The 57671-nt window shown below is 70.1% G+C and carries 46 protein-coding genes (1 of these 46 running past the window's edge); 26 read left to right on the forward strand and 20 right to left on the reverse strand.

Going from position 1 to position 57671, the window contains the following annotated elements; translation table 11 throughout:
* Positions 1 to 484: alcohol dehydrogenase catalytic domain-containing protein (locus ATK30_RS00005; RefSeq protein ID WP_158242407.1), on the reverse strand; the 484-nt coding region annotated here is incomplete at its 3' end.
* A 94-nt stretch (positions 485 to 578) separates the two neighbouring features.
* Here ATK30_RS00005 and ATK30_RS00010 point away from each other — a divergent pair.
* Positions 579 to 1169 carry a TetR/AcrR family transcriptional regulator gene (locus tag ATK30_RS00010; protein ID WP_101433670.1) on the forward strand — a complete coding sequence of 197 codons (591 nt, stop codon included), beginning with the start codon at positions 579 to 581 and terminating at the stop codon, positions 1167 to 1169.
* 138 nt (positions 1170 to 1307) lie between these two features.
* Here ATK30_RS00010 and ATK30_RS00015 read toward each other — a convergent pair whose 3' ends face one another.
* A complete protein-coding gene (locus tag ATK30_RS00015) occupies positions 1308 to 1919 on the reverse strand; it encodes a TetR/AcrR family transcriptional regulator (protein ID WP_101433671.1) in 612 nt (203 codons plus the stop codon).
* A gap of 150 nt (positions 1920 to 2069) precedes the next feature.
* Here ATK30_RS00015 and ATK30_RS00020 point away from each other — a divergent pair, with 150 nt between their 5' ends.
* Positions 2070 to 3029 (forward strand): quinone oxidoreductase family protein, encoded by a 960-nt coding sequence (locus tag ATK30_RS00020; protein WP_101433672.1) that lies wholly within the window; start codon positions 2070 to 2072, stop codon positions 3027 to 3029.
* A gap of 47 nt (positions 3030 to 3076) precedes the next feature.
* Here ATK30_RS00020 and ATK30_RS00025 read toward each other — a convergent pair whose 3' ends face one another.
* The 4 genes from ATK30_RS00025 to ATK30_RS00040 form a co-directional block, all read right to left on the reverse strand.
* The gene (locus ATK30_RS00025) at positions 3077 to 4471 is read right to left on the reverse strand and encodes a flavin monoamine oxidase family protein (RefSeq protein WP_101433673.1); all 1395 of its coding nucleotides are present in this window, start codon (positions 4469 to 4471) and stop codon (positions 3077 to 3079) included.
* A complete protein-coding gene (locus tag ATK30_RS00030) occupies positions 4468 to 5583 on the reverse strand; it encodes an alpha/beta hydrolase (RefSeq protein WP_101433674.1) in 1116 nt (371 codons plus the stop codon). Before ATK30_RS00030 ends, ATK30_RS00025 begins: the two co-directional genes overlap by 4 nt.
* The gene (locus ATK30_RS00035) at positions 5580 to 7094 is read right to left on the reverse strand and encodes a flavin-containing monooxygenase (RefSeq protein WP_101433675.1); all 1515 of its coding nucleotides are present in this window, start codon (positions 7092 to 7094) and stop codon (positions 5580 to 5582) included. Before ATK30_RS00035 ends, ATK30_RS00030 begins: the two co-directional genes overlap by 4 nt.
* A gap of 417 nt (positions 7095 to 7511) precedes the next feature.
* Positions 7512 to 8120, reverse strand: coding sequence for a TetR/AcrR family transcriptional regulator (locus ATK30_RS00040; protein ID WP_244194436.1), 609 nt, complete (start codon positions 8118 to 8120; stop codon positions 7512 to 7514).
* Positions 8121 to 8332: 212 nt separating this feature from the next.
* Between ATK30_RS00040 and ATK30_RS00045 the strand changes: the two genes are divergently transcribed.
* The 10 genes from ATK30_RS00045 to ATK30_RS00090 all read left to right on the forward strand — a co-directional run bounded on the left by ATK30_RS00045 (position 8333) and on the right by ATK30_RS00090 (position 21327).
* On the forward strand, positions 8333 to 9787 hold the full coding sequence (locus ATK30_RS00045; protein ID WP_101433676.1) for an MFS transporter: 1455 nt from the start codon (positions 8333 to 8335) through the stop codon (positions 9785 to 9787).
* Positions 9788 to 9839: 52 nt separating this feature from the next.
* Positions 9840 to 10535, forward strand: coding sequence for a transporter (locus ATK30_RS00050; RefSeq protein WP_101433677.1), 696 nt, complete (start codon positions 9840 to 9842; stop codon positions 10533 to 10535).
* A gap of 8 nt (positions 10536 to 10543) precedes the next feature.
* Positions 10544 to 11896 (forward strand): NAD(P)/FAD-dependent oxidoreductase, encoded by a 1353-nt coding sequence (locus ATK30_RS00055; protein ID WP_101433678.1) that lies wholly within the window; start codon positions 10544 to 10546, stop codon positions 11894 to 11896.
* Positions 11897 to 12122: 226 nt separating this feature from the next.
* Positions 12123 to 13550 (forward strand): APC family permease, encoded by a 1428-nt coding sequence (locus ATK30_RS00060; RefSeq protein WP_101433679.1) that lies wholly within the window; start codon positions 12123 to 12125, stop codon positions 13548 to 13550.
* A gap of 56 nt (positions 13551 to 13606) precedes the next feature.
* Positions 13607 to 14254, forward strand: a complete 648-nt coding sequence (locus ATK30_RS00065; RefSeq protein WP_101433680.1) for a hypothetical protein — start codon at positions 13607 to 13609, stop codon at positions 14252 to 14254.
* Entirely contained in the window at positions 14247 to 15593 is a 1347-nt protein-coding gene (locus tag ATK30_RS00070; RefSeq protein ID WP_101433681.1) for a glutamine synthetase family protein, read from the forward strand. The genes ATK30_RS00065 and ATK30_RS00070 overlap by 8 nt, the downstream gene beginning before the upstream one ends.
* Complete coding sequence (locus ATK30_RS00075; protein ID WP_244194437.1) at positions 15590 to 16378, forward strand: gamma-glutamyl-gamma-aminobutyrate hydrolase family protein; 789 nt, start codon at positions 15590 to 15592, stop codon at positions 16376 to 16378. The genes ATK30_RS00070 and ATK30_RS00075 overlap by 4 nt, the downstream gene beginning before the upstream one ends.
* Entirely contained in the window at positions 16375 to 18720 is a 2346-nt protein-coding gene (locus ATK30_RS00080; protein WP_101433682.1) for an AMP-binding protein, read from the forward strand. Before ATK30_RS00075 ends, ATK30_RS00080 begins: the two co-directional genes overlap by 4 nt.
* A gap of 24 nt (positions 18721 to 18744) precedes the next feature.
* A complete protein-coding gene (locus tag ATK30_RS00085) occupies positions 18745 to 19842 on the forward strand; it encodes a Zn-dependent alcohol dehydrogenase (protein WP_101433683.1) in 1098 nt (365 codons plus the stop codon).
* 21 nt (positions 19843 to 19863) lie between these two features.
* The gene (locus ATK30_RS00090) at positions 19864 to 21327 is read left to right on the forward strand and encodes an aldehyde dehydrogenase family protein (protein ID WP_101433684.1); all 1464 of its coding nucleotides are present in this window, start codon (positions 19864 to 19866) and stop codon (positions 21325 to 21327) included.
* Between the two features lie 22 nt (positions 21328 to 21349).
* Here the strand turns inward: ATK30_RS00090 and ATK30_RS00095 are convergent, their stop codons facing one another.
* Positions 21350 to 22108 carry a GntR family transcriptional regulator gene (locus ATK30_RS00095; protein WP_101433685.1) on the reverse strand — a complete coding sequence of 253 codons (759 nt, stop codon included), beginning with the start codon at positions 22106 to 22108 and terminating at the stop codon, positions 21350 to 21352.
* A gap of 120 nt (positions 22109 to 22228) precedes the next feature.
* On the opposite strand from ATK30_RS00095, the gene iolC reads away from it, so the two are divergent.
* The 5 genes from iolC to ATK30_RS00120 are packed head-to-tail and all read left to right on the forward strand — an operon-like array spanning position 22229 to position 28257.
* Entirely contained in the window at positions 22229 to 23176 is a 948-nt protein-coding gene (gene iolC, locus ATK30_RS00100) for a 5-dehydro-2-deoxygluconokinase (RefSeq protein ID WP_101433686.1), read from the forward strand.
* Complete coding sequence (locus tag ATK30_RS00105) at positions 23173 to 24054, forward strand: Cgl0159 family (beta/alpha)8-fold protein (protein WP_101433687.1); 882 nt, start codon at positions 23173 to 23175, stop codon at positions 24052 to 24054. Before iolC ends, ATK30_RS00105 begins: the two co-directional genes overlap by 4 nt.
* Positions 24051 to 24890 carry a 5-deoxy-glucuronate isomerase gene (gene iolB / locus ATK30_RS00110; protein ID WP_101433688.1) on the forward strand — a complete coding sequence of 280 codons (840 nt, stop codon included), beginning with the start codon at positions 24051 to 24053 and terminating at the stop codon, positions 24888 to 24890. Before ATK30_RS00105 ends, iolB begins: the two co-directional genes overlap by 4 nt.
* Positions 24887 to 26752 (forward strand): 3D-(3,5/4)-trihydroxycyclohexane-1,2-dione acylhydrolase (decyclizing), encoded by a 1866-nt coding sequence (gene iolD / locus ATK30_RS00115; protein ID WP_101433689.1) that lies wholly within the window; start codon positions 24887 to 24889, stop codon positions 26750 to 26752. The genes iolB and iolD overlap by 4 nt, the downstream gene beginning before the upstream one ends.
* An 11-nt stretch (positions 26753 to 26763) precedes the next feature.
* Positions 26764 to 28257, forward strand: coding sequence for a CoA-acylating methylmalonate-semialdehyde dehydrogenase (locus tag ATK30_RS00120; RefSeq protein WP_101433690.1), 1494 nt, complete (start codon positions 26764 to 26766; stop codon positions 28255 to 28257).
* 46 nt (positions 28258 to 28303) lie between these two features.
* On the opposite strand, the gene ATK30_RS00125 is transcribed toward ATK30_RS00120, so the two are convergent.
* Positions 28304 to 28672, reverse strand: coding sequence for a DoxX family protein (locus tag ATK30_RS00125; RefSeq protein ID WP_101433691.1), 369 nt, complete (start codon positions 28670 to 28672; stop codon positions 28304 to 28306).
* Positions 28673 to 28777: 105 nt separating this feature from the next.
* On the opposite strand from ATK30_RS00125, the gene ATK30_RS00130 reads away from it, so the two are divergent.
* Entirely contained in the window at positions 28778 to 29179 is a 402-nt protein-coding gene (locus ATK30_RS00130) for a winged helix-turn-helix transcriptional regulator (protein WP_101433692.1), read from the forward strand.
* 152 nt (positions 29180 to 29331) lie between these two features.
* On the opposite strand, the gene ATK30_RS00135 is transcribed toward ATK30_RS00130, so the two are convergent.
* The 6 genes from ATK30_RS00135 to ATK30_RS00160 form a co-directional block, all read right to left on the reverse strand.
* Positions 29332 to 30198 (reverse strand): sugar phosphate isomerase/epimerase family protein, encoded by an 867-nt coding sequence (locus ATK30_RS00135; RefSeq protein WP_101433693.1) that lies wholly within the window; start codon positions 30196 to 30198, stop codon positions 29332 to 29334.
* Between the two features lie 66 nt (positions 30199 to 30264).
* A complete protein-coding gene (locus ATK30_RS00140; RefSeq protein WP_101433694.1) occupies positions 30265 to 31257 on the reverse strand; it encodes a sugar phosphate isomerase/epimerase family protein in 993 nt (330 codons plus the stop codon).
* Positions 31254 to 32273 carry a Gfo/Idh/MocA family oxidoreductase gene (locus ATK30_RS00145; protein ID WP_101433695.1) on the reverse strand — a complete coding sequence of 340 codons (1020 nt, stop codon included), beginning with the start codon at positions 32271 to 32273 and terminating at the stop codon, positions 31254 to 31256. Before ATK30_RS00145 ends, ATK30_RS00140 begins: the two co-directional genes overlap by 4 nt.
* A 19-nt stretch (positions 32274 to 32292) precedes the next feature.
* Entirely contained in the window at positions 32293 to 32637 is a 345-nt protein-coding gene (locus tag ATK30_RS00150) for a universal stress protein (RefSeq protein WP_101433696.1), read from the reverse strand.
* Positions 32638 to 32639: 2 nt separating this feature from the next.
* Positions 32640 to 34088 carry a sugar porter family MFS transporter gene (locus tag ATK30_RS00155; protein WP_101433697.1) on the reverse strand — a complete coding sequence of 483 codons (1449 nt, stop codon included), beginning with the start codon at positions 34086 to 34088 and terminating at the stop codon, positions 32640 to 32642.
* A 77-nt stretch (positions 34089 to 34165) separates the two neighbouring features.
* Positions 34166 to 35095, reverse strand: a complete 930-nt coding sequence (locus tag ATK30_RS00160; RefSeq protein WP_101433943.1) for a TIM barrel protein — start codon at positions 35093 to 35095, stop codon at positions 34166 to 34168.
* Positions 35096 to 35260: 165 nt separating this feature from the next.
* On the opposite strand from ATK30_RS00160, the gene ATK30_RS00165 reads away from it, so the two are divergent.
* Positions 35261 to 36292 (forward strand): LacI family DNA-binding transcriptional regulator, encoded by a 1032-nt coding sequence (locus tag ATK30_RS00165; RefSeq protein WP_341867331.1) that lies wholly within the window; start codon positions 35261 to 35263, stop codon positions 36290 to 36292.
* A gap of 98 nt (positions 36293 to 36390) precedes the next feature.
* Here ATK30_RS00165 and ATK30_RS00170 read toward each other — a convergent pair whose 3' ends face one another.
* Complete coding sequence (locus ATK30_RS00170) at positions 36391 to 36852, reverse strand: GbsR/MarR family transcriptional regulator (RefSeq protein ID WP_244194438.1); 462 nt, start codon at positions 36850 to 36852, stop codon at positions 36391 to 36393.
* A 95-nt stretch (positions 36853 to 36947) separates the two neighbouring features.
* Here ATK30_RS00170 and ATK30_RS00175 point away from each other — a divergent pair, with 95 nt between their 5' ends.
* Together ATK30_RS00175 and ATK30_RS00180 are read left to right on the forward strand one after the other, a co-directional pair.
* The gene (locus ATK30_RS00175; RefSeq protein ID WP_101433699.1) at positions 36948 to 38483 is read left to right on the forward strand and encodes a GMC family oxidoreductase; all 1536 of its coding nucleotides are present in this window, start codon (positions 36948 to 36950) and stop codon (positions 38481 to 38483) included.
* A gap of 8 nt (positions 38484 to 38491) precedes the next feature.
* Entirely contained in the window at positions 38492 to 39889 is a 1398-nt protein-coding gene (locus ATK30_RS00180; RefSeq protein ID WP_101433700.1) for an aldehyde dehydrogenase family protein, read from the forward strand.
* Positions 39890 to 39985: 96 nt separating this feature from the next.
* Here ATK30_RS00180 and ATK30_RS00185 read toward each other — a convergent pair whose 3' ends face one another.
* On the reverse strand, positions 39986 to 40429 hold the full coding sequence (locus ATK30_RS00185) for a DoxX family protein (RefSeq protein ID WP_101433701.1): 444 nt from the start codon (positions 40427 to 40429) through the stop codon (positions 39986 to 39988).
* Between the two features lie 332 nt (positions 40430 to 40761).
* Here ATK30_RS00185 and ATK30_RS00190 point away from each other — a divergent pair, with 332 nt between their 5' ends.
* Complete coding sequence (locus ATK30_RS00190) at positions 40762 to 41583, forward strand: ZIP family metal transporter (protein WP_101433702.1); 822 nt, start codon at positions 40762 to 40764, stop codon at positions 41581 to 41583.
* An 88-nt stretch (positions 41584 to 41671) separates the two neighbouring features.
* Here the strand turns inward: ATK30_RS00190 and ATK30_RS00195 are convergent, their stop codons facing one another.
* A complete protein-coding gene (locus ATK30_RS00195; RefSeq protein WP_244194439.1) occupies positions 41672 to 43237 on the reverse strand; it encodes a N,N-dimethylformamidase beta subunit family domain-containing protein in 1566 nt (521 codons plus the stop codon).
* 676 nt (positions 43238 to 43913) lie between these two features.
* Between ATK30_RS00195 and ATK30_RS00200 the strand changes: the two genes are divergently transcribed.
* From ATK30_RS00200 to ATK30_RS00210, 3 genes are all read left to right on the forward strand, one after another.
* Positions 43914 to 47927 (forward strand): Pls/PosA family non-ribosomal peptide synthetase, encoded by a 4014-nt coding sequence (locus ATK30_RS00200; RefSeq protein WP_101433703.1) that lies wholly within the window; start codon positions 43914 to 43916, stop codon positions 47925 to 47927.
* A 243-nt stretch (positions 47928 to 48170) separates the two neighbouring features.
* Positions 48171 to 49757, forward strand: a complete 1587-nt coding sequence (locus ATK30_RS00205) for a phospholipase C (protein WP_101433946.1) — start codon at positions 48171 to 48173, stop codon at positions 49755 to 49757.
* A 49-nt stretch (positions 49758 to 49806) separates the two neighbouring features.
* On the forward strand, positions 49807 to 51840 hold the full coding sequence (locus ATK30_RS00210; RefSeq protein ID WP_101433704.1) for a phosphocholine-specific phospholipase C: 2034 nt from the start codon (positions 49807 to 49809) through the stop codon (positions 51838 to 51840).
* Positions 51841 to 51995: 155 nt separating this feature from the next.
* On the opposite strand, the gene ATK30_RS00215 is transcribed toward ATK30_RS00210, so the two are convergent.
* Together ATK30_RS00215 and ATK30_RS00220 are read right to left on the reverse strand one after the other, a co-directional pair.
* A complete protein-coding gene (locus ATK30_RS00215) occupies positions 51996 to 52733 on the reverse strand; it encodes a VIT1/CCC1 transporter family protein (protein WP_101433705.1) in 738 nt (245 codons plus the stop codon).
* Between the two features lie 334 nt (positions 52734 to 53067).
* Positions 53068 to 54273 (reverse strand): L,D-transpeptidase, encoded by a 1206-nt coding sequence (locus ATK30_RS00220; RefSeq protein ID WP_244194440.1) that lies wholly within the window; start codon positions 54271 to 54273, stop codon positions 53068 to 53070.
* A gap of 200 nt (positions 54274 to 54473) precedes the next feature.
* Here ATK30_RS00220 and ATK30_RS00225 point away from each other — a divergent pair, with 200 nt between their 5' ends.
* A complete protein-coding gene (locus ATK30_RS00225; RefSeq protein ID WP_244194441.1) occupies positions 54474 to 55976 on the forward strand; it encodes a glycosyltransferase family 39 protein in 1503 nt (500 codons plus the stop codon).
* A 283-nt stretch (positions 55977 to 56259) separates the two neighbouring features.
* Here the strand turns inward: ATK30_RS00225 and ATK30_RS00230 are convergent, their stop codons facing one another.
* Positions 56260 to 57671, reverse strand: partial view of an acyl-CoA dehydrogenase gene (locus ATK30_RS00230; RefSeq protein ID WP_101433707.1) — the 3' portion only. 814 nt of this gene lie beyond the right edge of the window; only the last 1412 of its 2226 coding nucleotides appear in the window; the start codon falls outside the window, past its right edge; its stop codon occupies positions 56260 to 56262.

The following is a 57671-nucleotide window of genomic DNA, read 5'->3' on the forward strand; positions in this document are numbered from 1 at the left end:
CGCCCGGGCCCGGGTTGATCACGGCCAGCGCCGCGGCCGCCGTGCAGCCCGCGATTGCGAGAGCGGCGGCGGTGCGGTCGTCGACGCCGTCCGGGGTGCGGTGCGCCTCGCCGCCGGCCGCGATCGTCCCCGCGTCCTCGATCAGGACGTAGTCGGCCACCGCGCGGGACATCGCCCCGCCGAACACGCGGTCGCCGGCGGCGAACTCGCGCACGCCTTCGCCGACCTGGTCCACGATCCCGGCGTAGTCGGTGCCGAACCCGCACGGCAGGCTCAAGCCAAACCGCGCGGCGGTCTCCGCGTCCGAGGTCATGAACCAGTCCATCGGGTTCAGCCCGGCCGCGGCGACCCGCACGCGGATCTGCCCCGGACCGGCCTGCGGCACCGGCACCTCACGCACGCGCAGGGTCTCCGGCCCGCCGAACGACTCGAACTGGACCGCCCGGCCGGTAGTCGCCGACGCGGTGGCGTTCGGTTCTTTCATGCTCACCTGTTTCTGTAGCGGCTCGTGACGCAATGCAAACGGACTACGCTCCGTTTATCTGACCCAAGCTAGCACAAGTGGAGCGTGATCCGTTTTGGCTTCCGCAAAGGTCCGCCGGCCGAGGGCGGACGCGACCCGCAACCGCGAACAGCTGCTGGCGGTGGCGACCCGCCTGTTCGCTTCGGCCGAGACCGAGCCGTCGATGCGCGCGATCGCCCACGAAGCCGGGGTCGGCATCGCCACCCTGTACCGGCACTTCCCCACCCGGGAGTCCCTGGTCGACGCGGTCTACCAGGATCAGGTCTCGCGGCTCACCGCCGGCGCCAGGCAACTGCTCGCCCAGCTCGGCCCGCGCGCGGCGCTGCGCCGCTGGATGGACCTGTTCGGGGACTGGATCGCGACCAAGAACGGGATGCTCGACACCCTGCTCGCGATGGTCGAATCGGGCGAGATCGCCCACGCCCGCACCAGAACCGAACTGCTCGCCGCGATCGGCGACATCCTCGAAGCCGGGCGCGCGAGCGGGGAACTCCGCGCCGACGTCCCCGCCGAGGACATCGCCGCCGCTCTCATCGGGATCTTCACCGTGGCCGGTTCCGCCGAGCACAAAGCGATGGCGGGTCGCCTGCTGGACCTCCTGATGGACGGACTCCGGCCGTGCGGCCACTCCGAAACGGCCGAGTGAGAAGGAAAGATCTCGGCGAGGCGAGCTGTTCTCGACGCTCGGCCCTTCCGCGCTCGCGGCAGGAAGTGCTGCGGCGGCAAGCGAAGACCCGCCGGACTTGCTGCCCCAAGAGGGGGCGGCGAGTCGTCGCGAAAGGACTCAGCGTTCGGCCTGCGAGAGGCCGAGCAGAGGCAGCCACACCGCGTCCACGATCTCGACGATCGTCTCGTCCGGCACCCCGTCCATGCGCATCAGCATGTCATGGCGCACGAGGTCGAACGGAAGGTTCACGACCCGGTCGGAACGGGGCACGTCCGCCAATTCGCCGCGCTCGACCGCGCGGTCGACAAGCGTCGCGAACGGGGGCGGCTGATCGACGGGCAGGACGCGGCTGCGCAGGTGATTGAAGGTGGTGCCGGTCTCGCGGAGGTAGTCCGCGAGCTGGATGCGCATGAGGATCAGCGTGCGGGCTCGCTCGGCGTTGACCGTGCGCAGGAGAGCGAGCGCGTCCTGGCGCAGGCTGCCGGTGTCGGGGAGGTCGAGCGGGCGCCAGTGCCGGGCGAGCGTGGCGAGCAGCAGGTCGTCGCGCTGCGGCCAGCGCCGGTAGAGCACCGGTTTGCTGGTCCCGGCGCGCGCCGCGACGGTCTCGAAGGTCAAGCCGTGGTAGCCCTGCTCGACCAGTACTTCCCAGGCGGCGTCCAGGATCGCACTCTCCAGTGCGGCGCCCCTGCGCCGGGTGGGCGCCGCGGGCTCCGTGCGTCGCTGGCTCACCTTGGCTCCCTGACGTTTCCCCCGGACGGTTGGATCCGGTTGCGTATCTTAACCCGCCGTCGTACATTCGGAGCAGTAAGAAACGAAACCGTATCTTACTGGCGGACGGACACCCGCCGCCGAGCCACGCACACGCAAGGGGATGCCCGCATGTCCACGATCAACGCCGCAGTGGTGGAGTCCTTCGACGAGCCGCCGCACTTCCGGTCCGTTCCCGCGCCCGAGGCCGCCCCCGGCCAGGAGGAGGTGGAGGTTCTCGCCGTCGGCGTGCACCCCGCCACCCGGGGCATCGCCGCGGGCAGGCACTACACGAGCCCCAAGACGCTGCCCGCCCTGGCCGGCGCCGACGCCGTAGTTCGCCGAGAGGATGGCAGCCTCGCCTTCGTCATGCCGATGGGCAGTGGCTCCCTCGCTGAGCGCATCGTCATCGATCCGGCCAGCGCGATCCCGGTCCCGGACGGAGCCGATCCCGCGGTCCTGGCCGCCACCATGAATCCGGCCTTGTCCTCGTGGACCGCGCTGCGCACCCGGGTGCCATTCCAAGCCGGGCAGTCGGTCCTGGTGCACGGCGCGACTGGCAATGCCGGATCGACGGCCGTCAAGGTCGCCAAGCATCTCGGAGCCGGGCGAGTGATCGCCGCCGGACGCAATCGTTCCCGACTCGACGAACTCGCGGCCGAGGGCGCGGACGCGGTCGTCCAGCTCACCCCCGACGAGGACGCCACCGCGGCCGCGCTCGCCGAGGCCGCCGCGAACGTCGACGTGGTCCTGGACTACGTGTGGGGGCCGCCCACCGAACTCGCCATGCGCGCCGTCCTCGGGGCGCGGACCGAGCACACCCGCCTGCTCGACTGGGTGCAGATCGGCGGCATGGGCGGAGACGCGATCACCGTCTCCGGGCACGCCTTGCGCTCCAACGCTTTCCGCATCCTGGGCAGTGGCTTCGGCGCGGTGGAGATGGACGTCATGCACCGGGAGTTCACCGAACTCATCGCCGCGATCGCCGCGGGCGGCATGGCCGTGCGCCCGCACCCGTTCCCGCTCGAGAAGGTCGAAGAGGCTTGGGCCCACCAGGATGACCCCGGGGAACGCACCGTGATCCTCCTCTGACTGGCGGCGTTCGGGTGGCCAAGCGACGATGCGGCCGGAGCCGCGCGCTACCGCGGAACGTCGACACCTTGGGCGACGACTTCGGCCACCGCCCGCTCGGCAGCGCGGACCGCACCCTCCATATAGGACTCGAACTCGGCGGACGTCTCCGCTCCGGCCCAGTGGACCCGGCCGACCGCCGCGGTCGTCGCGTCGGTGTAGTTCGTGAGGACGCCCGGGGTCCGCAGTCCCGCCACGCCGCTGATCCACGGTTCGGCGATCCAGGACTTTTCCAGGTACTGCTCGAAATCCCGCGCCTGGGGGCCGAAAAGTTCGACGAGGTCCTTCACGAAGGCGTCGCGGCGTGCGTCTTTGTCGTCGAGAATCGTGTCGTCCCAATGGAAACCGCCCGAGGCGGCGGTGCCGATGAACGCCAGGAGGATGCCCTTGCTGCCGTCGGGCGGCGAGTTGTCGACGACGTAGTGCGCGATCGGAAGATCGGTGACCGCGGAGCCGTTCAGGCCCTGCTCGCGCCAGAACGGCCGCCGGTAGACCAGGCAGACCTTGCGTTCGCCGCCGTTGCGCCAGACGCGCTGCAGCTTCGCGCGGCGGGTCGGCAGCGGCGGCAGGAAATCGATCCAGGCCGCGTCGCCCGGCGTCATCGCGACGATGACCCGGCCGCACCGGACCTCCGCGCCGGCTGACCGCACGAGCGCGCCGCGGCTGTCCTGTTCGATCGAGGTCACCGGCGAGCCCAGCCGGACCCGGTCCCCGAGTTCGGCCGCGATCGCGTCGGCGACGGCCTGGGTGCCGCCCGCCACACGCGTCTCCTGGGCGCCGTCCGCGGTGTTCATCATGAACTCGACGCCGCCCGAGGTGCCGATCTGGTGCAGGGCCTTGAGCAGCGAGACCTGGCTCGAACTCTCGGCGAAGACCAGCGAGAGCCCGAGTTCGAACAGGTGCCGAGCCTCGGCGCTCCGGCAGTGCTTGTCGAGCCAGTAGCCGAGCGTCGTGCTGTCCCATTCGGTTGCTTTCCGTGCCCGCCAAGGGACCTCGGCCGGGACGGTCGCCGCCATCCGTTCGAGGCGGAACTGCGCCTGGGCGAAGTCCAGCAGGGCCACCGGCCCCAGGGGCGGGATGGTGCCGCCGTACGTGCGCCGTTTGCCGCGCCGGAGGTAGATCGTCTTGCCCTCGGTGTGCGTGGGGAAGGTCTTGAGTCCCAGCTCCTCGAGCAACTCGAACATGCGGGTGTGCAGCTTGCCGACCCACTGGCCGCCGCCCTCGCTGATCACGCCGTCGCCGGCGTCGAGGTTGTACAAACGACCGCCCGCGCGGTCGTCGGCCTCCAGCACGACGACCGAATGTCCCTGCCGCACGAGCCGGCGGGCGGCGACGAGACCGGAGAGTCCCGCGCCGACCACCGCGACGTCGGCGGTGAGCTGTGCTGGCTTTGTCGTGGTCACCTGACGCTCCGCTCTGTGTTGGGCCGCTGGGACTTCGCTTTTGCCGTCCGGTCGACGAGGCGCAGCGGCCGCGCCTCGCGATCCCGCAGTGCCGCGGCGACGGCCGCGACCAGCCGTTCCGTGGCTTCCTTGCTGCTCCGGCTGACCGCGGTGAAAGAGAGATAGCCGTGCACAAGGCCTTCTTCGCGGATCAGGTCGACGCGCACCCCGCTTTCCAGCAACGCGGCCGCGTAGGCGAGCGCGTCGTCGCGCAGCGGGTCGAACCCGGCGACCGCCACGACGGCGTCCGGAAGACCGCTCAGGTCGTCGGACAGCAAGGGGCAGAGCAGCGGATCGTGCTGATCCGTTCCGGCGGGCAGGTAATGGCCCATGAACCAGTCGATCTGCTTGGCCGACAAGGCGGGAGAGCCGGCGAACTCGTCCTGGGAGGGCCGCCGCACCGAGATGTCGGTGACCGGCTGGACGAGCACCTGAAGCAGCGGCTGGACCGACTGGCCGCGCACCTGCTGGCACAGCACGGCGGCGATGTTGCCCCCGGCGCTTTCGCCGGCCACGACGATCCGGTTCGGGTCCAGATCCCAGCTCTCCGCGTGCTCGACCGCGTACTGCCAGGCCGCCAGCGCGTCCTCGTGCGCTGCGGGGAAAGGATCTTCCGGCGCCAGGCGGTACTCGACCGACAGGACGTCGGCGCCCGTTCCGTGGGCGAACATCCGGGCCGGGGCGGCGTAACTGGCCCGGCTCCCGAGAACGAAACCGCCGCCGTGGAAGAAGAGGATCAAGCCGCGGCCGGGCTTTCCCGAACTGTACCGGGTCGCCAGGAGTCCACTGTGGATCTCGACTTCCTGTTCGACGGCACAGGGAGCGACCCGGTCGGCGAACACGGCCGCGTCGGTCTCGATGACCTTCCGCGCCTCGGCGGCGGGCAGGTCGCTGTAGTCGTTCCCGGCGGCGGTGAGTTTCATCAGCATGGCGACGTCCGGGGCCATCCGCTCCCCCGCGCGGTTGACCGGCGGGCGCGCGAGCAGCCGGGCGACCGGTGCCGGAACCCCGCACAGGGCAACGACAAACGCTCGCTGGAGACGCTGGCTCAGCGTCCGGCGCGGCGCGGTCACGACCCGGCTCCGACGCCGGCGAGGGTGGAAGTCCGGGTCGAGAACCGGAGACTCTCGTCGATCAGCTGTCCCTTGAACAGCCGGTTGTCCGGAACGAAGGTGGTGCGCATCCGCCACGGCAGTTCGGTGCCCTGCTTCGGAAGCTCGTGCAGCGACCGCCGCAGGTACCCCGCGCTGAGGTCGACGACGTCTTCCTTGGCCAGGTTTTCCGGCGCGACCGGCACCACGATCTCCTGCCCGGTCGCGTCCATGCGGCGGAGCACGTCGGCGACCAAGCGGCACACGTTGCTCAGGCGCAGGGTCCAGGACGCCTTCGTGTACCCGAACATCATGGCCCAGTTCGGCACCCCGGAGATCAGGCAGCCGCGGTACAGCACGGTGTCCGGCAGCTTCGCCGGAACGCCGTCCACTGTCGGCTGGATGCCGCCCAGCAGCTGCAGGGCCAGGCCGGTCGCCGTCACGACGAGGTCGGCCTCCAAGGTCTTGCCCGATTCCAGCAGGATGCCCTTCTCGGTGAAGCGGTCGATCCGGTCGGTGACCACGTCGGCCTTCCCGTCGCGCAGGGCGTGGAAGAACTCGCCGTCCGGGGTGACGCAGAGCCGCTGGTCCCACGGGTCGTACGGCGGGTTGAAATGGGTGTCCACGTCGAACCCGGGCGGGAGGTCCTTGAGCGCCAGCTTGCGGAGCAGCTTCCGCCCGAAATTCGGGAACTTGGTGAGGACCGAGACGAGGAGGAAGTCCTGCCAGATGTTCTTCCGCCGCGTGGCCGCGTAGCCGGCCTTCGCCCCGAGCACCTTGCTGAGCGCGAGCGCGATCTTGTCGACCCGAGGAGCCGAGGCGATGTAACTCGGCGTGCGCTGCAGCATCGTCACGTGCGCCGCGGCGCCCTCGCCCATCAGCATGGCCGGCAGCATGGTCACCGCCGTCGCGCCGCTTCCGATGATCACGACGCGTTTGCCGCGGTAGTCGTAATCCTCCGGCCATTCCTGAGGGTGCAGGATGTCGCCCCGGAAAACCTCACGGCCCTCGAAGTGCGGCGTGTATCCCTTGTCGTAGCGGTAATAACCGGTCGCGCTGAAGACGAAGCCGGCCTTGACGGTCTTCTCGCTCTCGGCCCCGTCCGCGCCGGTCACCCGGACCTGAAGCGTCCACTGCGCTTCGGCGCTCGACCAGTCCGCCGCCGTCACGCGGTGGCCGAGGCGGAGGATCTTGTCCAGGCCGAATTCGGCCACCGTCTCGTCGAGGTACTCGCGGATCAACGGGGCTTCGGCGATCGCGCTCCGGTGCCGCCACGGCTTGAAATCGTAGGCATAGGTGTGCAGGTCGGAGTCGGAGCGGACGCCCGGATAGCGGAACAGATCCCACGTCCCGCCGATCGCCGCGCGGGATTCGAGGACGAGGATCTTCTTGTCCGGGAACTCGGCCGCCAGCTGCCGGCTCGCGCCGATGCCGGACACCCCCGCGCCGATCACGACAATGTCGGCGCGCTCCGTCGCGCTCCGTTCCTTCATGTTCTGCGTCCTTCCGATGCGTGCTGACGACGCCGGGACACCGCTGACCGGCGTCAACGACCGGGACCGAAGTTGGTCATTTGATAAAGTCGTTTGACAGAGTGTGTGGCACGAGCCGTCGGACGTCAAGGCCCGACTTCGCCGCCGCGACCCGATCACCCAGCCGGGCGGACCCGGGGAACGGTGGGGAGCACAGCATTTTCCGGCTCAGGAACACTGGCCGCGAGGCAGCGCGATTCCTGGCCGGAGCGGCGATCAGGTACGCAGCGAGACCGAGACGGAGAGCGCCGGGCGACGGCACGAAGCTCGCCGACCTCGGCGAAAAGTGCTAGGGCCAACCGGAATCAGCGGGCCCGGCCCGGCCGGGTGAGCCCGTTCTCCCGCGGCGGCCAGGCCGTCCGCAGGAGCGGGACCGGTTCAGCGCGCCGTCGCCTCTTGGGCGATCCGGTCCGCGAGCCAGCTGTCCAGCACCGCCGTGACGAGATTGATCTTGTCGTCGGCGAGAGAATCGTCGCCGCGCGTAAGCCAATTCAAGGCGAAGCCGTCAGCAAGGGAAGTGATGACGTTGACGATGTCTTCGATCGCTTCGGAGCTGAGCTGATCGCCCGGCGCCGCTTTCCGCAGAATGCCGCGCATCGTCTCGAACGCACGCTCGTAGACGCCCAGCCCGCGGTTCTCGGACTGCCGTTGCGCCCAGCTGAACAGCTCCAGCGTCGCCGCCGCGAAGGTGTGCGACTCGAAGTAGCAGCTGAGCACCCCGCGAAGGAGTTGCCGGGCGGTTTCCGCGAGGCCGCTGTGCGGATCGCTGCCGTCCAGGACCGCCTGGAACCGGGACCCGACGAATTCGTAGACGTCCGCGAACAGGTCTTCCTTGGAGTTGTAGCAATAGTGCAGCGTCGCCAGCGGCGCCTGCGCCTGTTCGGCGATCCGTCGCGTCGTGGCGCCGTCGATGCCGCGGGAGGCGATGACCTCCATCGCCGCGTTGACGAAGTCCTGCCGGCGTTCGACGGCCGAGACGCGTGGCATGGAGCCCTCCCGCAGTGCTGCCCGGTACGACTAGGACATTTGACCCAGTCGACCCCAGACTACCAGTGCGGCCGGGCGGGCGGTCGCGCCGACGGCCGGAAAACTCTTGGTCAAACAACTTGATCGGACGACCAAGAAGGGTTAGCTTATGGGCCCTGAGCACCGGGGATCGCTCACCTTCCGCAGGCCCGCCCACGACATCGGAGTCGACCATGGCAGAACTGCACCGGCCTGACCTCGTCCGCACCGCGCCGCCCCTTCCGGCGGCCCGAAGAGTCCCTCTCCTCAGCATCGGCGCGGTGCTGGTCGTCTTGACCAACGCGGTCATCTTCGTGGTGCCGCCGCTTCTGCCGGTCATCGCGACGCACTACCACCTCGTCACGCTCGCCCAGACCACCTGGGTCTACACCGCGCTCACGCTGGGCGGCGGAGCCGGATTCATCCTGCTTCCCCGGCTCGCCGACCTCTACGGGGATCGCAACGCGTCAGTGCTCGCGTCCGCTTTTCTCACCTTGGGCGCGCTCATTCCCGCGGTGGGCAACTCGTATCCGTCGCTGCTGGCGGGCTGTCTCGTAATGGGCTTCGGCGGGGCCGCGCAGTTGCTGCCCCTGGGGTTCCTTCGCAGAAACCTCGGCGAGCGCGGAATCACCGCGGGCGTAGCGGTTCTCGTGATCGCCACCGGTGTCGGAATTGTCGTCGGAATGATCGGCGGCGGCCTGATCGTGCAGAATCTGTCGCTGCGAAGCTTTTTCTTCATCCTGACCGCGGCATTCGCCGTGACCACCGTCGCCTCGTACGCGACCATTCCGCACACTCCGCCCGCCGAACCCTCCGGCCGGGTCGGCGTGGTCGGCACCGTCTGGATGATCGGCTGGGTGGCGGCGATCCTGCTGACGCTGACGCAGGGTCTGGTGTGGGGCGCCGGGGCGTTGATCCCGTTGGCTCTCGGCGTCGCAGGCGGGATTCTCTGGCTGCGCGTCGAACGGAAATCGGCGTCCGCGGTCTTCGACGTGTCCTTGATGAAAACCCCGCTCGTGACGGCGGCGTGCGTGTGCATCGCCTTGTTCGCGGCGGTGAACTCGGCCTATCTGCTCTTGGTCAGCGATTACGCCCAGGTCGTTCCGGCGACGCTCCGTCCGGCCGACGCCTACGGATTGGGGCTCAGCGCACTGCAGACGGGCTGGCTGATGGTGCCGTTCGCGGTGACCTTCCTGCTCGGCGGCGCCATCGCGGACCGTCCGGCGGCCAACGGACGCGGCGCCTCGATGTTCGTGGCCGGGGCGCTGGTCAGTGCCGCGGGCCTTGCCTGGCTCGCGCTGGCGCACGACCAGCAGTGGCAGTACCTCGTCGGCGCAGCGGTCATGGGCCTCGGCTGCAGCATCGGCTACGCGGCCGGTTTCGCGATCGCGCAACGAGCCGTGCCCGAAGAAAAGGCCGGGATGGCCGCCGGCGTCGCGGGGACTTTCATGGCCGTGGGATTCGCCGTCGGCACCGCGTTGATCAGCGCCGACCTCAGCGTCTCGGTGACCCCGGTGCGCGGCACCGGCGAGGAAGTCGCTACCGCGGATCTCTACGGCTCCGGCTACTGGATCGCCGCCGTCGTGGCCCTGCTCGTGCTGGCGACCTTGGTCGTCTCCCGGGCGCGCGCCCGGCGCCGCCTCGCCTGAACCATCGCCGCCTTCGACGAAAGCGAAGGCCCGAAACTCGAGGAATACCGAAATGAAAGAAATACTTTTCTCCCTCGCCGACGTCTGGATGATTTTCGCCGGGTTCACTTACGGCGTGAAGTTCATCCGGCGTTACGGAAACTATTTGCTGGGCCTGGAATGGATCGTCGTCGCCACGTCCGGGACGAACTTCCTGCTCTGGTCCCTGCTCGGCGGCGACGAACACAGCCCGATGTACTTCGCGGCGTATTTCCTCGACGCTTTCTCGCGCTCAGTAGGCATCACGCTGATCCTCGTCCTGGGCCTCATGCGCGTGACGCACCTCTACAAGCCTTCGGCGGCAACCGATGTCAGCGCGTTCGCGCTGGCGGCCGTGGCGGGACTGTACTTGCAGCAGTTCCATTGGGGATTCCACGCTGGCTCGGCGATCTTCTACGTCGCGGTCAACGCGGTCACGGCGATCTACCTCGCCTATTTCACGGTGCGGCTCTGGCGGGCCCGCGCCAAGGGTTCGGCCGTCGCTTCCGCTCTCGCCACCGCGGCGGGTCTGGCGATCGCGGTGATGTACGACTTCCTGCCGATTCCGGACGACCAGTACCGCACGACGTTCTACACGCTCGCCCTCGCCACCTGGGGCACCCAGATGTACGTGATTTTCCGGGCCTACCGCGCCCTGCACGACCACAACGTCGCGACCGGGCTCGAGCCGGCTTCCCGGTCCGGACGCACCAAGCTCGCGAGCGCCTAGGAGATCCCGTGGACACAGCCAACGTCGACTACCTCGGCTTCACCGGTTGGATCGGCCCGCCGTCCGACGTCCGGCCGCCGCTGGACGGCGACCTCGGCTGCGCCGTCGCGGTCGTCGGCGGCGGGCTGGGCGGCATGTCGGCCGCGCTGCGCCTCGCCGAACGCGGGCAGGACGTCGTGGTGCTGGAGGCCCAGTTCTGCGGCCACGGTTCCAGTTCCCGCAACGCCGGCCAGCTCGCGAGCGCGCCCGGCGGCGACATCCAGCTGCTGAATCTCTTCTTCCGCAAGAAAATGCCCGCCATGGCCCGGTTGGCCGAGCACGCCGCGCTGCACGTCGAAGACCTGATCAAGCGTCTGGGCATCGACTGCGACTACGAAGCCGCGGGCAACACCTTCGCCGCGGTGTCCCGAGGACAACTGGGACGAGTGCGGCGCGTGGCCAAGATCCTGCACCGGGCGGGGACCAAGGTCGAGCTCGGCACGAGCGAGGAACTCGGAATCCCGCGCGGTTTCCTCGGCGGCATGCGCGAAGTGGCCGGCGGGATCATGAACCCCGGCAAGTTCACCCGCGGCGTGCGCCGGGGACTCCTGACGTCGTCCGCTCGAGTCTTCGAACAGACCAAGGTCACGGACGTCGCCCGCGACGGCGGTCAGGTCGTGCTTTCGACCCCTCGAGGCAAGGTGCGCGCGGACAAGGCCGTGCTCGCGACGAACGCCTTCTCGGGCGAATGGACGATCACGCCCAAGCACCTTTCGGTGCCGCTGTGGGTGATCGAGGCGGAGACCGAGCCGATCGACCCCGTCCGCTTGAAGGCGCTGGGCTGGACCAGCCGTTCCGGGCTGATCACCCAGCACAACATCATGGAGAACTACCGGCTGACCCCGCGCGACACGATCGTCTTCGGCGTGCGCCGGGTCGAGCGGGGCACGCGCTTTCCGCTTCCGGCAACGGAAAAGCGCCCCGACCCGCGACTGGTCCGGGAACTCGCCGACGCGTTCGCGACGCGGTTCCCGAGCCTGGCCGACGTAGCGGTGGACCGCGCTTGGGGAGGCTGGATCGCCATCACCTCGTCGTGGCTTCCGGTCGCCGGACGGATCGGCGGCACCGTCTTCTACTCGATCGCCTGCAACGGCCACGGCCTGGCGCAAGCACCGTACGTCGGCGCCCTCCTCGCGGATCTCGTCGTCGACGGCGAACGACCCGAAGACCTGGACGTCCTGTGGGCCGAGAAAGCCCGTTTCCCCCGCCCGCTCATGATGAGCCCGCTCGGGCTGCGCACGATCTGGGCGGTCGACCGCTTCACCGACCGGATCAACGGCAGCAGACGGAACGCTCGGAAGGGCGATCCGACTGCTGCCTGAGCTGCCCGGCTCGCGCCGAGCCAGCCGCACAGTCCACATCGGACCGCTCCGGTCAAGACGGATCGACGCCAGGCCCGGCTCCCGGCTCACGCGCAGAACGCTGCCTGGCTCGAACGGGGCGACGCCGTCCGGACCGGGCGCCGCCCGTCCCGGCGCGCCCTGGCCGAGTCGCGAGAACTCCGGTGCCCGCGGCCTTTCCCCCATTCGACTGCGATGCGAGGAACCCATGACCCGTGACCTCCCGCCGGACCGGCAGACCCCAGGGCTGGCGCGCACGCTCGGCGTGCCGCAGATCGTCTTCATGGTCGTGGCCATGGCCGCACCGCTGACCGTCGTCGCCGGCCTCATCCCGCTCATGATCGCTACGGGCAACGGGACCGGAGCACCGCTGAACTTCGTGGTCATGGGCCTCGTGCTCGTCCTCTTCACCGTCGGGTTCTCGGCGATGACGCCCGAGGTCGCCGACGCCGGAGCGTTCTACTCCTACGTGCAAAAAGGCTTGGGCCGGGTGATCGGCCTCGGCGCCGCGACCCTGGCGATCGCGACGTACGCGGTGCTGCTCGTGTCAGTCGCGGCCTACCTCGGCGCCGCCGTGCACAACGTGCTCGTGACCCTCGCCGCGGTTTCCGTCCCCTGGTGGTCGCTCTCGGGGGTGTGCCTGCTCGCCATCGCCTTTCTCGGCTACCGCAACATCGAAATGAGCGCGCGCGTCCTCAGTGCTCTGCTCGTCGCCGAGATCCTGATCGTCGCTGTGCTGGACCTGGCGATCGTCGTGCACGGAGGCGACCGCGGGCTGTCCGGCGAGCCGTTCACGTGGGGCGCGTTCAGCCAGGGAGCCGTGGGAACCGGGATCATGTACGCGATCTTCGGATTCGTCGGCTTTGAAGCGACCGCGGTGTTCCGTTCGGAGGCAAAGGATCCGGACACCACCGTTCCGCGCGCGACTTACACCGCGGTGCTCGTCATCGCCGTGGTTTACGCGGTCTCCGCGTGGGCCGTCATCGTCGGCGCGGGAACCGGCAAGGTCGTGGCCCTGGCGGCCAGCCGCCCGGAGGCCCTCACTCCCGACCTGGCCACGCGCTACGTGTCGACCTTCGCGCACGACGTGATGCAATGCCTGCTCGCGACCAGCTTTTTCGCTTGCGTGCTGACGGTGCACAACGTCGTGTCCCGCTACACGTTCACGTTGGGCCGCAAGGGCGTGCTGCCGGCCAGTTTCGAAGCGGTCCATCCGAAGCACCGCTCGCCCCACGTCGCCTCCCTGGTCACGTCGGGCATCGTCTCGATCGCGCTGGCAGTCATGGCCGTGTGCCGGCTCGATCCCGTCGTGCAGATCTACGCCTGGTTCGGCGGCGCGGGCACGCTCGGGCTGATCTTCCTGCTTGCCTTGACCTCCATCGCAATCGTCGCGCACTTTCGCCGAAACCCCCGCGGCGTGTCGAAATGGAAGGGCGCCATCGCGCCGGGGATCGCCTCGGCGAGCCTGCTCGGCACCCTTTTCCTGGTGGTCGGCAACTTCGAACTGCTGATCGGCTCCTCCGGCATCGCCTGGGCGTTCCTCGCTTTCCTTGTCCTCGCGTACGTCGCCGGGCTCGCGTGGGCGTTGCGCCTCCGAGCGGCCCGACCGAAGGTCTACGCGGGGCTGGTCATTTGACCGAGTCATATGACAAACTACAACTCCGCCGCGTTCAGGTCGAAAGGACTTCCACCATGACCGAAACGACGACGCTTCCCGCACCGGAGCGCGTGACTTCCCTCGCGATCGAGCCCGACGCGACTCCGGTGGTCCGCCTGATCGCGCGCGCTTTGCGGGAGTCCGTCCGAATAGGACACGAGGCCGACGCCCTGTCCCGCGCCGAGGGAACGGTCGCACTTCGTTCCCACGACACGCCGCAGGCCGCCACCATCGCCTTCCGGGGCAAGGAAATCGCAGTGAGCAGCGGAGTCTTCGCCGCACCCGACGCGACCGTCGTGGTCGATCTGCGAGCGCGGTTCTCCCCGGCTGAGGAACCGGCCGGGAACACCGAGCTGGCCGACGTCGCACTACGCGCCTTGACGCCGCCGCTTCCTCCTTGGCCGGAGGCTGCGCAGCGGTTCTGGAGCCTCACCCGAGACCTCCCCGGCATGCCGGACGTCCTTGTCGTCGTGGAAGAAGGCGAGGGCGGCCGGGCCGAGGAGAGGTTCGGCGACGGCTCTTCCGAATATCTGCTCGCGGGGTCGCCGGATGTCCTGGCCGGGGTCCTCACCGGCACCGACGATTTCCTGCTCGCCTTGTCGTCCGGCCTTCGCGTCAAAGGCACCTGGGCGCAGTTGTCCGTCCTGACCGGCGCTTCGTGGAAGGTGCGTTTCGATGTCTGATCTGCCGAAGACGGCCCACAAGACCGTCCGCCTCGAAGCGACGAACCACGACGGCAGCTTCCTGGGAAAGACCGTCTCCGCGGCGAAGTTCGCTTCCGGCAAGGAAACCGGCTTCGCGTTCGCCGACGTTCTCTTCGCCATCGACCTCGGCGACGAGTTCGTCCTCGGCGACGCTTACGCGGACTGGCGCGGCAACCTCTACGACATCCAGATGGTTCCCGACCTGTCCACGCTGGTCGAGTGGAAGCCGGGAATGGACTCGGTGATCGGCGACTACCGCAAGAAAGACGGCTCGCCGGTGCCGATCTGCCCGCGGAACCTGGCGCGCGCCATGGTGGACCGGCTCGCCGCGCTGGGTCTCACCGCGAAGGTCGCGGTGGAGATCGAGGCGACCCTCTTCGAGGAGTCCGTCCAGGAAGCGCGAGCGCGCGGGTACCGCGATCTGACTCCGCTCGGCGGCAGCGCGGGCGCCACCTACCACTTGGCGCGGTCGAAGGACTGGGTCGACTACATGGAGGCGGTCACGGCCCGGCTCGACGACCTGGGGATCGTCTGGGAAGCCTGGACCGACGAAGCGGCCGCGGGGCAGACCGAGCTGAATCTCGCGCCCACGAACCCCATCGCACTCGCCGACGCCTGGGCGCGCACCCGTCAGGTCATGCGGGAAGTGGCGTTCGAGCAAGGCCGCACGGTCACCTTCATGGCCAAGCCGACGGCCGGGTGGGGACAGGGCGCGCACCTCAATCTCTCTTTGCAGCGCGAGGGCGTGAACCAGTTCTTCGCCGAGGACGGTCCGACAGACCTCATGCGCCACGCGATCGGCGGATTGATGGCGACGATGGCGGGCAACGCCGCGATCGTGCTTCCGCAGATCACCTCGTACCGGCGGTTGGAAGACCTCTCCGGACCGCCGACCACGATCAGCTGGGGCGTCGACAACAAGACGGCCGCCGTGCGCGCCATCACCGGCCATCCGCGCTATTCGCGGCTCGAATACCGGGTTCCCGGCGCCGATGTCAACCCGTATCTCGCTCTCGCCGGGGTGCTGGCCGGAGTGGCGGCCGGAATCGAGCGGGAGATCGAACCTCCGGACGAGGTCACCGACATGGCGTGGCGCCTGCCCGAGGGATACGGCGTGGCCCGGATCCCCGACACGATGTCCAAGGCGTTCGCCGCGTTGGACGCGGACCCGATCCTGCGCGAATACCTCGGCGACGAGTTCGTCGACTTCTGGGTCGTGTCGCGCCGGTGGGAGTGGATGGAGTTCCACACCAAGGGCGGCGATCCGTACTCCCCGCTTTCGGAGTGGGAGTCCCTGCGCTACTTCGAGCTGCCGTGACCAGGCCGCTCATCGGCGTCACCGGCCGCCGCTTCCGGATGGGACTGGTCGCCGGGGCGGACAGCCGCTACGGAGACATGCACACCGACAGCTACATGGCGGCCTTCGCGACGAGGATCGCGCGGGCCGGCGGCGTGCCGGTCCATCTGCCCTACGACGCTCCTCCGGAAGACGCCGCGGCATGGCTGTCCGGCGTCGTCGTCACCGGCGGACAGGACGTCCACCCGGGCCGGTGGGGCGGGGACACCGCGGTGGTGCGGGAAATCGATCCGCGGACCGACCCTGCGGTGCACGACGCCGAGCGCGACGCGTACGAGATCGCACTCGTCCATGAAGCGCTGAAACGGGAAATCCCGGTCCTCGGCGTGTGCCGGGGCATGCAGATCATCAATGTCGCGCTCGGGGGCACGCTCGTCGCCGACCTCTCCCCCGGCGCGGTGCGGCATCTCTCCCCGGAATCCGCGCCGACCGACGGCACGCCGGATCACGCCGTGACCTTCGAGCCCGGCTCGATCGCCGCGGGGCTGTTCGGCGACCACGCGGTCACCAACTCGTGGCATCACCAAGCGGTGGACCGGTGCGGCGCCGGGCTCGTCGTGACCGGCCGCACCGAGGACGGGGTGGCCGAGGCGATGGAACTCCCCGGTTCGCCCGTGCTGGCCGTGCAATGGCATCCGGAGTGGATGGCGAGCCCCGATCCCGCGCTGGGGTGGATCGTCGAGGAGTCCGCCCAACGCCGGTACGTCCCGGAACTACAGAACAACCGAGGAACGGTGAAAGCATGACCATCGCGGCTGATCGCCTCGGCGAGGACCCGTCGACGCCGACCCTGACCGCACTGCTGGCGGAACGCGCGGCCCAGTCGCCGGACGGGGAATTCCTCCGTTTCGGCGACCGGTCGTGGACCTTCGGCGAGATCGACGCTTGGACCTCGCGGCTGGCGCACCGCCTGATCGAGACCGACGGCGTCGAGCCCGGCGACCGGGTCGCGGTCATGCTCCCGAATGTCGTGCAGTGGCCGGTCGTGTGGCTCGCCGCGCTCAAGGCGGGTGCCGTCGCCGTGCCGGTCAACGCCAAGTATCAGCAAGCAGACCTCGCGTTCGTGCTGAAAGACTCCGGCGCCCGGCTCGTTTTCACCGATCACGACCACCTGCGGCTGGTGCACGGCGTGGCGAACCCGGGGGCGGTGCGGGTCGTCGACATCGCCGACGACGGGTCCGCGCGGTTCCCGGCCAGCGCGCCCGACGTCGCCGTCGCCGCCGACACCTTGGCGAACCTCCAATACACCTCGGGAACCACCGGATTTCCCAAGGCCTGCATGCTGACTCACGACTACTGGGTCCGCAACGGGTGGTTGTGCGCGGCCTCGACCGGCTTGGGCCCGGACGATGTACTGCTTACCGCGCAGCCGTTCTCGTACATGGATCCACTGTGGAATGTCGCGGTCGCGCTCACCGTGGGCGCTCCTCTGGCGGTGCTGCCGCGGTTCTCGGCCTCAGGCTTCTTCGCGGACGTGCGCCGGCACGGCGCGACCTTCTTCTACGTCCTCGGATCCATGCCGACCCTTCTGCTCAAACAGCCGCCGGATCCGAGCGACCGCGACAATTCCGTCCGGATGGTGTTGTGCTCCGGGATCCCCGCGGACCTGCACGCCGCGTTGGAGGAGCGATGGGGCGCTCCGTGGCGCGAGGTCTACGGCATGACCGAGTCCGGCTTCGACCTGGTTTCGAGTTTCGCCGATCCCGCCGCTGTGGGCAGCGGAAGCCTCGGCCGCCCGGTGCCGACCAAACAGGTGCGCGTGGTCGCCCCGGACGGCACGGAAGTTCCGGCTGGCGAACGCGGAGAGCTCACGGTCAAGGGCAAGCCCATGATGACCGGCTACTGGAACCGGCCCGAAGACACGGCGCGCGTCCTGCGCGACGGCTGGCTTCACACGGGCGACGTCGTGGTTCGCGGCGACGACGGGGAAATCAGGATTGTCGGACGCATCAAGGACATGGTCCGGCGAGGCGGCGAGAACATCGCCAGCGCCGAGGTGGAGGCGGCGCTCGAACGCGACCCCGCCGTGGTGGCCGCGGCGGTCGTCGCCGAGCCGGACGATCTGATGGGCGAAGAAGTCAAAGCCTTTGTCCAGCTCGCCGACGGCCTCGCGGCCGGACGGTCGACCGCGGACTCGATCGTCCAGCGAGCCGGGACCCAGCTCGCCCGTTTCAAGGTGCCTCGCTATGTCGAGTTCGTGGACGACTTCCCGCGCACTCCTTCCGAGCGGGTGGCCAAGCCCGCGCTCAAGGAACGGGCCGATCCGGGCGCTGTCTACGATTTCGGCCCGTCTCGCGGCCAGTCCCTCCCCGATCTGCGCGTCGACATCACCCGGGACGTCGCGGTGGTCACCCTGTCCCGGCCCGAGAAGCTCAACGCGCTGACCGTCGCCACACGCCGCCGCCTCGCGAGCCTCATCCGCGAGTTCGGCACCGGGCGGAAGGCGCGCGGCATCGTCCTCACCGGCGAAGGGCGGGCGTTCTCGGCCGGAGAAGACCTCGGAGCCGCCCCCGCCTGCTACGACGAGGTCAAGACCGCGTTCGAGACCTTTCACGACATCACGCGGGCGATCCTGGAGACCCGGGTCCCGGTCGTCGCCGCGGTCAACGGCTTGGCGGTGGGCGGGGCGTCCGAGATCACCCTGTGCTGCGACACCCGGATCGGCACGCCAGCGACCGAGTATTACCAGCCGGAGAACCGGCGCGGCCTCACGATCTCCAACGCCACGAGCGTCCTGCTGCCCCGGCTGGTCCGAGGCCGCGCGATCCGGATGGTGCTGGGCGCGCACCGGATGGACGCCGAGGAAGCCCTGCGGATCGGTCTCCTGGACGAAATCGTCGAGCCGGACGAGCTCGTCGACCGCGCGGTCGAAACCGTTCTCGACTGGACGCCGCCGACCAATACGACGGCGACGCATCTCGCGCTGCTGCGACCGCGGCCCGCCGAGATCGAGGAGGCCTTCGCCCGGGAGGACCTCGCCGCGCGAGAGGCCTGGGAAAGCGGCGTGTACCGCGCGGGAATCCAAAGCTTCTGGACCGAGAAGGGCGCGCCCGCCGCGCCGGACCGCATCGACGCGGCACGCGGGTGAAACCGACGAACGAGGAGAACTGACGTGATCACCACGCGGGCCGCTGTGCTCAGCGGCGTGAACGAGCCGCTCGCCCTGACCACGATCCAGGTCGACGACCCCGAACCGCACGAGGCCCGGATCGCGGTCTCCCACGTCGGGCTGTGCCACAGCGACCTGCACTACAAAACCGGGACCGTGCCGATCGACCTTCCGGTCGTCCTCGGCCACGAGGTGGCCGGCGTGGTCGAAGCGGTCGGCTCTGCGGTGACCGGCCTCAAGCCCGGGGACCGAGTGGTCGGCGCGCTCACGCCTTCGTGCGGCCGCTGCCGCAACTGCGAGGCCGGCCGGCCGACGCAGTGCCAGCGCGTCGAGGAGGTCCGGCAGCGTCCGCGGCCGGCGTTCCAGCACCTCGACGGCCGCCGGATCGAACGGCTCGGCGACCTGGGCGCGTTCTCGCAGCACACGCTGATGCGGGAGAACGCGCTCGTGAAGCTCCCCGACGATGTCCCGTCGCACGTGGGCTGTCTGCTCTCGTGCTGCGTCATCACCGGGGTGGGCGCGGTTTTCCGCGGAGCCGAGGTCCGCCCGGGAAGCACTGTCGCGGTGATCGGATGCGGCGGGGTCGGTTCCGCCATCGTCCAAGGCGCTCGGCTGGCCGGAGCGTCGGCCGTCATCGCCGTCGACCTTGACGACGCGCGGCTGCGAGCTGCCCGCAAGTACGGCGCCACCCATACCGTCAACGGCGGCGCCGAAGACGTCGTCGCCGCGATCCGCGAGCACCTTGGCGACGGCGTCGACTACTCGTTCGAAGCCGTCGGTTCAGCCCGTACCGCGGCGACCGCCCTGGCCGTCCTGCGCCCGGCCGGAACCGCCTGTCTGGTCGGCATCGCGCCGGACGGGACCGACCTGAGCCTTCCCGCGGCGGACTTCTTCTTCCAGGAGAAGCGGCTCATCGGCTCGTACATGGGATCCGGGCAGGCGCGCGAGGACATCCTCCAGCTCGCGCGGCTGTACCGGCAGGGCCGGCTGCTGCTCGCCGAAATGGTCACCGAGGTGATCCCGTTCCGCGACATCGACGACGGGTTCGCCGCCATGCGATCCGGCGACGTGACCCGCGTCGTCGTCGACCTCCACGCCTGAACAACCGCGAAGGTGAATCCGATGTCCCCGAGCGACCACCCGCTGCCCGCCCCGCTGAACTACATCGCCGACGAATGGAGCGAATGCGAAACAGTCGGCGACGCCTGGAATCTCGACCCCAACACGCGCCAGCCCGTGCATCAGATGGCCACCACCGCGCCAGGCGACGTGGAACGCGCTTTGCAGCACGCCGAGCGGGTCTACGACATCGGCGCGTGGGACGAGGACGCCCGGCGCGAGCGGGCCAGCATGCTTGAGCGAGTCGCGGAGAACCTGGCAGAGCGCGTCGAGGACATCGCCCGTGCGGACTCGCTGACGAGCGGCGTGCCGATCAGCGTCACGAGGAAGGTCGCGTCGTTCCTGCCCGCGCGAGTCCGATCGGCGGCAGCGGACCTGGTCGGCATTCCCCGGGTGACCTCGCTCGAGGCAGGCGGCCGCGACGTTCGCCTCTACCGGCTTCCGTTGGGACCAGCCGCGATTCTCACGCCGTGGAACGGTCCGAGCTTCATTCCGGCGGCGAAGGTCGTGAGCGCCGTCGCCGCGGGATGCCCGGTCATCCTGAAACCTTCGGAACACGCGCCCGGCAGCGCACAGATCGTCGTCGAGTGCTTCGTCGCGGCCGGGCTGCCCGCAGGGGCCCTGCAACTTCTCCATGGAACGGGAACCGTCGGGGCCGCGCTGACCGCCGACCCGCGCGTCAAGGTCGTCTCCTTCACCGGCGGCCCGGGCGCGGGTCGCGCCATCGCCCGGGCCGCCGCGGAGGATTTCAAGGTCCTCCAGCTGGAACTCGGCGGCAACAACCCGGTTCTCGTGCTCGACGACGCGGACGTCGACGTCGCCGCGGACGGCATCGCCGAGGGGCTCACCAAGCTGAACGGGCAATGGTGCGAAGGCCCCGGCAAGGTTCTCGCGCCCCGGTGCCTGACCGCTTCGCTTCTGGACGCTTTGAACCAGCGCATCGCCGCGCTCGAGATCGGCCATTCGCTCGACGAGAACGCCGACGTGGGGCCGATTTCCAATGCGCCGCACTATGAAACGCTGATCCGCCGGATCGAAGACCTGCGCGGTTCGGGCGCCGAGATCTCCCAACCCGCGCGACTGCCCGACCTCGACGGGTTCTTCCTCTCCCCCACGATCGCCTCCGGAGCCGACCCCGCGCGGGCCAACGCCGAACTGTTCGGTCCGGTGGTCTCCCTGCACGCGGTCGACTCCGACGAAGAGGCGCTGCGGATCGCCAACGCGAACCCCTCCGGACTCGACGCCTATGTCTTCGGCACGGACACCGACCACGCGATCGAAATCGGTTCGCGCGTCCTGTCCGGGGAGGTGCGCATCAACGGTGCCAAACTCGCCGACCTCGCTGACGGCTCGGCGCAGACCTTCTGGGGACCAGCCGGCATCGGCGGACACGGTCCGGCCGAATCGGTTCGCGTGTTCTGCGGCGACCGGGTCGTCGGCGTGGACTCCGCTGAGCTTCCGATCTAGGCGAGGGCTCGCCGGATCTCCCTCAACTGTTTGTCAGGGAGAGGTTGAAGCTGTACCGGGACGCCCGGTACACATGCCAGCCGTACTCGACGACCCGGCCGGTTTCGTCGTACGTCGTCCGCTGCATGGTCAGCAGCGGGGCTCCCGGTTCCTCGCAGAGCAGTTCCGCGTCTTCCGCGGACGCCAGGCGGGCGCCGATGCTCTGCTGCGCCGAGTGCAGCCGCACGCCGGCCGCGCGCAGCAGCTGGTAGAGGCCGTTCTCTCGCAGGTCCTCGTCGGACGGGTCGAGCAGGCCGTCCGGGAGGTAGTTGTTCATCACCGCCAGCGGTTCGCCGTCGGTGGACCGGATCCGCTTCAAGCGCCGGGCGCGGGCGAGCGCCGGGGCTTCCAGCAGCGCGGCCGTCTCGGCGTCCGCGTCCTCCACGCGGTTGCACAGCACCGCCGTCTCCGGGGTGCCGCCGAGGCCCGTCAGGTCGTCGTACAGGCTGCTCAGCCGCAGCGGGCGGGCGACCTTCGTGCGCACCACCTGGGTGCCGACGCCGCGCTTGCGGACCAGCAGGCCCTGGTTGACCAGCGACTGGATGGCCTGCCGGACGGTCGGCCGGGACAGCCGCAGGCTCGCCGCCAGGTCCAGCTCGTTCGCCAGCCGGGACCCCGCGGGCAGCCTGCCGTCGTCGATCGCGGCGTGCAGCTGGCGCGCGACCTGGAAGTACAGCGGCTCGGGACTGGCCGGATCCACCGCGATCTCGCGCGCGGGATCCCAGGCCGGGCTGGTGCTCATGGTCCGGAGCCTACCGGGTCTACGTCGCAATGACCTAATGTCCATATGTCTTGACAAAGTCCGCCGGGGTACTGCACTGTCAGGGGGCGGAGCCACCGCGGCAGGCAGGAGGACTCGACGATGACCACGGGGTTCGACCTCGTCACGATGGGCCGGATCGGGGTCGACATCTACCCCGAGCAGACCGGCGTCGGCCTGGAAGACGTCACTTCGTTCGGCAAATACCTCGGCGGCAGCGCGACCAACGTCGCGGTCGCCGCCGCCCGTTACGGCCGCCGCAGCGCGGTGATCACCAAGACCGGCGACGATCCGTTCGGCCGGTACCTGCACCGCGCACTCGGCGAGTTCGGCGTGGACGACCGGTTCGTCGGCACGTCCGCGCATCTGCCGACGCCGGTGACGTTCTGCGAGATCTTCCCGCCGGACGACTTCCCGCTCTACTTCTACCGCTTCCCCAAGGCCCCGGACCTCGACCTCTTCCCCGAGGAACTCGACCTCGACGCGATCCGCGCGGCGAAGGTGTTCTGGGTGACGGTGACCGGGCTGTCCCAGGAACCGAGCCGCTCGGCGACGCTGGCCGCGCTGGAAGCCCGTGGCCGCGAGGGAATCACCGTGCTCGACCTCGACTACCGGCCGATGTTCTGGGAGTCCCGCGAGCAGGCCCGCGAATGGGTCGGCAAGGCGCTCGACCACGTGACGGTCGCGGTCGGCAACCTCGACGAATGCGACACCGCGGTCGCTTCCCGCGAGCCGCGCGAAGCCGCGAAAGCGTTGCGGGACCGGGGAATTTCGCTGGCCGTGGTGAAGCAGGGGCCGAAGGGCGTCCTCGCCGTGGACGACAGCGGCGAGGTCGAGGTGCCGCCGGTGCCGGTCGACGTCGTCAACGGCCTCGGCGCCGGCGACGCGTTCGGCGGCGCCCTCGTGCACGGGCTGCTGTCCGGCTGGGACACCGAACGCGTGATGCGGTTCGCGAACGCGGCCGGCGCGCACGTCGCCGGGGAACTGTCCTGTTCGGACGCCATGCCCACCGAAGCCCAGGTACTGCGCAAGCTCGGAGGAAACGCATGAACAGGGTCCAAACGAGCACTGTCGAGCGGATCGTCGCCAAACGGGTGCATGATCCGGAGGCGATCGCCGAGGCGGCGGCGGCGCGGGTGCGCGCGAAATCGCCGTTCAACGACAAGGGCCGGACGATGATCATCGCAGCCGACCACCCGGCGCGCGGGGCGAACGCGGTGGGCTCCGATCCGCTGGCCATGGCCGACCGCGGCGAACTGCTCGACCGGCTCTGCCTCGCCCTCGAACGCCCGGGCGTCACCGGCGTGCTCGCGACCGCCGACATCATCGACGACCTGCTGCTGCTCGGCGCGCTGGACGGCAAGACCGTCATCGGGTCGATGAACCGCACCGGGCTGGCCGGGTCGAGCTTCGAGATCGACGACCGGTTCGCCTGCTACGACGCGGAAACCATCGCGCGCATGCGGTTCGACGGCGGCAAGACCCTCACCCGGATCTGTCTCTCCGACCCGGCCACGCCGAGCGTCCTGGAGAACACCGCGAAAGCGGTCGACGAGCTCGCCGCCCGGAAGCTGATCGCGATGGTCGAGCCGTTCGTGTCCGAATGGGTCGACGGGAAGGTCCGCAACGACCTCTCCCCCGAGGCCGTGATCCGGTCCATCACCATCGCCTCCGGCCTCGGCCGCTCGTCGGCCTACACCTGGCTGAAGCTGCCGGTCGTCGCCGACATGGCGCGGGTGCTGGCCGCGTCGACGCTGCCCGCGGTGCTGCTCGGCGGAGAGGTCAAGGACCCCGACGCGGCGTTCGCGGCCTGGCAGGAAGCACTGGCTTTGCCGACCGTGCAAGGGCTCGTGGTCGGGCGTTCGCTGCTGTATCCGCACGACGGCGATGTCGCCAAGGCCGTCGACACGGCGGTGGGGCTGCTGTGAAGCGCTATCACGAAGCCGGAAGCACCGCGGACGGCCCGTTCAGCCTTGTCGTCACACCGGAATCGGCCGGGTGGGGCTACTCCGGCCTGCGCGTCCTCGAACTCGACGGCACGGAGACTGTCGCCACGGGCGACTCGGAAGCGCTCGTCCTGCCGCTGTCCGGCAGCTGCGCGGTCGAGGTGGCCGGGGAGAAGTTCGAGCTGGCGGGCCGCACCGGCGTGTTCGACGCGGTGACCGATTTCGCTTACCTGCCACGGGATGCCTCCGCGGTGCTCACCGGACGCGGCCGGTTCGCGCTGCCGTCGGCGAAAACGGAGAAGCACCTGCCTGCCCGGTACGGACCGGCGTCGGGCGTGCCGAGCGAGCTGCGCGGAGCGGGGATCTGCAGCCGCCAGGTCAACAACTACTGCCTGCCGCACACCTTCGAAGCCGACCAGCTCCTGGTCTGCGAAGTGCTTACCCCCGGCGGGAACTGGTCGTCGTACCCGCCGCACAAGCACGACGAGGCCCGTGAAGGCGAAAGCGAACTCGAGGAGATCTACTACTTCGAGGTCGCGGACGGAGGCATGGGCTACCAGCGCGTCTACGGCACCGAGGAGCGACCGATCGACGTGCTCGAAGAGGTCCGCGGCGGCGACGTCGTGCTGATCCCGCACGGCTGGCACGGCCCGTCGATGGCCGCGCCCGGCTACGACCTGTACTACCTCAACGTGATGGCCGGCCCCGGTCCCGAACGGGCCTGGCTGATCTGCGACGACCCCGCACACGCGTGGGTGCGCCAGACCTGGGAATCCCAAGACGTCGACCCGCGGCTGCCCTTCGGAGGCGCGAAATGAGACTGACCACCGCGCAAGCCCTGGTGCGTTTTCTCGCCAATCAGCATTCGGAGCGCGACGGCGTCGAACAGCGGCTGATCCCCGGCTGTTTCGGGATTTTCGGCCACGGCAACGTCGCCGGGATCGGACAGGCGTTGCTGCAGGCCGCGCGCACCGGAGAAGCGGACCTGCCCTACTACCTCGCGCGCAACGAGCAGGGCCAGGTCCACGCCGCGACCGCGTTCGCGAAGATGCGCAACCGGCTCCAGACCTTCGCCTGCACCGCGTCCACCGGCCCCGGCTCGACCAACATGATCACCGGAGCCGCGCTGGCCACCACGAACCGGATCCCGGTGCTGCTGCTCCCGAGCGACATGTTCGCCACCCGCGGCCCGGACCCGGTGCTGCAGCAGCTGGAGGACACGCGCGCCGGCGACGTCTCGGTCAACGACGCGTTCCGTCCGGTCTCGAAGTACTTCGACCGGATCACCCGGCCCGAACAGCTGATCCCAGCCGCGCTCGCGGCGATGCGAGTGCTCACCGACCCCGTCGAAACCGGCGCGGTCACCCTCGCCCTGCCGCAGGACGTCCAGGCCGAGGCCTACGACTGGCCGGAGGAGTTCTTCCGCCGCCGCGTCTGGCACATCGACCGTCCGGTCCCCGAACCGGAAGCGCTCGCCCGCGCGGTGGAACTGCTGCGCAGCGCGAAGACGCCGCTGATCGTCGCGGGCGGCGGGGTCGTGTACTCCGAAGCGGAGCGCGAACTGCGCGCGTTCGCTGCCGCGACCGGCATTCCGGTCGCGGACACGCACGCGGGCAAGGGCGCGGTGCCCTGGGACCACCCGAGCGCGGCCGGCGGCATCGGCTCCACCGGCACCACGGCGGCCAACGCACTGGCCGCGGAAGCCGACGTCGTCCTGGGCATCGGCACGCGCTACAGCGACTTCACCACCGCATCGCACACCGTGTTCGGCAACCCGGCCGTCAAGTTCGTGAACCTCAACGTCGCCCGCCTCGACGCCGCGAAGCACTCGGCGGAGATGGTCCTGGCGGACGCGAAACGGGGCATCACCGCGCTGCACGAAGCCCTCGCGGGCTGGCAGGTGGACGACGCGTACCGCACCCGCGCGCGGCTGCTGGCGCAGGAATGGAACCGCACCGCCGACGAGTGCTTCCGCGTCGGGCATCAGCCGCTTCCGGCCCAGACCGAGATCCTCGGCGCGCTGAACGACGAACTGGACGACCGCGACGTGGTCGTCAACGCGGCCGGCTCGATGCCGGGCGACCTGCAGATGCTCTGGCGGGCAAGGGATCCGAAGGCCTATCACGTCGAGTACGCCTACTCCTGCATGGGCTACGAGGTGGCCGCGGGCGTGGGCGCGAAAATGGCCGCGCCGGACCGGGAAGTGGTCGTGCTCGTCGGCGACGGCTCGTATCTGATGATGGCGCAGGAAATCGTCACGATGGTCGCCGAACGGCTCAAGGTGATCATCGTGCTGGTGCAGAACCACGGTTTCGCCTCGATCGGTTCGCTGTCGGAATCGCTGGGCTCGCAGCGGTTCGGCACCTCTTACCGCTACCGCGCCGATTCCGGGCTGCTCGAAGGCGACGTCCTGCCGGTCGACCTCGCCGCCAACGCGGCCAGTCTCGGCGCGACCGTGCTCCGCGCGTCCACCGTGGACGAGTTCCGGACCGCGGTGAAGCAGGCGAAGGCGAATTCCACGACCACCGTCGTGCACGTCGAAACCGACCTGCTCGGCCCCAACCCGCCCGGATCGGCGTGGTGGGACGTGCCGGTCAGCGAAGTCTCCGACCTGGACTCCACGCGCGAGGCGCGCGAAACCTACGCCGAAACCAAGCGACAGCAACGGCCTTACCTGTGACTAGGAGCAGCGTGAACACCATCGAACACTGGATCAACGGCACCGCGACGCCGGGCGGCTCGACGCGCACCGCGCCGGTCTACGACCCGGCGACCGGGCGGCAGCAGTCGGCCGTGCTGCTCGCCGAGTCCGCGGACGTGGACACCGCCGTCGCCGCCGCGAGCAAGGCTTTCGAGGCCTGGAGCGATTCGTCGCTGACCCAGCGCACCCGCGTCCTGTTCGCGTTCCGCGAGCTGCTGGTGAAGCACGAGGACGAGCTGGCGCGGATCATCTCGAGCGAACACGGCAAGGTGATCGACGACGCGCGCGGCGAAATCGTGCGCGGCCGCGAGGTCGTCGAATACGCCTGCGGCATCGCCGACGCGCTCAAGGGCAGCTTCTCCGACCAGGTCTCGCGCGGCGTCGACGTGCACGACTTCCGGCAGCCCCTGGGCGTGGTCGCCGGCATCACGCCGTTCAACTTCCCGATCATGGTGCCGCTCTGGATGCACCCGGTCGCGATCGCCACCGGCAACACCTTCGTGCTCAAGCCCAGCGAACGCGACCCGTCCGCGTCCAACCTGGTCGCGCAGCTCTACGCCGAGGCCGGGCTGCCCGACGGCGTGTTCAACGTCGTCCACGGCGACAAGGTGGCGGTCGACGCGATCCTCGACCACCCGGACATCGCCGCGGTGTCGTTCGTCGGCTCCACCCCGATCGCCAAGTACGTGCACGAGCGCGGCACCGCGACCGGCAAGCGCGTCCAGGCCCTCGGCGGCGCGAAGAACCACGCCGTCGTGCTGCCCGACGCCGACCTCGAATACGCCGCCAACCACCTCACCGCCGCCGCGTTCGGCTCCGCCGGGCAGCGGTGCATGGCGATCTCCGTCGCGGTCGCGGTCGGCGACGCGGGCGACCGGCTGATCGGGGTGCTGGAACGCAAGGCGAACGAGGTCAAGGTCGGCCCCGGATCGGACTCCTCGAGCGACATGGGCCCGGTTGTCACCGCCGCCGCCCGCGATCGCGTCGTCGCCGCGGTCGCCCGGGGCGCGGAGGAAGGCGCCACCGTCGTGGTCGACGGACGCGGCCGGTCCGTCGAAGGGTACGAGGAGGGCTTCTTCGTCGGACCGTCCCTTTTGGACCACGTGACGACCGAAATGCAGGCCTACCAAGAGGAAATCTTCGGCCCGGTGCTGGCCGTCGTCCGCGTGTCCACAGTGGACGAGGCGATCGCGCTGATCAACGCCAACCCGTACGGCAACGGCACCGCGATCTTCACCGGCAGCGGCGAGGCGGCGCGCCGCTTCCAGCGCGGGGTCAAGGTCGGCATGATCGGCGTCAACGTCCCGATCCCGGTCCCGATGTCGTACTACTCCTTCGGCGGCTGGAAAGACTCGCTCATCGGCGACAGCCCCATCCACGGCCCCGCGGGAGTCCGGTTCTACACCCGGGCGAAGGTCGTCACGACCCGGTGGCCGGAGACTGAGGCGCACGGGGCGGCGTTCAACTTCCCCACCGCCAACTGAATCCGGGCTGGGGCCCGCCCGGTCCTTCCGAGCGTGCCCCAGCCCTTCACCCGGCGAACCGGCCGACCGCGACGAACACGGCGAGCAGCAGCAGGAAAACGTTGACCGGCAACGGCGTTCGCTCGGCCCGGAGCACATGCACCCGCAACGCGAAGAGCTGCACGACAGCCAGGCCAGCCGCGGCGACCGGGGTGAGGATCGGCGCGATCCCGGTCAGCCACGGCAGCACCACGCCGAGCGCACCCAGGAGTTCGACCAGCCCGACCACCTTCACTCCGGCGTCCGACGAATCCTTCATCCAGTCCAGGCTGCCCGTCGCGATCAAGTGCTCTCGAGAGCGCACGACCTTGAGCCCGCCCGCGGCGAGGTACACCGCGGCAAGCAGTCCCTGGCCGATCCACAGTGCGATGTCCACTGGATACCCCCTCCTTGCGACCTGTGCGTAGCCTGATGATCTGCGCGCACGGGGGCGCCCGCAAAAGGCACACCGGTGTATGTGTCCAGGAACGGAGCCACGGATATGTCGGAGGTCACACCGAAGCCGGCCGTTCCGCCGCGAATCCGGGAGGGCGGCGCGGTCCGGGAGGTTCTGGACCGGATCGGCGACAAGTGGAGCATGCTCGTGGTCGGCACCCTGCGTGCCGGGCCGCGGCGGTTCGGCGAACTGGAACAAGCGATCGCCGGTGTTTCGCAGCGGATGCTGACGCTGACCCTGCGACGATTAGTCGAGGACGGACTGGTGGCGCGCACCGCCTTCGCCGAGGTGCCGCCTCGGGTCGAGTACGAACTCACTGACCTCGGCCGGACGCTGGTGCCGCTGGTGATGGCGCTGGCCGAGTGGGCGATGGCGCATCGCGAGGAGATCAACGCCCACCGATCCCGGTACCGCGCCGACACAGCGGACGGCCCGGGAGGCCACTGACCGCTTCCGGGCGGACGCTGGTGCCGCTGGTGATGGCGCGCAGCGGCCGGAACGAGAGAATCGTTGCGAACCGACGTTCCGCCCCGGCCGCTGGCTTGCTCCTACACGGTCAAGGTCCGGGGTCCGGTTCAGAACGGACCCGGACCCCGTGATTACGCGCCGAAGTGCTTCTCAACCAACCCAGTCGCCTTCTCCCGCTGCCGCACCGAAATCTCCTCCGCCCGCTCCTCCCAGCCGAACACACACGACGACACCACCCCGTCAAACCCCACGTCGGCGAGGGCGGCGAACACCTCGTCGAAATCCACCTCGCCGCGGCCGATCTCGGCGTGCTGGTGGACTCGGACGGTCGAGCCGGGCGGGTTCACGATGTAGCGCAGGCCGTTCGACGCCGTGTGGTCCAGCGTGTCGGCCAGGTGCACATAGGTGACCTTCTCCGCGGCCTCGGCGATGATGCCGGTCGCGTCGTTGCCCTGGTGGAACGTGTGCGGTGTGCAGTAGAGGAACGAAATCCAGTCGCGGTTCAGCCCGCGCACGAGCCGCACGGCGGCGTGGCCGTCCTCGATGAAGTCGTCCGGATGCGGTTCCAGCACCAGCTTCATGCCCTCGCGTTCGAACACCGGGATCAGCTCGTCCATCGAGCGCAGGAACTGGCTTTCGGCGAACTCGGCGGCCTCCGGCCGGCCGTTGAACTCCGAATTCATCGTGTCCACGCCGAGATCGACCGCGATCTGGACGGCCCGCTTCCACGCCCGGACCGCCGCCTGCCGTTCCTCCTCCCCCGGACCGGACCAGCGCAGCACCGGCAGCACCGACGCGATGCCGACCCCGGCATCCGCGGCGCGCTTGCGCAGTTTCGCCACCGTGGCGTCGTCCGCGCGCGGATGGGAGAAGAACGGGATGAAGTCGGCTTTCGGCGACAGCTCCATCCAGGAGTAGCCCGTCCGCGCGACGACGTCGGGCAGGTCGAGCACGGAATGGGTCGCGTAGAACATCTGCGGGTCGAGAGCGAGTTTCACGGTTTCCTCCGGAAATGGGACAGGGCGGCCGGGCACTGCTCCCGGCCGCCCTTCGGACAGATGCGTTCAGAGGCCGCGCGCGGCGGCGTGCAGGTTCTTCGCCGCCAGCGCGAGTCCTTCGGTCTGCGAGTACGCGGCGTCCTCGTGTTCGATGTTCACCGCGATCTCCGGGTCGACCTCGGCCAGCGCGCGCAGGAACCCGGTCCAGTAAGCCGTGTCGTGCCCGAGACCGACCGCGACGAACTTCCAGGCCGGGTCCTCCGGCCAGGCGGAGCACCAGTGGCCGATGCCGGTCGGGACCCGTCCCGGAGCACCGGCCGGCACCCGGGTGAACGACGTGTCGAGCACGCCGCGGACGTCGGCCCCGGGGCAGAGCGTCGCGTCCTTGGCCGCGGCGTGGAACACCAGCGGCCCGAGCCACCGGATGCACTCGACCACGTCCATGCCCTGCCACATCAGGTGCGACGGGTCCATCTCCGCGCCGAGATTCGTCGCGCCGGTCTCGTCGACCAGCCGTTTCAGCGTCACCGGCGAGAAGGCCAGGTTGTGCGGATGCATTTCGATCGCGACCCGCACGCCGTTCTCCCGCGCCAGCGCGTCGATCTCGTTCCAGAACTCGGCCGCGACATCCCATTGGTAGTCCAGGACGTCCAGGTACACGCCGTCCCACGGATTCACCACCCACGACGGGTACTTCGCGTCCGGATCGGACCCCGGGGTGCCGGACATGGTCACCACGTGCCGCACGCCGAGCTGCCCGGCCAGCCGGATGCTGCGACGGAGGTCCTCCGCGTGCTTCGGCCCGACGCCGGGCAGCGGGTTGAGCGGATTCCCGTTGCAGTTCAAAGCGGTCAGCTCCATGCCCCGCTCGGCGAACTCCGCCAGGTACTCGCGGCGCGCGGTGGCCGAGGACAACAGGAGGTCGACCGGGCAATGCGGGGCGGGCAGGAATCCGCCGCTGTTCACCTCCGCCGAGGTCAACCCGTTGGCCCGCAGCACGTCGAGCGCCTCGGCCAGCGTGTGGTCGTGCAGGCAGGCGGTGTAGGCGCCCAGCTTCACCGCGCGCCCTCCGCGTAGAACGCGGGCCGGTCCTTCATCGTCACGCCGACGACCCGGCCGCTCTTCAGCGCCTCCACGGCCGCATCGGAGATCACCGTCGCGGCGTAACCGTCCCAAGAGGACGGTCCGGTCGGCTCGCCGCCGGCGGCCAGGGTGTCGATCCATTCCTGGAACTCGACGTCGAACGCGGCGCCGAAGCGTTCCTTCCAGTCCTGGGGCACGGCGACGCGCGTCGCGTCGCCGCTGCGAACGGCGAGCCGCGCCGGCTCCGGCAGCCGGGCCAGCCCGGTCTCCCCCACCGTCTCGCACTGGATGTCGTAGCCGTATTGGCAGTTGACGAACACCTCGAGGTCGATCCGCACCCCGGCGGCGGTTTCGAACAGCATGATCTGCGGGTCGCGCAGGTGCTCGAACCGCTTGGCGGTCGGCCGCGGCGTGATCACCTGCGCCGACACGATCTCGTCGGACAGCAGCCAGCGCAGCACGTCGATCTCGTGCACGGCGGTGTCCTGCGCGGCCATCTCGGAGTGGTAGCTCTCCGGGACGGTCGGGTTGCGATGCGCGCAGTGCACCATCAACGGGGTGCCGATCTCCCCGGCGTCCAGCACCCGCTTCAGCTCGCGGTACCCGGCGTCGTAGCGGCGCATGAAACCGACCTGGACGAGCCGCCGCCCGTAGGCGATTTCCGCCTCCACGATGCGCAGGCAGTCCTCCGCCGTGGTGGCGAGCGGTTTCTCGCAGAACACCGGTTTCCCGGCGGCGATCGCGGCCAGCACGTGCTCGGCGTGCGTCGGTCCCCACGACGTGACCAGCACGGCGTCCACTTCGGACAGTCCGATCAGCTCGGCCCCGTCGGCCGCCGCCCAGGCGCCGACCGCCGCGGCTACCGTCGCGGCCCGCTCGGCGTCGAGGTCGGTCACCGCGGTCACCTCCGCCCCGTGCACCACCTCGGTCAGCCGGCGGACGTGGTCCTGGCCGATCATCCCGGCCCCGATCACTCCCACGCGTACGGTCACGGCGGGATCTCCTTTCTTCTCAGCGTTCAGCTGTTTTCACAGCCAGGACAGGCACTTCGGCGCCGAGCAGCAGCCGCTGCGCGACACTGCCGAGCACGAGTTTCCCCACCGGCGACCGGCGCTTCATGCCGATCACCAGCAGTTCGACTTCTCCCGCCCGCTCGTCGAGCAGGTCGAGCACGTGCTCGGCGATGTCCACTCCCGGGCGGCGTTCCAGGACCTCCGCCGCGCCGGGCGCCTCCAACGGGCTCAGCCGCAGGTTGGCGACCAGCAGCTTCGTGCCGCGCAACCGGGCTTCGGCGATGCCCCGGGCGAGGGCGAGATCGCCCTCTTCGGAATCGGTCACGGCCGCGAGGACGGACATGGTCAGTTCTCCTTTCCGGCCGCGACCGGCTGGGACCGGTCGAATCGGCTGTGCAGCTCGACTTCGAGCGTCTCCAGCGAACGCCCGCGGGTTTCCGGGACGTACTTCGCCACGAACGTGATGGCGACGACGCCGAGCCCGACGAAGATGAAGAACGTCGTCGAGATGTGCAGCGCGGCGACCAGCATCGGGAACGTCAGGCCGATCGCGAAGTTCGTCAGCCACAGCACCAGTCCCGCGATGCCCATGCCGAACCCGCGCAGTTTCAGCGGGAAGATCTCCGAGAGCATCAGCCAGGTGACCGGGGAGATCGCGCCCTGCTGGAAGGCGAGGAACGTGACCGTCAGCGCGAGCACGACGTACGCGCGGCCTTCCCCGGCGGGCAGCAGCAGCGAGAACACGCCGATCAGCAGCAGCGCGCCGGTGGTGCCGACCTGGCCCGCGATCAACATCGGCCGCCGGTTCACCTTGCCCAGCAGGTAGATCCCGACGAACGTGGCGAGCACCGAGATCACCCCGTTGGCGATGTTCGCGGTCAGCGCGCTGTCCGCGGAGAACCCGGCGTCGGTGAGGATCTGCGTGCCGTAGTACATGATCGAGTTGACGCCGGTGATCTGCTGGACGATCGCGATCCCGATGCCGACGAGCACCAGCCGCCGGATCCACGGGGTCGCCAGATCGCGCAGGCCGCCGGTCTGCGACTTCTTGTCCTCGATCGCCAGCTGCCGCACCTCGGCGAGTTCGGCCTCGGCCCGCCGCGCGGAGCGCACCTGCCGCAGCACGGCCAGCGCGTCGCCGAACCGGTCCTTCGAGGCCAGCCAGCGCGGGCTTTCCGGCATCACCAGCATGCCGAACCACAGCACGACCGCGGGCAGCGTCGCGATGACGAGCATCCAGCGCCAGACCCCGCCGGTTTCCCCGAAGGAGTTGCCGATGATCGCGTTGAACGTGAACGCGAGCAGCTGGCCGGAGACGATCATCAGCTCGTTCTGGGTGACCAGCCGCCCGCGCCGCTCGGCGGGCGAGACCTCGGCGAGGTACGTCGGCACGGTGACCGACGCGCCGCCGACGGCCAGGCCGAGGACGAACCGGCTGAGCACCATGATCGCCGTGGTGGGCGCGAGCGTGCAGCCGAGCGTGCCGATCAGGAAGATCACGGCCAGCATCAGGATGTTCCGGCGGCGGCCCCGCCGGTCCGACAGCCGCCCGCCGACCACCGCGCCGAGCGCGGCGCCCAGCAGCAGCGAACTCGTGACGAGTCCTTCGGTGAACGGCGACAAGCCGAGGTCGGTCTTCATGTACGGCAGGGCGCCGTTGATGACCCCGGTGTCGTAGCCGAAAAGCAGGCCGCCGAAGGTCGCTATCACGGTGACCAGCCGCAGCCGGCGGGAATGCGGTCCCTTTTCGTCGAGCGGCACGGCAGGCGGCGTCGTTGCCCGGACCTGATTCATGTGGGTGCTCCATTGCCCCGTGCGCCAGACCCCACTGGCGCGGATCAGTAAGTTCCCTGTGGTTCCCCGGAAAGCGTTCAGCCCAGACGCGGGCGAGTGCTGCCGCTCAGCCCCTGCGCGGCGAGATATTCGCGCGTGCGCACCGCGATCGGCAGCGGAACCTCCGCGGCGCACGGGTAGAGATCCTGTTCCACGATCACGAACAGCTCCGCGTCCAGTGTGGACAGTGCGTCGACGACCGAGGCGGGATCGGGCACTCCGGCGGGCGGTTCGACGCAGACGCCGCGCTTGACCGCCTCGCCGAACGACAGCCCTTCCGCGGCGACCTGCTCGAGCACGGCCGGGTCCATCTGCTTGATGTGCACGTACCCGACGCGCTCGCCGAACCGGCGGATCAGGTCGAGGTTGTCCCCGCCGCCATAGGCGACGTGGCCGGTGTCGAGGCACAGGTTCGCGTACCGGGAGTCGGTCTCGTTCAGGAACCGCTCGATCTCCGGCTGGGTCTGGATGTGGCTGTCCGCGTGCGGATGCAGCACCAGCCGGACGTCGTACTCCTCCAGCAGGATCCGGCCCAGTTCGTTCGCGCGGCCGCCGAGCGAGTTCCACTGCTCGGCCGTCAGCCGCGGGTCCTCGGTGTACGCGCCGGTCTTCTCGTCGCGGTACATCGGCGGGATGAAGACCAGGTGGTGCGCGCCCGTGGCGGCGGTCAGCGCGGCGACCCGGCGGGCCGTCGCGACCGTCTCCTCGAACGCCTCGGGACGGTGCAGCGCGCCGAACGTGGTGCCGCCGGAAACCCGCAGGCCCCGCGCGGCGGCCGCGTCGGCCAGCTCCCGCGGATCGGTGGGCAGATAGCCGTAGGGGCCCAGCTCGAACCAGCGGTAGCCGGCGCCGGCCAGCTCGTCGAGGAACCGGGTCCACGGGACCTGGTGCTCGTCCTCGGGGAACCAGATCCCCCAGGAGTCGGGCGCCGAACCCAGGCACAGGTTTCCGGCGGTGATACGGGACATCGTCGTCACGGCGGGTCCTCCCGGACTTCAGGGGAAAGGGACGGTCGTGGTCATCTAGTGCGCTCTACTAGCGCGCTCTAGTGCGGTGAACTATGCTGGCTGTCACAGCGGGCTGTCAAGAGCCTGGAAGAATCCCGCCGGAACGCCGACGAGAGGAGGGACGCCGTGCCCGAGCAGCCGCCCGGCGAGGAAACGGCGGGCAAGCCGCGCCGTCCGACGATGGTCGACGTCGCCGCCAAAGCCGGCGTTTCCCGCGCGCTCGTGTCCCTGGTGTTCCGCAATCAGCCCGGCGCCAGCGAGGCCACTCGCCAGCGGGTGCTCGCCGCCGCGGACGAACTGGGCTACCGCCCGGACAACGCCGCCCGCCTGCTGGCCCGCGGCCGCAGCCGCACGCTCGGCGTGGTGCTGACCGTGCACCAGCCGTTCGACGCCGATCTCGTCGAAGGCATCTATCCGGAGGCCGAACGGCTCGGCTACGACGTCCTGCTGTCCGCGACCGCGCCCGGCCGCGACGAAAGCAAGGCGGTGGAAGCACTCCTGAGCCATCGTTGCGAATCGGTCATTCTGCTGGGCTCGCAGTCGGAGCAGGCGTATCTCGCCGAACTCGGCCGGCGCACGGTCGCCGTCTCGGTGGGCCGCCGCGTCCCGGGAGCACATCTGGACAGCGTGCACACCGCGGACACGGTCGGCGTCCGCCAGGCCGTCGACCACCTGGCGGAACTGGGCCACCGAGAGATCGTGCACGTCGACGGCGGAAAGGGCCCCGGAGCCCCCGACCGCCGCCGCGCCTACCGCGGCGCGATGCGCCGGCACAAGCTTCCCGCGCGCGTCCTCCCCGGCGCGTACTCCGAAGAAGCCGGAATGGCGGCGGCCCGGCAGCTGCTGAGCGAAGACCGGCTGCCGACGGCGGTGCTGGCCGGCAACGACCGATGCGCGGTGGGCCTCATGCACGCCTTCGCCACCGCAGGACTGGACGTGCCGAAGGACATCTCCGTCGTCGGCTACGACGACAACCACCTGTCGCACCTGTCCTACATCGACCTCACGACGGTCCGCCAGGACGCGAACCGGATCGCGGAACAGGCGGTGCGGCAGGCAGTGGCCCGGCTGGAGGACGAAACCCTCGAACCGAGGGAGACGGTGCTGGACCCGAAGCTCGTGGTCCGCGGGACGACGGGTCCGCCAGCCGTCCACTGACTTCGAACCCGGTCGTCAGCGGCTTCGGCGCGGCCTGCCGGAAGGCGACTGTGCAGCAACGTCGCCAACTCCGGCTCCCCCGGCTGGCTGCAGAGAGCCTATTTCCCTTGCTGCTGCTTGGTATACGCGGCCAGCAGGTCTTCCAGCCCGCGCACCATGAACCGGTAGTAGTCGCGCATGTCGGTCAGGCGCGCCCGCTGCGCGGTGTCGAAGGACGCGCCGCGCTCGTGGCCGCGTTCGGCCAGCTTCAGCAACTCGGCGGTCTGGCCGAGCTGGTGCTGCAGGCAGCCGATCCACGCGTCGTCGCGCCAGCGGTAGACGAACTGGCGGCTGCCCGGTTCCTTGAACCGTTCGACGGTGCCGTTGACGATCAGGAGGCGCGTGGTCTCCGAGACCGAGCCCTTGCTGGCGTCGAGTCCCTCCTGCAACTGCGCCAGGGTGAGCGGCTTTTCGCTCAGCATCAGCAGGGCCGCGGCACGGCCCGCCATCGGCGGCCATCCCATCGCGCGCCCGATGTGGACGCCGAAGTCCTCGACGAGCTCGTCCTCCTCGGCGGGCACGGCCACCTCCGTTCATTTTCAAGTGAACATTCAGTCTTGACTGAACTCACAGGGTGGCGCACAGTTTAGTCCTTCGAGCGACTCCGGAGGACTCAATGGGTGCAGACGGCTGGGATCTGATCGTGGTCGGCGCGGGATCGGCGGGAGCCGCGCTCGCGGTCCGCTCCGCTGAGCAGGGCAAACGGGTGCTGCTGCTGGAAGCGGGCGCGGATTGCCGATCGGCGCGGACACCCGAGGAATGGCGCTCGCCCAACCCGGCCGTCGCCCTGATGCACCCCACGGCCGCCGCCGGCATGGTGTGGGAGGGCCTCGACGCCACCCGTACCGAGAAGCAGCCCGCGGCGCCCTACTGGCGCGGCCGGGGCACCGGCGGCAGCTCGGCGATCAACGGGCAGATCGCCATCCGCCCGCCGATGGCCGACTTCACCGACTGGGCTCTGCCCGGCTGGTCGCCGCAGGACGTGATGCCCTACTTCGCCCGCCTCGAAGACGACGAGGAGTTCGGCGACGAGCCTTACCACGGGCGAGGCGGGCCGACGCCGATCCACCGCACGCCGCAGGACCGCTGGGGCGGCGTCGACGCGGCGCTCGCCCGGTCGGCACTCGCCGCCGGCCACCCGTGGGCCGCGGACGTCAACGCGCCCGGGGCGACCGGCGTCTCGCCCTACCCGATCAACTCCCGCGCCGGGCGCCGCGTGTCGGTCAACGACGGTTACCTCGAACCCGCCCGCGGCCAGGCGAACCTCGCGATCCGCGGCGACGCCCTCGTGGACCGGGTGCTGTTCCACTCCGGCCGGGCCGTGGGCGTCCGAGTGATCGCCAGCGGCACCGCCGTCGACGAGTACGCGGACACTGTCGTGCTCAGCGCCGGCGCGATCCACTCCCCCGCGATCCTGCTCCGGTCCGGGATCGGCCCGGCCCGGTGCCTGGCCTCGCTCGGCATCGAGGTCCGCCAGGACCTCCCGGTCGGACAAGGACTGCAGGACCACCCGATGGCGCTGATCTCGCTGCCGCTGACCGAAGCGGCGGCCGTCAAGTCCCCGCACGACCGCCACACCAACGTCTGCGTCCGCTGGACCAGCGAAACCGGCGAGTTCTCCGACGACCTGATGTTCGTCTCCCTGAACCAGAACGTGCTCGCAATGGCCGCCGCCGACCCGGGTGTCCACAGTGGAGCTTTCGGCGTCTGGCTCAACCAGAACCACTCCCGCGGCGAACTGACCCTGACGTCGGCGGATCCGACGGCCCAGCCGCAGGTCGCCGAGCGGATGCTCTCCGACGAACGCGACCTGGCGCGGCTGCGCGAAGGCGTGCGGAAGCTGGCCGAACTAGCCCGCGGCTCCGAAACCGCGCCCGCGTTGGCGTCCACTGTGGAGGGCGCGAACCCCGAGCTGTTCCGGGTCCTCGACAACGACGCCGAACTGGACGACCACCTCCTCGCGACCGTGGTCGACGCGCAGCACGGAACCAGCACCTGCCGGATGGGCGAGGTCGTCGACCCGGCGTGCCGGGTGCTCGGCGTGGACGGCCTGCGGGTCGTCGACGCGTCGGTCTTCCCGTCCGTCCCCCGCGCCAACACCAACCTCGCCACGATCATGCTCGGCGAGGCCATGGCCGACCGGCTCGACTGAGGAGAACCATGCAGACCCTGCGCAACCTGGTCGGCGGCCGATGGCGGGACTCCGCGAGCGAGGCCGTGCTCGACCTGGCCGACCCCGCGACCGAAGCGGTGATCGCCCGTTTCCCCGCCGGCTCGGCCGCCGACGTCGAGCTCGCCGTCGAGGCAGCGGCGCGAGCACAACCGGCGTGGGCCGCGCTGCCGGTGGCCGACCGCGTCGCCCGGATCCACCGCTGGGCCGACGTCGTCGCCGAACACGCCGCCGAACTCGCCGAGCTCGAACGCCGAGAGATGGGCAAGCCGGTCGCGATCGGACAGTCGTTCATCGACGCCGCGGTGGCCGGGCTCAAACATTCGGCGTCCGAGGCGTTGTCCTACGACTTCGACACCACAGTGGACAGTCCCGGCGGGGGCCGCACGCGGATCGTGCGAAACCCGTTGGGCCCCACGGCGGTCATCACGCCGTGGAACTTCCCGGTACCGATGGTGCTCGGCGCGCTCGGCCCCCTTCTCGCCGCGGGCAACACCGTGGTCGTCAAGCCGTCCGAGCGGTCGCCCATGTCCACCGTGCGCCTGTTCGAACTGCTGACCGACCTGCCGGACGGCGTGCTGAACCTCGTCCTCGGCGACGCGCGGGCCGGGAAGCCGCTGGCCGAGCACGACCAGATCCAGCTCGTGCACTTCACCGGCTCTGTCGAAGCGGGCCGGGACATCGGGGCAGCGACCGGACGGCTGCTGCACCGGTCGGTCCTCGAACTCGGCGGCAAAGACCCCGTCGTGGTCGACGCCGGAGTCGATCCGACGGCCACCGCCGCCGCGGTGGCGTTCGGCGCCTTTGTCAACACCGGCCAGATCTGCACCTCGATGGAGCGGATCTACGTGCACCGCGATCTCGCCGCCGCGTTCGTCGACGCATTGGTGGACGCCGCGCGGGCCTACCCGGTGCGGGACGTGCTGGGCCCGCTCGCCGACGAACGGCAGCGCGACATCGTCCGCCGCCACGTCGACGACGCCGTCGCCCGCGGCGCGAAGGTCCGCATCGGCGGAGTCGTGCCGGAAGGCCCGGGCTACTTCTACCCGGCGACCGTGCTGACCGGCGTGGACGAGTCGATGCTCGTCATGACGGAGGAGACGTTCGGACCGATCGCCCCGGTCGTGACGGTGGACTCGTTCGAGGAAGGGATCGAACGGGCCTCGCGGTCGCGATTCGGCCTGGCGGCCACCGTCTACACCCACGACCCCGCGCACATCGAGGCGGCCGCGCGCATCCCGGCCGGTGTCGTCTGGATCAACCAATGGCAGGGCGGCGGCCCGGAGCGGCTGTACGAACCGGCGGGCGACAGCGGCATGGGAGCCACCGGCGCCCGCGCCGCCTACGACGCCGCCACGCGCCCGGCGTCGATCCACCTCACCGCATGACGCAGCACCGGATTGTCCTTGGACTGCCGGGAAAATCAGTCGCGAGAGACGGGAATTCCGCGGCACCGGCCGCGATCCGGCCGGTGCCGCGGGTCGTCAGGCCGCTGCCGCGGCGGGCGGCGCGGCCGGGCGGCGGACCAGCGAGCCCAGCGCGGCGGCCCCCGGACCGGTGAAGACGAGCAGCAGGAACGCCCAGCAGAACAACGCGGAGGACTCGCCGTGGTTCTGCAGCGGCAGAAGCCCGTCGGGCTGGTGGACGACGAAGTAGGCGTAGGCCATGGAACCGGAGGCGAGGAACGCCGCGCTGCGGGTGAACATGCCTGCCGCGACGAGCAGCCCGCAGACCAGCTGGATCACCGCCGCGTACCAGGACGGCCAGGCTCCGGCCGCGACGGTTCCGCCGTTCGTGCCGACCGCGCCGCCGAAAACCCCGAAGAGCGAGGCGGCGCCGTGCGCGGCGAAAAGCAGGCCGATGACGAGGCGGAACAGGCCGATGGCGAAGGGAGCGGCCTTGTCGACGGTCGAACTGGGCTGGGGCATGGGTGCTACTCCTCGGGAAAGTTAGGCAAGGCTCGCCTACCGTAAGGAGAGGCCGCGGAACCGTCCAGAGGCTGTGATGCGGGTCAAACCGGGACACACCCGGCACTGGATCTTGGCCGGACGGTTCGCGACGCCGTTCCGGATGCGCTGGCCTGCACGAACTCCGCACCGCGGGAGTCCCGAACGGAGCGCGGAATTTTCCGGACATCAGCCCCTGAATCACCCCCGCCCGGGCAAGCCGACGGTTAAAACTCGGGACACCTCTGTTAGGGAAGGCTCAGCTGAGGTTACGGTCCTGGCGCTCCGCCCCCTTCGCAGAACCGGGAACTCCCATGTCTTCCGCTCAGATCGCCCTCCTCGGCGGCATCGCCGGGCTCACCATCTTCCTCGGCCTGCCGCTCGGCCGGCTCCGGACGCCGTTGCCCCGGATGAAAGCGCTGCTCAACGCCATCGCGACCGGAATCCTGATCTTCCTGCTCTGGGACGTGCTGGCGCACGCGTGGGAGCCGATCGACTCGGCGCTGTCGCACGACCGCGCCGGTTCGGCCGCGGGGAACGGCGCGGTGCTCGCGGTCGCGCTGGGCATCGGCCTGCTCGGCCTCGCCTATGTCGACGAATCCGCCGCGCGGCGCGAAAAAGCGGCGCGCTCGTTCGGTCCCGGAACCGCAGCGGCCGGCGAACTGAACGGGGCGGCCGCGCGCGGGCCGGCGGGGCGGCTGGCGCTCACCATCGCGATCGGCATCGGGCTGCACAACTTCGCCGAAGGACTGGCGATCGGCAACTCCGCCGCGGGCGGCGAACTCAGCCTCGCGGTGCTGCTGGTGATCGGTTTCGGGCTGCACAACGCGACCGAGGGCTTCGGCATCGTCGCGCCGCTCACCGGCCAGCGGCCCTCCTGGGGCTATCTGGCCCTGCTCGGCCTGATCGGCGGCGGGCCCACGTTCCTCGGCACCCTGGTCGGCCAGAGCTTCGTCAACGACACCCTCTCCATCGCGTTCCTCGGGCTCGCGGCGGGCTCCATCCTGTACGTCGTGGTCGAATTGCTCGCGGTGGCACGGAAATCCGCGCTCAAGGTGATCACCACGTGGGGCCTGTTCCTCGGCCTGGTCCTCGGCTTCGCCACCGACGCGATCGTCACCGCCGCCGGAGCCTGACCGGCCCGCGCGAAGCCAGCCGCCAGCGGGCGAGACGTTCGGTCCGGTCCGAGCCCCGCACAGTTTTCCCGGAACCGCACCCGGAGGATCACCCGGTTCCGGAGTTGTCGGGCGGCAAAGTCGGGCGCGGATTGGCCTGCGCGCCCGGCACGTGGAGTGCGGCGAGGTTGTCCGCGGCGGGGTGCGCACGGCCTGCCGGGCCTTGCGCGTAGGCGTTCAGCAGGCGGCTGGTGATGGCCTCGATCGCCGCGTTCGCCGTGCGGTCCGCGTGGTCCTGGGGGCAGCCGGGGTCCAGTGCGCAGATCCAGTATTGCGTGCCGGCCGAGAACACCGCCGCACCGCTGGAAGTGGTGTAGTAGCTGGTGTCGGCGAAATCGGGGTGTCCCCCGCAGGTCACCGGCGAGTGGAAGAGCACCTGGATCGGCCGCGGGGTCGGGACGGACAGGTCGACCCGTTCGTATTCGTTGCCCACCAGGCCGGGAAACGTCTGTCCGTTGTGGACGATCCCGGCCAGCAGCCAGCTGGTGTCGTCGGCGGCGACGAGCGCGGCCTGGACCGGGTTGCAGTGGTAGTAATTGCCCAGCAGCACGCTTTCCGGACGCGGGAACGGCGGCGAACGCCATTCCGGCGTGGCCTCCCGCGGATCGCTCACGTGGTACGGGTCCTCGGCGAAGGATTTGTAGTCGATCTCGAGCCGGTCGGGACCGAGCCCGGTCGGGGCGAACCGGATGTGCCGGTAGATTTCGTTGCCGCCGAGGAAAGCCAGGTTCACGCCTTGGTCGCGGGCCGCGGTGACGTGCTGGCGCATCGCGGCGGACCAGTACTCGTCGTGGCCGAGGGTGACGACCGCGCGGGCGCCGTCGAGCAGATGCGGGTCGGCGTGCAGGTCGACGTCGGTGGCGTAGCCCAAGGGCAGGCCGCTCGCTTCGGCGAAACGCAGGAACGGCAGTTCGAAGTAGAGGAAATCTCCCGCGCCTTGCATGTCCGCGGCCTGGTACGGCCGGTCGAACGAGACCGCGCGGGAACGTTGCGCCTTTCGCCCGCTCGGCGAGTCGTAGAGGCTGTAGCCGCCCCACTGGTTGTACGCCTGCCACGTCGTGACCGCGTTCACCACCACGATTTTTCCCGCGTTCGAACGGCTGCGGACGGTGAGCGGCACGAATTGCTGCGCCCCGTTGTCACCGTCCAATCGCAGCAAGTAGTCCCCCGGCTGCCACCCGTCGGTCCGCACCTCGAGAGACGGCCGCCAAGGCGCCACGACCGTGCTGGTGGGCGCCTGGACGACCGGCCGGGCCTGCACGGATCCCGCCTCGCGCGGCGAAGTCCAGATCCGCAGGGCCGGCGAGCCGCGGTAGCCGCCCATGCGGAACGCCGTCGCCGTGTAGTGCGCCGCCGTGGTGCTGACGAACAAGTGCACGACAGTGCCCGGCAGCACGCTGGTGTGATCGGCGAAGCCTTCGATGGCGTGCTCGCGCCCCGGATGCGTGATCTCCCATCCCGGCGTGCCGTCCTGCGAGGCGAACCCCGGCGCGTTCCCCGGAGCGGGACCGGGAGCGGGCGACGGCGCCACCCGGTCCGGCGGGGCACTGCAGCCGGCAATCAGCAGCACCGAGGCCACGACGACCCAGAACGACGACTCTCTCCGCACGCGCACACCGGCAAGTGTCGGCCTCCTCACGCCGTTTCGCACTTCCGACACGCACAGCGGTCGCCGCGGCACGCAATGGTCACTCTTTTCCCTGCCGTGCGCGGACAATTCAGGGAAACTTCAGCTCGGATTCCGGGGGCCGCCGGAAAACCGTTCCCGGCCTTCGGGTTCTCAGTCTCCTCACAGCGAACGGTTCATAGCCTGCCCCGGCAATTGACCCCGGAGCGTCCGAACCAGGAGAAGGCTGTCATGACCCCGCATGCGGTGAAGCACGCCGCGGGAAGCGGTCCAGTCCGTTCGCCGGCAGTGCCGTGCCCGGCCGCCGGGGCCTGATCGCCTTGACGGGCCTCGGCGCGCTCGCCGGCGGCGCCGCCCGGTCTTCCGCGCGGTTCCGGACCCGAGACGGACGCACGTTCCACCGGCCGCGGAGAAATGTCCGAACTGACCGGCGAAATCGCCGGAAAGGCGAGGATATGCGCGCGCGGTCGGCACATGCGGCAGTACCGGAATTCGATTCGGGACTGCCGCGGGCCAGGACAGAAAATGTGCCGGAATGCGCCTCGGCGGACAACTCGCCTGCGGTGCGCATCGAAGACGGCACCGCGGTGCGGATCGAAGATCCGGCCCCAGGCGCAATGCCGCGCCCGTCCGCGAATTCCCCTATCGCAGAACGGATAGCCAGTTGAGCGAGGATTTGTCGATTTCCGTCGAGGACACCGCGCGCCTCGGCACGGTGCCGCTCCGGGCGAGGCAGCCGGTGCGGCTGCACGAATTCTTCGAACGCGCCTGTGACGAAACCCCGGACTCCGTCGCACTGGCATGCGGCCCGGACCGGCTCACCTACCGCCAGCTCGACGAGCGCGCCAACCGCATGGCCCACGTCCTGCTGCGCCGGGGAGTCCGGCCGGGCCAGCGAGTGGGCATCCTGGTGCCGCGCTCGGTGCCGATGTACCTGACGCTGCTCGCGGTGCTGAAAACCGGCGCGACGTTCGTCCCGATCGATCCGGCCGCGCCCGCCGACCGGGTCCGCTACGTCGCCGAAGACGCGGCACTGGACCTGCTCGTCGTCAGCGCCGGGCTGGAGGCCGCCACCGCCGGCGTCCGCTGCCCGATGCTGCGCCCCGAGCAACTGGCCGCCGAAATGGGCCACGCGAGCCCGGCCCGGCCGCGCCTGCCGCCGCCCGGGGCCGAACCGTGCTACGTCATCTACACGTCCGGCTCCACCGGGCGGCCCAAGGGCGTCGCGGTCGGCCACGCGAGCATCTGCAACTTCATCGAGGTAGTCGCGGGCATCTACGGCGTCCGGCGCACCGACCGGGTCTACCAGGGCATGACCATCGCCTTCGACTTTTCGGTCGAGGAGGTCTGGCCCACCTGGGCGGCGGGGGCGACGCTCGTCGCCGGGCCGACCGGGGCCGACCGCATCGGCTCCGGCCTGGCTCGCTTCCTGCGGGACCAGCGCGTCACCATCCTGTACTGCGTGCCGACGGTGCTCGCGACCATCGACTGCGATCTTCCCGGCATCCGCACCCTTCTGGTCGGCGGCGAAGCGTGCCCGGCCGAACTGGTCCAGCGCTGGAGCCGGCCCGGTCGGCGGATGCTCAACACCTACGGCCCGACCGAAGCCACCGTGACCGCGACCTGGTGCCAGCTGTTGCCCGGGCGGCCGGTGACGATCGGCCGCGCCCTGCCGACCTACCGGATCGTCCTGCTGAACGAACGGCTGGAGCCGGTCGCGGACGGAGCCGTCGGCGAGATCTGCATCGGCGGGCCCGGCGTCGCGCTCGGCTATCTGAACCGGCCGGAACTGACCGCCGAGCGTTTCCTCGACGACCCGCGGATCACCGGCGGCGGACGGCTCTACCGCACCGGGGACCTCGGCCGGGTGCTCCCCGGCGGCGAGATCGAATACCTCGGGCGGGCCGACAGCGAGGTCAAGATCCGCGGCCACCGGATCGACCTGCAGGAAATCGAGAGCATCCTGCTGGAAGACCCGCAGGTAGCCGGCGCGGCCGTCGCGCCGCACCCGGACGCCCCCACCGAAGACCTGGTGGCGTACCTGACGTTCACCCGCGGCGCGCGCGACCGCCAGGCCGTCATCGGGCGGCTGCACGGAGTCCTGCGGCAGCGGCTGACCGCGGCGATGATCCCCGGTTACGTGGAAACGCTCGACGAACTCCCGATGATGCCCAGCGGCAAGGTCGACCGCGGCCGGCTCCCCCGCCCGTCCGGCGCCCGGTTCCGCTCCGGCGCCACCGCCGCGGTGGCCCCGGCGACCCCGGCGGAACGCGCCCTCGTCGCGGTCTGGGCCGAATTGTTCGGCACGCCCGCGGCCGAGGTGTCGGTGACCGCCGATTTCTTCGATCTCGGCGGGCATTCGCTGCTGGCCGCCCGTGCCGTCTCGATCCTGCGGGAACGCGGCGTGGCGCCCGAGGTGTCCGTCGCCGACGTCTACGCCCACCCCACCATCCGTGCCCTGGCCGCCACTCTGGCGGAACGGGCGCCCGCGCACCGGCTCCCCAGCAAGTCCCGGCCGCGGAGCACCAGCACGGGACGCTTGTTCGGCTGGGGCACGGCGCAGCTCGGTGCGATCTCGGTGTTCCTCCTCCTTCTCGGCGCGCCGGTCGCGGTGATTCTCGGCCAGTCCGCCGGAGTGCTCTCTTTGGGCTCGGTATGGGCATTGGTCGCGGTCGCGCCGGTGGCGTACGTCGTCGCGCGGTTCCTGCTCCCCGTCGTCGGAGTACGCCTCCTGTCCCGCCGGGTGGCGCCCGGCGAGTATCCATTGTGGAGCGCCGCGTACTTCCGGGTGTGGCTCACCCAAGGCCTGCTCGCACTCGCCCCGCTGGGCACGATGAGCGGATCGCCGTTGCTGCCGTGGTACTTGCGCCTGCTCGGGGCCCGGGTGGGGCGCCGCTGCCAGCTCGCGAGCGCGAACCTGTCCCTGCCGTCGCTGCTGACCATCGGCGACGACGTCAGCGTCGGGTACGGCGCACGCGTGCAAGCCTTTCACGTCAAGCACAACCGGGTGCACATCGCGCCGGTCGCGCTGGGCGCGCAGTCCTTCGTCGGCGCGAACGCGGTCGTCGAACCCGGCGCGGAGCTCGGCGCCGGGGCGGGGCTCGCGGAAATGTCGGCGGCGGCCGCCGGACAGCGGATCCCGGCCGGGCAGTACTGGTCCGGTTCCCCGTCGCGGCAGTGCGCGCACGTCGACCCGCTCATCGCCGCGCTGCGCGCACGGCCGAGCCGCGACCACTCTCGTCCGATGCGGGCCGGCTATCTCGCGGCGTGGCTGTTCGTCGAATTGCTGCCGCTGATCTTCCTCGCCCCGTCCATCGCGCTCGGCAGCTGGATGTACCTGACCTACGGCGCCGCCGGCGGCTGGCTCGCGTGCCTCGCCGCCGGGCCGGTTTCCGTTGCCACCACCTGCCTGGTGGTGTTCCTCGGCAAGCGGCTGGTCCTGCCGGTCACCCCGCGCGGCATCCACCCGGTGGCCTCGCCGTTCGGCTTGCGCAAGTGGATCGCGGACAAACTCCTGCAGGCGAGCCTGGCCGCGACGAACTCGCTCTACTCGACGCTGTACACCCCGGGCTGGCTGCGGAGCCTCGGCGCCCGCATCGGGCCGCGGTCCGAGGTCTCCACCGCGTCCCACCTCGACCCGGGCCTGCTGACCCTCGGCGCGGAAAGCTTCGTCGCCGACATGGCCGCGGTCGGCGGCGCCACCTACTGCCACGGACAGGTCGCGCTCGGCCCCACCACCGTCGGACGTCGTTCCTTCATCGGCAACGCCGCGTTCCTCCGGTCCGGCACCACCGTCGGCGACGGCTGCCTGATCGGCGTGCACACCAGCGCGCCGAACGACGGCATCCCGAACGGCACCTCCTGGCTCGGCACCCCGCCGATCCGCCTGCCCCGCCGCCAGGACAGCGGCGAATACTCCGACGAACTCACCTTCCGCCCGAGCAGGCTTCGCGTGTTCGAGCGGTTCGTGATCGAGTTCTTCCGCATCGTCGTGCCCGGCAGCATGCTGGCCGCCGGCGGCTATCTCGTCCTGCTCCTGCAGCTGTGGACGGCCCAGAACGCCGGTCCGCTCGCGACCGTCCTGGCGACTCCGCTGTCCGCGCTGCTCGGCGGGCTCGCGGTGGTGCTCGCGGTGGCCGCGGTCAAGTGGGTCGTCGTCGGGCGTTACCGGCCGCGCGTCGAACCCCTGTGGAGCCGGTTCGTGCGGCGCACCGAATTCGTCACCGCGCTGTACGAGACCGCCGCCGTGCCCGCGCTGCTCGGCGCGCTGAGCGGAACCCCGCTGCTGGGACCGGCACTGCGCCTCTTCGGGGCCAAAATCGGGAAACGCTGCTGGATTTCGACCACGTTCCTGACCGAATTCGACCTCGTCCGGCTCGGCGACGACACCTGCGTCGGCGCCGCCACCTCGCTGCAGACGCATCTCTTCGAGGACCGGGTGATGAAAATGTCCGCCATCGACGTGCGGGCCGGCGCGAGCATCGGCGCGCGCTCGGTCGTCCTTTACGACAGCGCCGTCGGCGACGGCGCCACCGTCGAGGCCATGTCGCTGGTCATGAAAGGCGAGCACCTCCCCGCGGAGACGGCTTGGCAGGGAATCCCGGCGCGCGGAATCCAGCGGCAGCCCCGGCTCGTGTCCGACCCGCGGCAGGAGGCGAGGCAGGTCCGTGCCCGCTGATCCCGCGCCGCCGCGAAACGCCCGAACGCACCCGGGGAAAATGTCTCATTCCTCCGCATCGAATCCCTTTTCCCGCACCAGCGCGACACCCAGAATTGGCGAGCCGTGCGCCATGCCGGTTGCGCTCCGGACATCTGGCGTTCATGTGCGGCAGTGAGGGTTTCGCGCCGTAGACATCGGTTGACAGGTACGGCAAAACAGCTGGTAGTGCCCGGTCGGACGCGAGGAGTAAGCACCGTGGAAATGTCCAAGATCACCCGGGTGGCGGGCGGTGTCGCGGCGACGGCGGCGCTGACCGTCGCGGCGGCGATGGCCCCCGGGACGGCCGATTCCGCGACGCCGTCAGGCACCGCGACGCCGATCAAGCACGTGGTCGTGATCTACCAGGAGAATGTGTCGTTCGACCATTACTTCGGCACTTATCCCCACGCGGCGAACACCGACGGGCAGCGTTTCCAGGCGAATCCGAAAACGCCCAAGGTCAACGGGTTGACGCCGCAGCTGCTGACCCGCAACCCGAATTCGTCCAACCCGCGCCGGCTCGGCCCGGCGCAGGCGCTGACCTGCGACCAGGACCACGAGTACAAGGACGAGCAGGCCGCGTACGACAACTACAAGATGGACAAGTTCATCGAAACCGTCGGCAACGGCGACCCGGGCTGCGAGAAGCGCCAGGTGATGGACTACTACGACGGCAACACCGTCACCGCGATGTGGAACTACGCGCAGCACTTCGCGATGAGCGACAACTCCTACGGCACCACGTTCGGCCCGTCCACGCCGGGCGCGGTCAACCTGGTCTCGGGCCAGACGCACGGCGTGACGGCGCAGCGGATGCCGGGCGGCAAGCCCTTCCCCGAGGGCGAGACCATCGCGAACACGATCGTCGGCGACCCGCAGCCGCTCGGCGACGACTGCAGTTCGCGCGACCAGGTCCGCCTCTCCGGCCGCAACGTCGGCGATCTGCTGAACGAGAAGAACGTCACCTGGGGCTGGTTCGAAGGCGGCTTCAAGCCGGCGCAGCGCAAGGCCGACGGCACCGCGGTGTGCACGGTCACGCAGCCGGACGGCTCGATGCTGGGCGGCCACCCGGTCGGCGCGGCGCTGGGCAACACCGGCCAGAAGGGCTGGAAGGGCGACTACATCCCGCACCACGAGCCGTTCCAGTACTACCCGTCCACCGCGAACCCGCACCACCTGCCGCCGAGCTCGCCCGCGATGATCGGCCGGACCGACCAGGCCAACCACCAGTACGACCTGACCGACTTCTGGGCGGGCGCGAACAGCGGCCACCTGCCCGCGGTGAGCTTCCTCAAGGCCGCCGGATACCAGGACGGCCACGCCGGCTACTCGGACCCGATCGACGAGCAGCAGTTCGTCGCCGACACGATCAACCGGCTGCAGAAGCTGCCCGAATGGCGCGACACCGCCGTCGTCCTCGCCTACGACGACTCCGACGGCTGGTACGACCACCAGGCCGGACCCCTGGTGAACCAGTCGCAGAGCGCGGAGGACACCCTCACCGGCGCCGGCCAGTGCGGGCACGACCCGGCCAAGGTCATGGGCGGCTACAAGGGCCGCTGCGGCTACGGGCCGCGGCTGCCGCTGCTGGTCATCTCCCCCTGGGCCAACCGCAACCACGTCGACCACGCGGTGACCGACCAGACGTCGGTGCTGAAGTTCGTCGAGGACAACTGGAGCCTCGGCCGGATCGGCGACTCGTCCTTCGACGCGCGAGCGGGCAGCCTCGACGGGCTGTTCAATTTCAAGGCCCCGTCGGCGGGCCGGCTGTTCCTCGACCCGAAGACCGGCCAGCGCGTCGACGACTGACCCGGCCACCGCATCCGAAGCCGGGAACGACAAAACCAGGAGGCACCCGATGACAGGCATGGACCGCCGACGTTTTCTCCAGCTGGCCGGCGGCACCGCCGCCTTCACCGCGATGTCCTCCAGCATCGCCAGGGCGGCCGCGATCCCGGCCGCGCGCCGCACTGGCACCCTCCGGGACATCGAGCACGTCGTCGTGCTGATGCAGGAGAACCGGTCGTTCGACCACTACTTCGGCACGCTGCGCGGCGTGCGCGGATTCGGCGATCCGCGCCCGGTGACCCAGCCCAGCGGCAAACCGGTCTGGTACCAGTCCGACGGGACCAAGGACGTGCTGCCGTTCCACCCGGACGCCAAGAACCTCGGGCTGCAGTTCCTGCAGGACCTCCCGCACGACTGGAACAGCGGCCACCTGGCGTGGGACAACGGCGCCTACGACAAGTGGGTCCCGGCCAAGTCGGCGACCACGATGGCCTATCTCGAGCGCGGCGACATCCCGTTCCACTACGCGCTGGCCGACGCGTTCACCCTCTGCGACGCCTACCACTGCTCGCTGATGGGCCCGACCGACCCGAACCGCTACTACATGTGGACCGGGTACACCGGCAACGACGGCGCCGGCGGCGGCCCGGTGATCACCAACGCCGAAGCCGGGTATTCGTGGCGCACCTACCCCGAGCGGCTGGAGGCGGCCGGCGTCTCGTGGAAGATCTACCAGGACATCGGAACCGGGCTGGACGCCGCTGGTTCGTGGGGGTGGGTCCAGGACGCCTACATCGGCAACTACGGCGACAACTCCCTGCTGTACTTCGACAACTACCGCACCGCGGCGCCCGGCAGCCCGCTGTACGAGAAGGCCCGCACGGGAACGAACGTCGCCAAGTCCGGCGGCTACTTCGACGCGCTCAAGGCCGACGTCGCCGCGAACCGGCTGCCGCAGGTGTCCTGGATCGTCGCGCCGGAGGCGTTCACCGAGCACCCGAACTGGCCGGTCAACTACGGGGCCTGGTACCTCTCGCAGGTGCTGGACGCGCTGACCGCGAACCCGGCGGTCTGGAGCAAGACCGCGCTGCTGATCACCTACGACGAGAACGACGGCTTCTTCGACCACGTGGTCCCGCCGTTCCCGGCCTCGACCCCGGCCCAGGGCGCGTCCACTGTGGACGTCAGCGCCGAGATGTACCGCGGCAAGGACGGCGTCCCCGGCCCGTACGGCCTCGGGCAGCGGGTCCCGATGATCGTGGTGTCGCCGTGGAGCACCGGCGGCTACGTCTGCTCGCAGACCTTCGACCACACGTCGATCCTGCAGTTCCTCGAAGCCCGCTTCGGCGTCCGCGAGCCGAACATCTCGCCGTGGCGCCGGGCGGTGTGCGGGGACCTCACCTCGGCATTCGACTTCGGCCGGGCCGACTCGGGCGTGCCCGCGCTGCCCAGCACCAGCGGTTACGTCCCGCCCGACCACAACCGCCACCCCGATTACGTGCCCACCCCGCCGGCGCACCCGTCGCTGCCCAAGCAGGAGCCGGGGCTCCGTCCGGCCCGCGCGCTGCCCTACCGGCTGACGGCCGACGGAGCCGTGCGCGACGGCAAGCTCACCGTCGAATTCGCCAGCCGCGGCCAAGCCGGCGCCGGGTTCCTCGTCACCTCGCCGCGCACCCCGGGCGGCCCGTGGTCCTACACGGTGGAAGCGGGCAAGACGCTCACCGGGACCTGGCCGGTGCTCGGCGCTTACGACTTCACCGTGCACGGCCCCAACGGATTCGTCCGGCAATTCGCGGGCGCCGCGGCGCCCGGCCCGGAGGTCAGCACCCGCGAAGCCGACGGCCGTCTCGTCCTCGCCTTGGTGAACAACGGTGCCGTCGCGGTCACGCTCACCGTCGCCGACCAGTACGGACACCAGCGGACCGCCACCTACCGGCTCGCCCCCGGCGGACGTGCGGACCACGTCGTGGACCCGTCGGCGAGCTACGGCTGGTACGACGTGGTGATCACCTCGGACCGCGACAAGGCGTTCCGCCGGACGCTGGCGGGCCACGTGGAAACCGGCAAGCCGAGCGCCAGCGACCCGGCGATCAACCAGCGCTGACGCGTTCGCCCGCGCGAGCCGGCCGGCACCGGCTCGCGCGGGCGTGGCTTGGTTCTGCCGAGCCTTCTCCGCAATCGCAGAGAGTCCGCGTCCCCCGAGTCCACTGTGGACCGGAGATCCCCGGCACCGGTTCGATGCCGGTGCCGGAGCCGCGGTCAGGCGACCGGCGCTCCGATGAGCTGGCCGATGCCGTAGGTGACGGCGACGGCGAGCGCGCCGAGGACCAGCTGGCGCAGTCCGGAGTGCAGCAGCGGACGTCCGGTGAGCTTGCCGACCGTCATCCCTCCGGCGAGCAGCGCGATCGCGGTGAGCACGAGCGAGGCGACCAGGGTGCTGGCGCCGAACAGGTACGGCAGCAGCGGGAGAAGCGCGCCGAGGGAGAACGCGACGAACGACGCGCCGCCGGCGAGCAGCGCGGAAGGCAGGTCCTGCGGGTCGACGCCGAGTTCTTCGCGGGTGTGCAGCCGCAGCGCCTGGTCCGGATCGCGGGCGATGGCCTCGGCCATCCGCCGCGCCGTGTCGGTGTCGGCGCCGTAGGAGACGAACCGGTCGACGAGTTCCTCGTGCTCCTGCTGCGGATAGCGCGCGTGCATCTCCGCCTCGAGCGCGACCTCCGCGTGCACCAGCTCGTTCTGGTTCGTCACCGACACGTACTCGCCGGCCCCCATGGAAAACGCGCCGGCGACGAGCCCGGCCAGCCCGGTGAGCACGATCGTGTGCGGAGCCACGCCACCGCCGCCGACGCCCGCGATCAAGGCGGCGTTGGTGACCAGTCCGTCGACCGCGCCGAACACGGTCGGGCGAAGCCACCCGCCCGAGACGTCGCGGTGCCGATGGGCGGCCCAGCCGGCGGCCAGACCGGCCCGGTTCTCGGGATCGGGATGCGGGGTCATGTCGTTGATTCTGGCCGGGGCGCCCGCGCCTCGCCTGTCGGAGCCGGGGCGGTCGCCTCACGGGGCGGGGCGCAGCGCCAGGGCCAAGCCGGGATTACCGGTGGCACAAGCGATTCAGGCCGACAGCGCCTCCGTCAGGTCCGGCCGGGGAGCATCCGCACGAGGTTTCCGTCCGTGCGGCGGCGAGCGGTCGCTGTCCGCCGCCGAGGCGTCGATTTTCGCCCCGCCGCCGCTCTCGGCAAGCCGTTCGGGGCCGAGAACGACCGCACGGCCGGGCACTCTGCCCGGCCGTGCGTCGTCGCTCAGCGCTGCTCCGAGTCGCGTACCGCGGGGTTCAGCCGCGGAGGGCGCTGCCCGCCTGCCAGTCGCTCCAGCTGATCGCCCAGTCGCCGTGGCCGTTGTCGATGGCCAGCTGCGGGCCGCCCGAGTTGGTCACCTCGACCACGTCGCCGACGTTGAAGTTGTCGAAGAACCACTTGGCGTTCTCGGTGTTCATGTTGAGGCAGCCGTTGGAGACGTTGTCGCTGCCCTGCACGCCGACCGTTTTCAGGTTCTCGTGCATGAACTCGCCGTCGTTGGAGATCCGGACGTCCCAGTTCTCCGGCGCCTTGTAGTAGCCGGGGTCGCCCTCGCACACGCCGTAGGTGCAGGAGTCCATGATCGTGTGGTCGACCTTGGCCAGCACCGTGTGGGTGCCGTTGAACGTCGGCGTCGGGCCGCGCGGCGGGGTGTCGGCGGTCTTGCCCATGCTGATCGGCGCGGTTTTCACCAGCTGCCCGTTGTGGTACGCGGTGATCTGGTGGGTTTTGCCGTCGGCCTTGGCGATCCAGGAGTCGTGCACCTTGTAGGTGGCCGAGACGTCCGGGCCGCCGTACAGGCCGCCCCCGATCGGCATGCCGAAGGTCGTGGTCTCGAGCTTCACCGTCGAGCCGGCCTTCCAGTAGTCCTTGGGCCGGAAGTGCACTTCGTGCTTGTTGACCCAGTACCAGCCGCCGTCCTGCTCAGGCGAGGACGTCACCTTGAAGGACTTCTCCACCGTGGCCTTGTCGGCGATGTCGTGATCGAACTTCAGGCCGATGACGAGCCCGACGCCGAAATCGCCGGACGCCGGCTGGAACAGCGAAGGAGTGGCGACCCCGGCGGGCTTGAGGGTGTGCACCTCCCCGCGCTGCTCGGTCGGCATGCCCGCCTGGTTCACCGCGGTGGCCACCACCTGGTAGGTGGCCCCGTACCGGAGGTGGTCCGAGCTGGTCCACGTCGTTTTGTCCGGCGAGAGATCGCCCGCCACGCTGTTGCCGGTCTGCGGGTTCACGACCTTGACCGCCTGCAGCGTGCCGCCCGACGCCTTGACGACGATCGGGTCCTTCGGACTCAGCTGGTCCGAGGGCGCGAACGCCACGGTCGCGGCCGGTACCGCGGGCGCTGTCGTCGTCCCGGCTGTTCCGGCCGCGCGCGCGGCCCCCTCGACGTCGGTCTGTCCACTACATGAAGCCAGCAGGAAGGCCACCAAGCCGAGGCCGGCAATGCGGATCGCTCTCACGTCCAGTCAGACGTCCCACCGAGCCGCACGTTGCATCACAATGACATTTCTCTCGCCCCGCGCCGGCGCTCTGTGTCTCGATGTCCGATAAGCGATCAGTTGCGCGATTTCCGCGTACGGACGAATCAACGGAAAAGCAGGCACGTCGCCAGAACTTCGCCGGTATTCTTGCCCCTCCCTCGCGCAGAAGGGGTTCGCTCGTGACCGCAGTCGCTGTGCCGAGATCGACCCTGCCCCGCTTCGCCGCCCGGCCGGTCGCGGCGGTCGCCGTCGTGCAGATCGCCGTGCTGACCGCGTTGTCCGGCCGCTACGGGTTCCACCGCGACGAGCTGTACTTCATCGCCGCGGGCAACCGTCCGGCCTGGGGCTACGTCGACCAGCCGCCGATCACCCCGCTGCTGGCCAGGGCCGCCACCACGCTGTTCGGCGACACTCCGAGCGGGCTGCGAGTGGTCGCGACGCTGTGCGGCGCGGCGACCACGGTTCTCGTCGCCCTCGTCGCACGGGAATTCGGCGGCGACCGCCGCGCACAGTTCGCCGCCGCCGCGGCGACGGCGTTGTCCGGATACGTGCTCGTGGTGTCGCACATGCTGTCCACCAACAGCGTGGACATGGTGATGTGGACGGCCATCGGGCTCCTCGGCCTCCGGCTGCTGCGCACCGGCGACCGGCGGTGGTGGCTCGCGATCGGCGCGGCCGCCGGCGTCGGGGCGGAGAACAAGTGGCTCGTGCTCGTGCTGCTCGCCGCGCTCGGAATCGCCCTGCTCGGCACCGGACCGCGTGCGGTGTTCGCCAGCGGCTGGACGATCGCCGGAGCCGCCGTCGCGGTGGTGCTCATGCTGCCGCAGCTGTTCTGGCAGATCAGGCACGGATTCCCGATGCTGACCGTCGCCGGCGGCATCAGCGCCGACGACGGCACGAAGAACCGCCTGCTCTTCGTGCCGATGCAACTGGTCTACCTCTCCCCCGTGCTCGTGCCCGTGTGGATCTCCGGCCTCGTCCGGCTCTGGCGCGCTCCGGAGCTGCGGTGGGCGCGCGCGTTCGCGCTGAGCTATCCGGTGGCATGCCTGATGCTGCTGCTCGTGGGCGGAAAGCCGTACTACGCGGTGCCGCTGCTGCTGATCCTGCTCGCCGCGGGCACCGATCCCGCGCTGCGCTGGCTGTCCCAGGGCGGGACACGCCGACGCGGCGGGGCCTGGATCCTCGCCGCGGCCGGGGCCGTGATCTCGGTCGTCATCGGGCTGCCGGTGCTCCCGGTCGCGGCACTTCGCGGTCCGGTCCTGGCGTTCAACAAGGACCAGGGCGAACAAGTCGGCTGGCCGGAACTCGCCTCGACCGTTGCCCGAGCCTGGCAGCGCATCCCACCAGACCAACGGGCGACCGCGGTGCTCCTCACCGGAAACTACGGCCAAGCCGGCGCCCTCGAACGCTTCGGCCCGGCCCTCGGCCTGCCCCGGCCGTACTCGAACCACATGTCCTACGCGGACTGGGGCCCGCCACCGGACACGATGACCGGCCCGGTCCTGTTCGTCGGCAAACTCCGCCCCGCGATCCTCGCCGCGTTCGGCGACTGCCAGCGAATCGCCGTCAACGACAACGGCGCCGGGCTGCCCAACGACGAACAGGGCACCGCGATTTCGCTGTGCTCTCCCAGTTCCGAGCCGTGGTCGCGGATCTGGCCCCGGCTCAGGACGTTCTACTGAGTCCACCGTCTCGACCGGAAAGGCCCGGTCGTATCCGAGGACGGTCACCCGGTAGATCCCGGAGCCAACCGGACGAAGTACCGCCGTTCGCAGTGCAGCCAATGGCCCGGCGCGCCGGACTCCGAAGCGGCGCATTGCCGCCGCTTTCGGTGCGCCGTCCGCCAACGAAGCCCTCGCGGCTCACTGGTCCACTTTGGACGCCCGCTCGCACGGCCTGACTATGCAGGCCCAGGCGCACAACCGGGGGCGAGCTGGACGACCTCGCCCCTGGCCGCCGGACCGCTCATGCCACTCCCTGGGGTTCCGCGTCGCGTGGCAGGCCGAGCATCCGCTCGCCGATCACGTTGAGCTGGACCTCCGTGGTCCCGCCGTAAATGGTGGTGGCGCGGCCGGCCAGCAGCTGTTCCATCGCCTTGTCGCTGGGCTCGCCGGGGACCGCGACCGCTCCGGCGGCGCCCAGCTGTTCGACGACGAACTCGGCGATCTGCTGCCCGAGCCCCATCGCGAGGAGCTTGCCGACGCTGGACGTGGTGCTGACGTCGGCGCCGGACAGCTGTTTGAGCACCACCCGCACGCTGATCAGATCGACGGCCTGGCTTTCCGCGACCAGTTCGCCGAGCCGGTGCCGGGCGACCGGGCCGAGTTGCCGTCCGCGGGCGAACTTCAGCAGGTCGGCGTCGGTCGCGTAGGCCTCCATTTTCTGGCTCAGCGCGACGCGTTCCCCGGCCAGCGTGGTCCGGGCGACCTTCCAGCCGTCGTCGACCGCGCCGACGACGTTTTCGTCCGGAATGAACACGTCCTCCAGGAAAACCTCGTTGAACAGCGCCGATCCGGTCATCTCCCGCAGCGGGCGGACCGTCACGCCGGGCGTGGCCATGTCGAGCACGAAGTAGGTGATGCCCTCGTGCTTGGGCTTCGCCGGGTCGGTGCGGGCGATCAGCATGGCCCATTCGGCGAACTGCGCCACGGTCGTCCAGATCTTCTGCCCGGTGACCTTCCAGCCGCCCTCGACCTTGACCGCCCGGGTCGTCAGCGAAGCCAGGTCGGAGCCCGCGCCCGGTTCGCTGAACAGCTGGCACCACACCACGTCGCCGCGGAGGGTCGGCACCACCAGCTCGGCCTTCTGCTTTTCGGTGCCGTGCCCGGCGATCGCGCCGACCGCCCAGGAGCCCATCAGCAACTGCGGCAGGTCGATGGCCGCCGCCTTCAGTTCCTGGCCGATGACGATCTGCTCCAGCGGCGAGGCGTCCCGGCCGAACGGGCGCGGCAGATGCGGCTGCACCCAGCCGTCGTCGCCGAGCCGGACGAGCAGCTCGTCCTCGTCGAGGCCGGCCAGCTCGGCCAGCTCCGCGGAGACGGCGCCGCGAATGGCGTCCGCTTCCGGGGGAAGTTCGATCTCCAGCGCGCGCGTCACGCCGTCGAGGGCGTACGCCGCAACGCGTTCGGTCCGCTGCTCTCGCGAGCCGAGCAGGCTCCGCAACGCGAGCGCGCGCCGGTAATAGAGGTGAGCGTCGTGTTCCCAGGTGAAGCCGATGCCGCCGTGCACTTGAATGCAGTCCTGCGCGGTCTGCACCGCCGCGTCCGGAACCACCACGGCGGCGACGGCCGCGGCGAAACCGGCGTTCTCGTCGCCGTTGTCGAGCGCGACGGCGGCGTCCCACAGCACCGCGCGAGCCTTTTCCAGCGCGATGCCCA

The sequence above is a fragment of the Amycolatopsis echigonensis genome (assembly GCF_002846615.1).
Classification (GTDB): Bacteria; Actinomycetota; Actinomycetes; order Mycobacteriales; family Pseudonocardiaceae; genus Amycolatopsis; species Amycolatopsis echigonensis.

Coding starts and splice junctions, on each gene's coding strand:
- ATK30_RS00020 (WP_101433672.1), top strand. CDS start 2,070: ATGTCCACGATCAACGCCGCAGTGGTGGAGTCCTTCGACGAGCCGCCG.
- ATK30_RS00035 (WP_101433675.1), bottom strand. CDS start 7,094: ATGAAGGAACGGAGCGCGACGGAGCGCGCCGACATTGTCGTGATCGGC.
- ATK30_RS00040 (WP_244194436.1), bottom strand. CDS start 8,120: ATGCCACGCGTCTCGGCCGTCGAACGCCGGCAGGACTTCGTCAACGCG.
- ATK30_RS00045 (WP_101433676.1), top strand. CDS start 8,333: ATGGCAGAACTGCACCGGCCTGACCTCGTCCGCACCGCGCCGCCCCTT.
- ATK30_RS00050 (WP_101433677.1), top strand. CDS start 9,840: ATGAAAGAAATACTTTTCTCCCTCGCCGACGTCTGGATGATTTTCGCC.
- ATK30_RS00060 (WP_101433679.1), top strand. CDS start 12,123: ATGACCCGTGACCTCCCGCCGGACCGGCAGACCCCAGGGCTGGCGCGC.
- ATK30_RS00065 (WP_101433680.1), top strand. CDS start 13,607: ATGACCGAAACGACGACGCTTCCCGCACCGGAGCGCGTGACTTCCCTC.
- ATK30_RS00070 (WP_101433681.1), top strand. CDS start 14,247: ATGTCTGATCTGCCGAAGACGGCCCACAAGACCGTCCGCCTCGAAGCG.
- ATK30_RS00080 (WP_101433682.1), top strand. CDS start 16,375: ATGACCATCGCGGCTGATCGCCTCGGCGAGGACCCGTCGACGCCGACC.
- ATK30_RS00090 (WP_101433684.1), top strand. CDS start 19,864: ATGTCCCCGAGCGACCACCCGCTGCCCGCCCCGCTGAACTACATCGCC.
- ATK30_RS00095 (WP_101433685.1), bottom strand. CDS start 22,108: ATGAGCACCAGCCCGGCCTGGGATCCCGCGCGCGAGATCGCGGTGGAT.
- iolC (WP_101433686.1), top strand. CDS start 22,229: ATGACCACGGGGTTCGACCTCGTCACGATGGGCCGGATCGGGGTCGAC.
- ATK30_RS00105 (WP_101433687.1), top strand. CDS start 23,173: ATGAACAGGGTCCAAACGAGCACTGTCGAGCGGATCGTCGCCAAACGG.
- iolD (WP_101433689.1), top strand. CDS start 24,887: ATGAGACTGACCACCGCGCAAGCCCTGGTGCGTTTTCTCGCCAATCAG.
- ATK30_RS00130 (WP_101433692.1), top strand. CDS start 28,778: ATGTCGGAGGTCACACCGAAGCCGGCCGTTCCGCCGCGAATCCGGGAG.
- ATK30_RS00150 (WP_101433696.1), bottom strand. CDS start 32,637: ATGTCCGTCCTCGCGGCCGTGACCGATTCCGAAGAGGGCGATCTCGCC.
- ATK30_RS00155 (WP_101433697.1), bottom strand. CDS start 34,088: ATGAATCAGGTCCGGGCAACGACGCCGCCTGCCGTGCCGCTCGACGAA.
- ATK30_RS00160 (WP_101433943.1), bottom strand. CDS start 35,095: ATGTCCCGTATCACCGCCGGAAACCTGTGCCTGGGTTCGGCGCCCGAC.
- ATK30_RS00175 (WP_101433699.1), top strand. CDS start 36,948: ATGGGTGCAGACGGCTGGGATCTGATCGTGGTCGGCGCGGGATCGGCG.
- ATK30_RS00180 (WP_101433700.1), top strand. CDS start 38,492: ATGCAGACCCTGCGCAACCTGGTCGGCGGCCGATGGCGGGACTCCGCG.
- ATK30_RS00185 (WP_101433701.1), bottom strand. CDS start 40,429: ATGCCCCAGCCCAGTTCGACCGTCGACAAGGCCGCTCCCTTCGCCATC.
- ATK30_RS00190 (WP_101433702.1), top strand. CDS start 40,762: ATGTCTTCCGCTCAGATCGCCCTCCTCGGCGGCATCGCCGGGCTCACC.
- ATK30_RS00205 (WP_101433946.1), top strand. CDS start 48,171: ATGTCCAAGATCACCCGGGTGGCGGGCGGTGTCGCGGCGACGGCGGCG.
- ATK30_RS00210 (WP_101433704.1), top strand. CDS start 49,807: ATGACAGGCATGGACCGCCGACGTTTTCTCCAGCTGGCCGGCGGCACC.
- ATK30_RS00215 (WP_101433705.1), bottom strand. CDS start 52,733: ATGACCCCGCATCCCGATCCCGAGAACCGGGCCGGTCTGGCCGCCGGC.